The sequence below is a fragment of the Moraxella marmotae genome (assembly GCF_042219885.1).
Classification (GTDB): domain Bacteria; phylum Pseudomonadota; class Gammaproteobacteria; order Pseudomonadales; family Moraxellaceae; genus Moraxella; species Moraxella marmotae.
On sequence record NZ_JBHJHR010000002.1, the window covers coordinates 2,016,174 to 2,073,844 of the forward strand.

At 39.5% G+C, this 57,671-nt stretch carries 52 protein-coding genes (2 of these 52 cut by a window edge); 32 read left to right on the forward strand and 20 right to left on the reverse strand.

From position 1 onward, the window contains the following. Window positions 1-2,020 carry the 5' portion of a phosphoenolpyruvate synthase gene (gene ppsA, locus ACFBZI_RS09370; protein ID WP_375716344.1) on the reverse strand. The gene continues 356 nt to the left of window position 1, outside the view, so 2,020 of the gene's 2,376 nt are visible here — the first part of the coding sequence; it begins with the start codon at window positions 2,018-2,020; its stop codon lies beyond the left edge, outside the window. Window positions 2,021-2,589: 569 nt separating this feature from the next. Beyond that, window positions 2,590-17,271 carry a hypothetical protein gene (locus ACFBZI_RS09375; protein ID WP_375716065.1) on the reverse strand — a complete coding sequence of 4,894 codons (14,682 nt, stop codon included), beginning with the start codon at window positions 17,269-17,271 and terminating at the stop codon, window positions 2,590-2,592. 325 nt (window positions 17,272-17,596) lie between these two features. Between ACFBZI_RS09375 and ACFBZI_RS09380 the strand changes: the two genes are divergently transcribed. Beyond that, on the forward strand, window positions 17,597-17,908 hold the full coding sequence (locus ACFBZI_RS09380) for a hypothetical protein (protein WP_375716066.1): 312 nt from the start codon (window positions 17,597-17,599) through the stop codon (window positions 17,906-17,908). A 1-nt stretch (window position 17,909) separates the two neighbouring features. Here ACFBZI_RS09380 and ACFBZI_RS09385 read toward each other — a convergent pair whose 3' ends face one another. From ACFBZI_RS09385 to ACFBZI_RS09455, 15 genes are all read right to left on the reverse strand, one after another. Continuing rightward, window positions 17,910-19,814, reverse strand: a complete 1,905-nt coding sequence (locus ACFBZI_RS09385) for a hypothetical protein (RefSeq protein ID WP_375716067.1) — start codon at window positions 19,812-19,814, stop codon at window positions 17,910-17,912. Beyond that, entirely contained in the window at window positions 19,814-20,587 is a 774-nt protein-coding gene (locus ACFBZI_RS09390; protein WP_375716068.1) for a hypothetical protein, read from the reverse strand. Before ACFBZI_RS09390 ends, ACFBZI_RS09385 begins: the two co-directional genes overlap by 1 nt. A gap of 29 nt (window positions 20,588-20,616) precedes the next feature. Then, window positions 20,617-23,109, reverse strand: coding sequence for a hypothetical protein (locus tag ACFBZI_RS09395; RefSeq protein ID WP_375716069.1), 2,493 nt, complete (start codon window positions 23,107-23,109; stop codon window positions 20,617-20,619). 98 nt (window positions 23,110-23,207) lie between these two features. Continuing rightward, a complete protein-coding gene (locus ACFBZI_RS09400) occupies window positions 23,208-26,015 on the reverse strand; it encodes a coiled-coil domain-containing protein (protein ID WP_375716070.1) in 2,808 nt (935 codons plus the stop codon). Between the two features lie 24 nt (window positions 26,016-26,039). Continuing rightward, entirely contained in the window at window positions 26,040-26,567 is a 528-nt protein-coding gene (locus ACFBZI_RS09405) for a hypothetical protein (protein WP_375716071.1), read from the reverse strand. Window positions 26,568-26,655: 88 nt separating this feature from the next. Further along, complete coding sequence (locus ACFBZI_RS09410) at window positions 26,656-27,819, reverse strand: N4-gp56 family major capsid protein (RefSeq protein ID WP_375716072.1); 1,164 nt, start codon at window positions 27,817-27,819, stop codon at window positions 26,656-26,658. A gap of 10 nt (window positions 27,820-27,829) precedes the next feature. Beyond that, complete coding sequence (locus ACFBZI_RS09415; protein ID WP_375716073.1) at window positions 27,830-28,999, reverse strand: hypothetical protein; 1,170 nt, start codon at window positions 28,997-28,999, stop codon at window positions 27,830-27,832. Next, window positions 28,996-29,316, reverse strand: a complete 321-nt coding sequence (locus tag ACFBZI_RS09420; protein WP_375716074.1) for a hypothetical protein — start codon at window positions 29,314-29,316, stop codon at window positions 28,996-28,998. The genes ACFBZI_RS09415 and ACFBZI_RS09420 overlap by 4 nt, the downstream gene beginning before the upstream one ends. Then, the gene (locus tag ACFBZI_RS09425) at window positions 29,313-31,841 is read right to left on the reverse strand and encodes a portal protein (RefSeq protein WP_375716075.1); all 2,529 of its coding nucleotides are present in this window, start codon (window positions 31,839-31,841) and stop codon (window positions 29,313-29,315) included. The genes ACFBZI_RS09420 and ACFBZI_RS09425 overlap by 4 nt, the downstream gene beginning before the upstream one ends. Further along, window positions 31,841-32,611 carry a hypothetical protein gene (locus ACFBZI_RS09430; RefSeq protein WP_375716076.1) on the reverse strand — a complete coding sequence of 257 codons (771 nt, stop codon included), beginning with the start codon at window positions 32,609-32,611 and terminating at the stop codon, window positions 31,841-31,843. The genes ACFBZI_RS09425 and ACFBZI_RS09430 overlap by 1 nt, the downstream gene beginning before the upstream one ends. Before the next feature lie 27 nt (window positions 32,612-32,638). Next, complete coding sequence (locus tag ACFBZI_RS09435) at window positions 32,639-34,258, reverse strand: hypothetical protein (RefSeq protein WP_375716077.1); 1,620 nt, start codon at window positions 34,256-34,258, stop codon at window positions 32,639-32,641. 96 nt (window positions 34,259-34,354) lie between these two features. Further along, the gene (locus ACFBZI_RS09440) at window positions 34,355-35,092 is read right to left on the reverse strand and encodes a hypothetical protein (protein ID WP_375716078.1); all 738 of its coding nucleotides are present in this window, start codon (window positions 35,090-35,092) and stop codon (window positions 34,355-34,357) included. 104 nt (window positions 35,093-35,196) lie between these two features. Then, the gene (locus ACFBZI_RS09445; RefSeq protein WP_375716079.1) at window positions 35,197-35,838 is read right to left on the reverse strand and encodes a hypothetical protein; all 642 of its coding nucleotides are present in this window, start codon (window positions 35,836-35,838) and stop codon (window positions 35,197-35,199) included. Between the two features lie 27 nt (window positions 35,839-35,865). Beyond that, the gene (locus ACFBZI_RS09450; protein WP_375716080.1) at window positions 35,866-37,005 is read right to left on the reverse strand and encodes a putative endonuclease domain-containing protein; all 1,140 of its coding nucleotides are present in this window, start codon (window positions 37,003-37,005) and stop codon (window positions 35,866-35,868) included. A 14-nt stretch (window positions 37,006-37,019) separates the two neighbouring features. Beyond that, a complete protein-coding gene (locus ACFBZI_RS09455) occupies window positions 37,020-37,400 on the reverse strand; it encodes a hypothetical protein (protein ID WP_375716081.1) in 381 nt (126 codons plus the stop codon). A 603-nt stretch (window positions 37,401-38,003) separates the two neighbouring features. Between ACFBZI_RS09455 and ACFBZI_RS09460 the strand changes: the two genes are divergently transcribed. Further along, the gene (locus ACFBZI_RS09460) at window positions 38,004-38,357 is read left to right on the forward strand and encodes a hypothetical protein (protein WP_375716082.1); all 354 of its coding nucleotides are present in this window, start codon (window positions 38,004-38,006) and stop codon (window positions 38,355-38,357) included. Between the two features lie 45 nt (window positions 38,358-38,402). On the opposite strand, the gene ACFBZI_RS09465 is transcribed toward ACFBZI_RS09460, so the two are convergent. After that, complete coding sequence (locus ACFBZI_RS09465; RefSeq protein WP_375716083.1) at window positions 38,403-38,579, reverse strand: hypothetical protein; 177 nt, start codon at window positions 38,577-38,579, stop codon at window positions 38,403-38,405. Between the two features lie 145 nt (window positions 38,580-38,724). Here ACFBZI_RS09465 and ACFBZI_RS09470 point away from each other — a divergent pair, with 145 nt between their 5' ends. The 24 genes from ACFBZI_RS09470 (at window position 38,725) to ACFBZI_RS09585 (ending at window position 53,467) form a co-directional block, all read left to right on the forward strand. Further along, entirely contained in the window at window positions 38,725-39,009 is a 285-nt protein-coding gene (locus ACFBZI_RS09470) for a hypothetical protein (RefSeq protein ID WP_375716084.1), read from the forward strand. A gap of 67 nt (window positions 39,010-39,076) precedes the next feature. Then, window positions 39,077-39,202 (forward strand): hypothetical protein, encoded by a 126-nt coding sequence (locus tag ACFBZI_RS09475; RefSeq protein ID WP_375716085.1) that lies wholly within the window; start codon window positions 39,077-39,079, stop codon window positions 39,200-39,202. A 69-nt stretch (window positions 39,203-39,271) separates the two neighbouring features. Continuing rightward, the gene (locus ACFBZI_RS09480; protein WP_375716086.1) at window positions 39,272-40,195 is read left to right on the forward strand and encodes a hypothetical protein; all 924 of its coding nucleotides are present in this window, start codon (window positions 39,272-39,274) and stop codon (window positions 40,193-40,195) included. A 57-nt stretch (window positions 40,196-40,252) separates the two neighbouring features. Then, the gene (locus ACFBZI_RS09485; RefSeq protein ID WP_375716087.1) at window positions 40,253-40,663 is read left to right on the forward strand and encodes a hypothetical protein; all 411 of its coding nucleotides are present in this window, start codon (window positions 40,253-40,255) and stop codon (window positions 40,661-40,663) included. Window positions 40,664-40,734: 71 nt separating this feature from the next. Beyond that, a complete protein-coding gene (locus ACFBZI_RS09490) occupies window positions 40,735-40,992 on the forward strand; it encodes a hypothetical protein (RefSeq protein WP_375716088.1) in 258 nt (85 codons plus the stop codon). Window positions 40,993-41,003: 11 nt separating this feature from the next. After that, a complete protein-coding gene (locus tag ACFBZI_RS09495) occupies window positions 41,004-41,315 on the forward strand; it encodes a hypothetical protein (protein ID WP_375716089.1) in 312 nt (103 codons plus the stop codon). 8 nt (window positions 41,316-41,323) lie between these two features. Further along, window positions 41,324-41,611 carry a hypothetical protein gene (locus ACFBZI_RS09500; protein ID WP_375716090.1) on the forward strand — a complete coding sequence of 96 codons (288 nt, stop codon included), beginning with the start codon at window positions 41,324-41,326 and terminating at the stop codon, window positions 41,609-41,611. Between the two features lie 9 nt (window positions 41,612-41,620). Then, window positions 41,621-41,935 carry a hypothetical protein gene (locus ACFBZI_RS09505; RefSeq protein WP_375716091.1) on the forward strand — a complete coding sequence of 105 codons (315 nt, stop codon included), beginning with the start codon at window positions 41,621-41,623 and terminating at the stop codon, window positions 41,933-41,935. 263 nt (window positions 41,936-42,198) lie between these two features. Further along, window positions 42,199-42,504 (forward strand): hypothetical protein, encoded by a 306-nt coding sequence (locus tag ACFBZI_RS09510; protein WP_375716092.1) that lies wholly within the window; start codon window positions 42,199-42,201, stop codon window positions 42,502-42,504. Then, window positions 42,494-42,826 (forward strand): hypothetical protein, encoded by a 333-nt coding sequence (locus tag ACFBZI_RS09515; protein WP_375716093.1) that lies wholly within the window; start codon window positions 42,494-42,496, stop codon window positions 42,824-42,826. The genes ACFBZI_RS09510 and ACFBZI_RS09515 overlap by 11 nt, the downstream gene beginning before the upstream one ends. Further along, complete coding sequence (locus ACFBZI_RS09520; protein WP_375716094.1) at window positions 42,813-43,127, forward strand: hypothetical protein; 315 nt, start codon at window positions 42,813-42,815, stop codon at window positions 43,125-43,127. Before ACFBZI_RS09515 ends, ACFBZI_RS09520 begins: the two co-directional genes overlap by 14 nt. Next, window positions 43,114-44,322: a DNA-directed RNA polymerase gene (locus ACFBZI_RS09525; RefSeq protein ID WP_375716095.1), complete on the forward strand. Its 1,209-nt coding sequence runs from the start codon at window positions 43,114-43,116 to the stop codon at window positions 44,320-44,322. Before ACFBZI_RS09520 ends, ACFBZI_RS09525 begins: the two co-directional genes overlap by 14 nt. A 181-nt stretch (window positions 44,323-44,503) precedes the next feature. Beyond that, window positions 44,504-44,689, forward strand: a complete 186-nt coding sequence (locus tag ACFBZI_RS09530) for a hypothetical protein (protein WP_375716096.1) — start codon at window positions 44,504-44,506, stop codon at window positions 44,687-44,689. A 10-nt stretch (window positions 44,690-44,699) separates the two neighbouring features. After that, window positions 44,700-44,954, forward strand: a complete 255-nt coding sequence (locus tag ACFBZI_RS09535) for a hypothetical protein (RefSeq protein ID WP_375716097.1) — start codon at window positions 44,700-44,702, stop codon at window positions 44,952-44,954. Beyond that, on the forward strand, window positions 44,945-45,361 hold the full coding sequence (locus tag ACFBZI_RS09540) for a hypothetical protein (protein ID WP_375716098.1): 417 nt from the start codon (window positions 44,945-44,947) through the stop codon (window positions 45,359-45,361). The genes ACFBZI_RS09535 and ACFBZI_RS09540 overlap by 10 nt, the downstream gene beginning before the upstream one ends. 2 nt (window positions 45,362-45,363) lie before the next feature. Beyond that, window positions 45,364-46,371: an AAA family ATPase gene (locus ACFBZI_RS09545; protein ID WP_375716099.1), complete on the forward strand. Its 1,008-nt coding sequence runs from the start codon at window positions 45,364-45,366 to the stop codon at window positions 46,369-46,371. A 21-nt stretch (window positions 46,372-46,392) separates the two neighbouring features. Beyond that, window positions 46,393-47,553, forward strand: coding sequence for a vWA domain-containing protein (locus ACFBZI_RS09550; RefSeq protein WP_375716100.1), 1,161 nt, complete (start codon window positions 46,393-46,395; stop codon window positions 47,551-47,553). Beyond that, window positions 47,528-48,847: an ATP-dependent DNA helicase gene (locus ACFBZI_RS09555; protein ID WP_375716101.1), complete on the forward strand. Its 1,320-nt coding sequence runs from the start codon at window positions 47,528-47,530 to the stop codon at window positions 48,845-48,847. The genes ACFBZI_RS09550 and ACFBZI_RS09555 overlap by 26 nt, the downstream gene beginning before the upstream one ends. Next, on the forward strand, window positions 48,847-49,305 hold the full coding sequence (locus tag ACFBZI_RS09560) for a hypothetical protein (protein WP_375716102.1): 459 nt from the start codon (window positions 48,847-48,849) through the stop codon (window positions 49,303-49,305). Before ACFBZI_RS09555 ends, ACFBZI_RS09560 begins: the two co-directional genes overlap by 1 nt. Then, window positions 49,298-51,805 (forward strand): DNA polymerase, encoded by a 2,508-nt coding sequence (locus tag ACFBZI_RS09565; RefSeq protein WP_375716103.1) that lies wholly within the window; start codon window positions 49,298-49,300, stop codon window positions 51,803-51,805. Before ACFBZI_RS09560 ends, ACFBZI_RS09565 begins: the two co-directional genes overlap by 8 nt. 5 nt (window positions 51,806-51,810) lie before the next feature. Continuing rightward, entirely contained in the window at window positions 51,811-52,404 is a 594-nt protein-coding gene (locus ACFBZI_RS09570) for an NUDIX hydrolase (RefSeq protein WP_375716104.1), read from the forward strand. 57 nt (window positions 52,405-52,461) lie between these two features. Beyond that, entirely contained in the window at window positions 52,462-52,698 is a 237-nt protein-coding gene (locus tag ACFBZI_RS09575) for a hypothetical protein (protein ID WP_375716105.1), read from the forward strand. After that, the gene (locus tag ACFBZI_RS09580; protein WP_375716106.1) at window positions 52,695-53,165 is read left to right on the forward strand and encodes a hypothetical protein; all 471 of its coding nucleotides are present in this window, start codon (window positions 52,695-52,697) and stop codon (window positions 53,163-53,165) included. The genes ACFBZI_RS09575 and ACFBZI_RS09580 overlap by 4 nt, the downstream gene beginning before the upstream one ends. Further along, window positions 53,162-53,467, forward strand: coding sequence for a hypothetical protein (locus ACFBZI_RS09585; protein WP_375716107.1), 306 nt, complete (start codon window positions 53,162-53,164; stop codon window positions 53,465-53,467). Before ACFBZI_RS09580 ends, ACFBZI_RS09585 begins: the two co-directional genes overlap by 4 nt. 55 nt (window positions 53,468-53,522) lie before the next feature. Here the strand turns inward: ACFBZI_RS09585 and ACFBZI_RS09590 are convergent, their stop codons facing one another. Further along, window positions 53,523-54,107: an N-acetylmuramidase family protein gene (locus tag ACFBZI_RS09590; RefSeq protein ID WP_375716108.1), complete on the reverse strand. Its 585-nt coding sequence runs from the start codon at window positions 54,105-54,107 to the stop codon at window positions 53,523-53,525. Between the two features lie 8 nt (window positions 54,108-54,115). Next, the gene (locus ACFBZI_RS09595; protein WP_375716109.1) at window positions 54,116-54,484 is read right to left on the reverse strand and encodes a hypothetical protein; all 369 of its coding nucleotides are present in this window, start codon (window positions 54,482-54,484) and stop codon (window positions 54,116-54,118) included. Window positions 54,485-54,754: 270 nt separating this feature from the next. Between ACFBZI_RS09595 and thyX the strand changes: the two genes are divergently transcribed. The 6 genes from thyX to ACFBZI_RS09625 form a co-directional block, all read left to right on the forward strand. Continuing rightward, a complete protein-coding gene (gene thyX, locus ACFBZI_RS09600; RefSeq protein ID WP_375716110.1) occupies window positions 54,755-55,444 on the forward strand; it encodes an FAD-dependent thymidylate synthase in 690 nt (229 codons plus the stop codon). Then, window positions 55,425-55,778: a hypothetical protein gene (locus tag ACFBZI_RS09605; RefSeq protein WP_375716111.1), complete on the forward strand. Its 354-nt coding sequence runs from the start codon at window positions 55,425-55,427 to the stop codon at window positions 55,776-55,778. The genes thyX and ACFBZI_RS09605 overlap by 20 nt, the downstream gene beginning before the upstream one ends. Beyond that, window positions 55,778-56,032, forward strand: coding sequence for a hypothetical protein (locus ACFBZI_RS09610; RefSeq protein WP_375716112.1), 255 nt, complete (start codon window positions 55,778-55,780; stop codon window positions 56,030-56,032). The genes ACFBZI_RS09605 and ACFBZI_RS09610 overlap by 1 nt, the downstream gene beginning before the upstream one ends. Then, window positions 56,010-56,222: a hypothetical protein gene (locus ACFBZI_RS09615; RefSeq protein WP_375716113.1), complete on the forward strand. Its 213-nt coding sequence runs from the start codon at window positions 56,010-56,012 to the stop codon at window positions 56,220-56,222. The genes ACFBZI_RS09610 and ACFBZI_RS09615 overlap by 23 nt, the downstream gene beginning before the upstream one ends. A 27-nt stretch (window positions 56,223-56,249) precedes the next feature. Next, on the forward strand, window positions 56,250-56,558 hold the full coding sequence (locus ACFBZI_RS09620; protein ID WP_375716114.1) for a hypothetical protein: 309 nt from the start codon (window positions 56,250-56,252) through the stop codon (window positions 56,556-56,558). 62 nt (window positions 56,559-56,620) lie between these two features. Continuing rightward, window positions 56,621-57,671, forward strand: the 5' portion of a protein-coding gene (locus ACFBZI_RS09625; protein WP_375716115.1) for a hypothetical protein. Its footprint extends 92 nt past the window's final position; 1,051 of the gene's 1,143 nt are visible here — the first part of the coding sequence; it begins with the start codon at window positions 56,621-56,623; the stop codon falls past the right edge of the window.

Below are 57,671 nucleotides of genomic sequence, written 5' to 3' on the forward strand. Positions count from 1 at the left end.
TGATAATCTCTAGGCCGTTTTCGCCACGCTTTAAGCCATTTTTTTCGAGCAATTCAATCACTTGGCGAGCTTCGCCAGTGGTACGGACAAACGGAATCATAATCTTGACATTGGTCAAGCCCATATCATCACGCACATATTTTAATGCACGGCACTCAAGTTCAAAGCAATCACGGAAATTGTCCGACACATAACGGCTGGCACCACGGAAACCCAACATTGGGTTTTCTTCAGATGGCTCATACAGCTTACCACCGATTAGGTTGGCGTATTCGTTGGATTTAAAGTCGCTCATGCGGACAATGACTGGCTTATCACGGAACGCCACCGCCAAGGTTGAGATGCCTTCGATCAGCTTATTGATATAAAATTCCACTGGCGAATTGTAGCCTGCCATGCGTTCTTTGACCGCCTGCACGGTTTCTTGTGGCAAGGTGTCAATGTTTAGCAAGGCTTTTGGGTGTACGCCGATCATGCGGTTGATGATAAATTCTAAGCGTGCCAAGCCCACGCCTTGGTTTGGAATCTGGGCAAAATCAAAGGCACGATCTGGATTGCCGACATTCATCATGATCTTAAAGGCAAGCTCAGGCATGGTGCTGATGGAATTTTTTTGCACTTCATAATCCAACAAGCCTTCATAAATAAAGCCAGTATCGCCTTCGGCACACGACACGGTTACTTCTTGGCCATCGCTTAGCACTTCGGTGGCATTACCCGAGCCGACAATCGCTGGTACGCCAAGCTCACGAGCGATAATCGCCGCATGACAAGTACGGCCGCCACGGTTGGTGATAATCGCCGATGCACGCTTCATGACAGGTTCCCAATCAGGATCAGTCATATCCGACACCAGCACATCGCCGTCTTCAACCTTACTCATCTCATTTAGGCTGGTTACGATACGCACCTTACCACTACCGACACGCTGACCGATAGAGCGGCCTTCGGTGAGTACTTTTGCCCCTTTAGAATCAATCACATAGCGTTCCATGTGGTTCTTATCTTGGCGAGATTTCACGGTTTCTGGGCGTGCTTGGACAATAAAAATCTCACCGCTGTCGCCGTCTTTTGCCCATTCGATATCCATTGGGCAGCCATAATGACGCTCAATAATCATCGCCTGCTTGGCTAGGCGTGTCAGCTCATCGGTTGATAGTGCAAATTGGTTGCGATCGGCTTTATCCACATCGACAATTTTGGTGGATTTGGTGGTGCTGCCTTCATCGCCATAGACCATTTTCTTTTGTTTTGAGCCAAGATTGCGGCGGACGACTGCAGGGCGGTTTTGTTCCAATAGAGCTTTTGATAGATAAAATTCATCAGGGTTTACCGCACCTTGTACGACCATCTCGCCTAGGCCATAGCTTGCCGTGATAAACACCACTTCATCAAAGCCTGACTCAGTGTCTAGCGTAAACATCACGCCTGAAGTGCCAGTTTCTGAACGCACCATACGCTGAATGCCTGCCGACAATGCCACGCCTGCATGCTCAAAGCCCTTATGCACACGGTAGGCAATCGCACGGTCATTGTACAAAGACGCAAACACTTCTTTGATGGCAATCAGTACATTATCAATGCCACGGATATTTAAGAAAGTCTCTTGCTGACCTGCAAAAGACGCATCTGGCAAATCTTCTGCCGTGGCTGATGAACGCACCGCCACAGCGATATCTTCGCCCTTTGATAGCTCGGCAAAGGCGGCTCGGATTTCATCTTCCAAATCGGCTGGTAACGGCTGCTCGATAACCCAGTTGCGGATTTTGGCACCAGTTTGGGTCAATAGCTCAACATCATCAACATTTAAGCCCTTTAGCTCGGCGTTGATTTTGTCAAGCAAACCTGTCTCGTTCAAAAAGCGGTTAAATGCCGCTGCGGTGGTTGCAAAGCCATTGGGTACATTGACGCCCAAATTGCCCAAATGACTGATCATCTCGCCCAAAGATGCGTTTTTACCGCCGACAATTTCGACATCGTTTTTACCAAGCTGATTAAAGGCAATAACCTGTTTGCTCATCGTTACACTCCCAAATTGGTGAACAAAACCTTTGGCACGCATTAAGGTGATGTTTGTGGTGGACGCTTGTGGCGATATGAACATATCATATAAATCAATACGCCCTGCCGCCCACCGCCAACGGCTGATAATTGCATACAAATGCCAAAGTTTTCGATACATTTGTCGTGATTATAACGATAATTTGTCTAATTCTCAATAAATTTGTCTATTTATTTATAATAAAAATACACCCATAAAAATAAAAAATGATATATCTCAAATACAGCAATTGCTCTCACCAGTCAGTACAAGCATTCGCCAAGATTTACCATCATTTTTAGGGATATTTTTTGTAATAAACTAACAACTTGATTACCATAAAATCATCAAGCAAATAGCCCAAAATCACAACATTACAGCAAAAACACATCATTTTGGTGTAAAACTGGTGATGGGGAGTATTTTACTATGTTTGGGTGGGTTTTTAGTATCTATCAAATTTAATACCTATCATTTTATAGCATGATGATATTTTGTGTAGTTAGACTAATAAACCCCAGACATTGCATCTGGGGTTTATCATTTAATTATCTTAACAACTGAAACAGTGGTAGTTCACCAATACCATCAAAGATAGTCAATGCACCTTCACCCAAATGGATACCCCCAGCAAATGGACTTAAAATCCCGGGATAAGGTGTCAGCCACTCAAACAGATAATGCTGTGCCAGTGTCTGACCACCATTGAGATGCAGCTGTCTAGCCAATGCTCTTTGGAAGCGTAAACTGAACTTACTAAACATCACAAAACCAAGGTCATTCATTGTTTGTAAGGTTCTTGATGTAGGTAAGTCATAGTTAATAAATGCTTCTTGAGCAGCGATAATACCATCTTCAAATGCCCTTGCTTTGGATTTACCTTGCTTTAATGCTTTGGCTTCTATATGTTTAGCCAGTGCATATTTAGCAGCCACATCAGAAAACTGTGTTGCTTCAGCCAGTAGCTTATATGCCTTAGTATCAGGGTGAACCAAAGCAACTTTCAGTACTTTTGCAGCAGGTTCTGGAATCTTATCTTCAATATCTTCCAGTGTCTGTTCAAACTTGGACTTAAAAGTTTTAGTCTGTGTACTAGTATCCACATCTTCAGTAATGGTACTGACCAGACCAGCTTGCATATACTTGTGCATACCACTGGATTCTAGCTGATTTTCCAGTACTTTGATTTGCTGACTTAGCTTAGCAATGGTTTGTTTATCCTGTGGATTGGTAGCCAATAACTGTACTTCCAATTGGCGTTTTTGTTTATCCAGTTGCGTATAGTTACGCCCTTCTTTCCAAGCATAGAATGTATGTTTAGCCACTTGTGTGGGTGATAGTCCTTGGTTTAGTAGCATAAGCATATTGGCTAAGATATTAAAAGCCAGTACTTTAATAGAACGAATAACAATCATGTTCTTAGCAGTCTTAGCAAACCAAGTCCACACTTCATAATGAGAGCCTGCTTTGTTTCTGGCTTTATTACCGTAGATAGATTTGTACAAAATGGTCATGATGGTTTCTAAAGCATTACGCTCACCTGATGCTTTATCAAACATCTCAGCGATAGAATACGCCTTAAAGCCAAATACAGTATTAAATACATCAGAGCGGATAAGAATTGGTTTACCTACCCCAAATTGTCTTTCCATCTCTGTTCTAAATGCGTATGGTAGTAGTCTATAAATCTCTTCCATCTTAGGGTCTAGACTGTTAGGGTCTAGTACCGTATAAGCAAATGAGTTCTTTTGACTACCATCTTTGGCATCTGTTGCTAGCTGTTTAGCCAGCTCTTGCTGTAAGGCTCTAATCTCAGGACTGGCTGCTAAGTTGGCATTCATCGTGCCTAGTAGCTCATCAAATCGCATATCACGGCTAAGCAGCATATCACGAGTACTGCCAGTCATCTCATACTGATAATGGGTTAATAAACCATTAGCATCAGTTACAGCGACCAAGTTATTACCAGCTTCTGTTCTTGGGTCATAAGACTTGGCATTGATGGTATTGGCTTGTTCCCAGCGATACTGTTCCATCTGCTGTGCGACACGATTTAGCTCTGCACTGTCATTTTGATAATCATATACCACAAAACCTTTATGATGGGTATCTTTCATCTCCAATGCCCCTGTTACACGGCGTTGTGATGCGTATTCAGTATTCACCATCAGATAGCGACCATCTGTATTATCAAAGCTATCTTGACCCATAGGTATATCCATGACCAGCTCATAACCTTCTTGTAGCTTATCTGCAATCTCAGCTTGCGTTACCGAGATAACATCAGTATATGGGCTTAGGATACTAGGTACATAGCCTTTGTTATAGCTTAGAGCATTGTACTTAAACTCTTCTTTGGATTGAGCTACCATGGCTTGACTAAAGCGTAGTGTTGCTAGCAGTGCTTGGCTTTCTGTTTCTACCAGTTTTGTAACCTTTTGCATATACTTAGCATCTACATAGTTCAGTGAGTCCAGTGATACCAGCTCATCAATCACAGCCAGTAAGTCAGGATTGACATTCTCAAGTTCAGTCTTGTAACGAGTACCTGTAAAGGAAGCAATAGACGCAGAGTCTTTAACCATACCTTTGACAGTGGTTTCTGTTGCCATGTAATAACCCAGTTTTTTGATAGACACACGCAGATAATTTAGCTTCACTGGGTCTGATTCATATTGAGCCAGTTTATTGTACAAATCATCATAGCGTTTTTGACGATAATCAGCATCTGTAACCAAACGCAAAACATCTTTATCACTATGAGTATCTAACAATGCTTGAGCATCTGTCTTTAACAGCACACGAGTAATGGCAACTTTGACATCATCTGTGATGGCTTGTGGGTTCTTAAATACTTTATTTAATACTTGTATCACATCGTTCTTGATAGCCACACGGTCTTGTTGGACTTTGTTATTCAAGCGGCTGATATGCTCTACCACATGACCAATGCCATAGTTACCCCTTAGCTCATACAGTACTTGCTTGACTTCAGCAACCAATCCTTTTAGTTTGGGTGGGGCTATTAACTCTGTAAAACCAAGATAACCATCAAACAGTAAATTACTAGCATCTGAATACTCTTGAGATGCACTAAACTTACTACCATCTTTATAACGGATATTACGCCCATCAGCAAATTTATCATAGCCATCATGACCATTTTTGATTACCTTATTAACTCGCTTGTATGCCTTAAATCCTTCAGCAATCTCATGATTACCAGTCTTATCCAGACCATCAATCACTGCATCAGTAGCCACATCAGCCGTTTTATCAAAGGCTTTATTAACCAGATTCATCATCGCTCCATAGGTATTTGCCCAAGCATTATCCAGCTTATTGATATGATGCAGGCGTGATGACACATCAATCTGCACCAGCTTAGTCAGCATCTTATCCAAGCCTTCTGTGGTAGTCTGTGCATTACCCAGATATTTACTTTCTAGGATATGACTGGCTTTATACCAAGCATTCATGGCTTTATCAAACCATGAGTTATTCTCTGCTTGTTTTTTATCCAATGCTTGCTCTAGTCTTTGGCGTAGATTTTCAGAAGTTAAAGCCAGTGATACCACATGAGCAATCTGTGTATTAGCACTCACATCAGCTTTACTGCTCATTAAGGCTTTGTACTGCTTATCATAAATGGCTTGTACATCAGCACTGACTGTATGATAATCAGCAAACAAATCTTCTACTGTACTGATATTCTTAGTAATCTGACCATAGATTTTACGGATTTGGTTTACCGCTTCTGTATCAGCATGGGCATTTAATAAAGTAGATAACATATAAGATACCATCAGATGAGCATGAGCTTCTTTGGCAGATAAACCAAACAAACCATGGTCTGCTTCTTCAAACAGTTTATTTAAGTTCTTATCTACCGCTGTCTGATGCTCTGTGGCTAGAGCATCATAAAACGGTGTATAAACACTTGCCCATAGGTTATTTAACCGCTCATTATGTTGTGATGAGATGCTGTTATCTTGGATATTCTCATAGACTTGCTTGGCAGACTGATGCTCAGTTTCTTCCATCACTCGTGAAAATAACGAGAGTTGCTCTTGTACTTGGCTACGAGTATCCGTAGGTCTGTCTTGGGTCATCAAAGCATAGACCACTTGAGCAAAACCAGCATAACCTTTGTCTTCTGGTTTTAAACCAAGCATATGCAATGCACTGTTAATAAATGCCTTAAAGCGTGCTGTCAAGCCAGTGTTGTTCAGCTGTACATTCTTACCCACGCCTGCATTGATGATACGCATCACCACTGGCTCTGTCATACCATAAGCAATGAACTCACTTAACGCATAGTTTGTGCCGTTGGCTTTGTCATCTTTAGCCATAGACTGTAATAATCCCATATAAGCAGCAGCTTCAGGATAGGCTGTATCCAGTGCTTTTTGATTGGCTTTATAATAAGCCAGTACTGACCGTAACATACCTTGTAGTGTATGTATGTGCTTTTGGCTTTGTTGGGTTGGGTTTAGAATATGCTGTTCTGTCAGAGCATGGATAATCTCATGGTGCAGTACCTTTTGGTTAATCTCATCACCATGGACTTTGCTATCATGATAGATAGTAATGGTATGGTTAGTGGTATCATATCTACCACTTGCAGGGTTGCCATCATAGTCTGTCAATGGTTCATCAGTAATAATCACAGTTATATCATTCTCACCATCATCTTTACTAATAAGCTCATGCAGTAGCTCAGCCATAGCTGCATCAGGGTTATTGGTACTGTCAGATACACTTTGTAAATAGCTGGTAAGCAATTCACTGGCTGACTCATGACGCAGTTCTGATGATGTGGCTGGTGTATTTACTTTGGTAGATTCTTGTACACTATCTTTTCTAAGCCCATCTAACTTATCTTGTACCGCTTGCAGTCTTTCTTGTGTTTGTTTGGCAACTTTAGCGTGTGCATCTTTATCTGCTTGGGTTGGTGTATAAGCACCAAACTCACCTGCATATTGATGTATCTTATTGACTTTATCCAGTGTCGCTAAGTTGGTATATACCACATGAGCCACATGGTTATAAGTAGATTGTAGTGTGCTTAGCTTAGCTCCGTCAAAGGCAAGTGCCTTATCTAGCTTACCATCAGCCACTGCTTTTTGTACATTAACCAGTGCATCAACCAAAGTCTCTAAGACTTCCAGTTGCCCTTGATAATGTAGCAGTGCATGATAAGTTGCTTGGTTTTGTAGCTGCGTCATTTGGATATGATTATCTACTGCACCAATGTTCGCATCGTGGATATTGACATTGACACGCTTACCTTCACTCATGGTATATGATGAGATATAACTATCCAGACTTTGCGTCATAGACGCATTAGCACGCAGGATAAACTCCGTCAGTACTTGTCTTCTGACTGGTGATGCTGTACTTGTACCTTGCAGTTTACCCAGTTGGTTTATCATATAAAACGCATTGCTGGTTAGATTTTCACCACCATCAGCAGTATCACTGATTAAGTTTTCTTTGAAATCTGCAATCTGCAATGCACCTTGTCTTTCACCACTTTCACGGCTATACAGCGTATTGATATTAGGCTGTACCAGCTGTAACCATGGTGTAATGATATGCTCTTGGATATACGCATTAGGTAAGCCAGTATAAGCCAGTTCTTTTTCAGCCTGTGTTTTCGCATCAGCTACACTCATGCCTTGCTCTACATACTTAGCAGCTTGTTGCTCAAGGTAGTTATCTTTAGCAGTTGTCTCAAGCTCATCAAAAGTAGCATTAGCCAAGTCAAAAATATCTGTCAGCATACCCAGATTGACATCACGAGATGCGATATAGCTTTCTTCGTATTGAGTTAGCTGGGTATTTAAATACTTAGCTGCTGTTTGCTGATAGCCTTGTTGTAGCTCACCCAGTGATTTATCATCAAACCAATAATCCAACAAATCACTGATTTGTAGATTGTCATTAATCACCAAGTATCTGCGACTGTCTTTATGATGCTGATAAACCAAATCATTAGGGTGTTTATCCATCATTTGAGCATAGATGGTATGACGCTCTTTGATTTGTTGTAATAGCCCATAATAAGCGTTGTTATACTCATACTGGTTTATCTCACCATTATGTAGCTGCTGTTTTAGTTTATTTTCTTTTTTAACCATATCTTCCATAAATGAAATCTGGTCATCTAAGAACTTATCAAAAGTAGAACGAGCCGTTGCTGCCAAGCCAGCACCATAGTTAAATGGTACAAGTACAGACTTAGCCGCACTACGCTTATACAGACTGTCATGAATACTGATAACACGGTCTAATAGCTGATGCTCTGCTTGTATCCTTTTGATGACGCTAGCGACATTCCAACCTTTTTCTTTGGCTCTAGAGATGGCTTGTTGCAACTGACTTTCTTTATAAGCGGCTATCTGCTGTGCATCAACAGTACGGTCTTTAAAGCCAGTATAATAATCCCCCAGTGTACTGTCATGACGAGCTTGTTGGTAGTTTTCATATTGGCTTTGATTAAGAAATAGTCCAGTACGATTGAGTAGTGTTGCATCATAAGTACCATTCCAAAAGTGAGCCAAGAATGCACCGTTGTTCAAGCCATCAGAGCTTAAGCCCAGTGTAGTAGTTAGGCTACTGTCTTTATTTTCCAGTGCAGACTGTAGCTGACTAAACTCTACCAAAGCTCTTACTGATGAGCCTTGCATATCCATCTCATCTACCACAGCTTTGATAGCGTCCATTTGCGTATCTGTAATGCTATCACCAGCAGTTACTTGTTGCATGGCTTTGATACCAGCTTGTACATGGTCTTGACGCATATAAGCCAATAAAGCAGGAACAAACACATAAGCAGGTAGCTTATCTACCGTAAAGCCTTCTGTAAAGATGTTAGGATAATTATCCGCTACCCATCGTTTTACAAAGTCTTCTGTACCTTCAGCATTCTCACCAATGGCTTTGATAAAAAACAGCAGTGATAGCTCATCTTTGGTTAAGTGTTCAGGTTGTAGCTTTTGTTGCTGCTGAGCCAGTTTTTGTTGTAGTGATTGAATGGTAGATTGACCATCTTTATTTTGTAGCTTAATCGTTACCTTAAAGTTATCCAAGTCTGCAATCGCACGATGCAGTTTAGATGACTGAATATTAAACACATTAGAGTTTAAGTGCATACGGCTGTTACCAGCCATAAACATCTTATCCCAAAACTTGCGTTCACCATTTTCATCAGCAGTGATACCAGCGATAAAGTTTAGAGCATTTTTCCAATCACGCTGTATCCCTTCAACTTTACTATAAAAGCTATCATGTTTGGTTTTATGTAGTTTATCTACTTGCTCAGCAGTATACCCTGCTCCAATCATCAGTAGGAATTTACCTTGATGCTGCTGTGCTAATGCTGTCATTGCTTGCCATACAGTTTCATTGACCACCATGGCTTCTTGCTGTGCTTTAGCCACACGCTTGGCTTGTAGGCTGGTTACTTTAGCCACAGTACGCTTAATCTTAGTCTTAACATCATCTGCTCTAGGTGGCTTAAGTAGTGGTACTCTGGTTGCTGATGCCCCACCCATGATTTGTTTTAAGAACCCTAGCGTACCTGTTTTGGTTTGGATAATCTGATTGACACGCTGATTGGTTTGTTTACCGTTTATATTAGTAAATGAAATAAAGTGTACTGTACCATGCTCTGAGATACTGCTATTTAATCGTGCATTGTGCTTAGCTCTTTCAGCAGCGTTGGTGTTATCAGTGTTATCAGTGTTATCTTCTTTAGGGTCTAATTGCTCTTGTAGTTTTATGTGATTCTCTAGGTGTTGTTTACTAGAGATACTGTGAATATGGATTAAATCCGCTGCTTGCATGGCAGCAATTGCCCAGTTACCTAAGGCTGAATACAAGCGAGAATCCAGCTCAATAGAGCCTTGTTCTACGCTCTTAATGTTCAGTGTCTGAGCGATACGCTTACCCAGTGCATCAGCTTCTAAGGTCTGAATGCGTCCAATATAACGATAAGTTTCATAAACTTCTTGGGGTAAGCTAATACGCTTACGGTCATCAGCATCTGTGATACCCAATAATGAGAACACATCATCAAAGGTATTTTGTTGCTGTTCACCATAGCTTAGGATATAGTCATAGATAGCATAGCTGATAGCGTCTAAGGTATTGGTATCAAATGCACCTTCTTGACCCAGATAACTTGCCAGTGATTTGTATTCGTACAATTCATTGGACTTATTATGTACTTGGTTTAGATACTCACGCATTTGTCCTGCGAATAGTACAAAGTCTTCTAACTGATTAATCTGTGCTTTATCAGGTACAATATCCAATCCCAGTTTTAGGGCTGCTTTGACTGGATTTAATAGCAGTTTTTCTAAGTAGTTGGGGATACTGGATAATGGCTTATGTTTGCTTTGCTCTTGGTCAAAATGAGCCTTTAAGACATTTCTAGCACTGACCCCTTTTTCTTGGTCGTCTTTAGTAATGATGATTGGCTTAGCCAGTTCACTGGTACGCTCATCTTCTGTGGTATCTTTAAATACAGTCATCTTAGCATCTTGTGATGCTTCAAAGCTAACATTGTCATCTAGCACAGAGATGATGGTTAGCTGACCCACATTCTCAAGTAAGGATTCGTAAGCCGTTTGCTGCTTTGGATTTAAACCAAAGAACTTAGCCAAGCTATTCATCAGCTTTTTATAGGCAGTATTAAAGATACCTTTTTTAGACTTGGTACTTGGTTTGGTATCTGTATCTGTTGTCATTGGTGTTTGTTTTAAGAACGCTTTGACATCAGTATCCATCATCATAGATAGCAGTGCCGTAGGACTGGTAGATGCTTGGATTAACTTGGTTCTTAGCTCATCGCTGATATGCTCATTATCCTGTGCTTGACGGATTTTTTGACGCATGGCAAATAAGATTTGCTTAAGCTGTTCATTCAGCTCACCCAATTTAATCAAATGCTTAAAGTCATCAATACTGGTCAATTCATTTTCTTCAGTGCTATGACCGTCTTTAATGGCTTTTAGAGCGTCTTTAGCATTGGCTACATCATCAGGGTGTACCAGCTCCATCTCACTTGCTACACGCTGTATGGTGAGCTGTACGAGCTGTTTGGTAACATCTCTAATCATGTTATTACTGTGCTGACTGACATAGATGGTTTTGCTATCACGAGTCTTAGGTGCATTGTTTTTACTATATATCACCACTTTGATATTTGGGTGATGGCTTACCAATGTTTGTAGCAGTGCAAAGTTTTCTAGTACATCAGCAGATACTTTGTCTTTATTGGCTGCGATATATTCAGCCATAGTTTCTACTAGGTCTAGTACTTTGACGGCTTTATCTACCCACTGTGGTTTATAGCGTACAGGGGTATTACTTGGCTTGTCTGTATTTATACGAGCAGATAAACCAGTCAGATTGGTTTCTTTGATACGAGCGTTTCTATTACGGTTAATAGGAATGCTTGAGTTACGACTTACCTTTTGTTCAAATTGAGCGTTATTTGGTGTCTGGCTTGCTGTGCTGGTAGCAGCAGCAGATTGAGTCGTAGGTTTATCTGTTACTGGCTCTTGCTTAGCTTGTTCTTGCTTATGTACAGTATCATCAGACTTGGTTGTACTACTTGCTACACTGTCTGTTGCTTTTACTTGGTTTGTACCAGTATCTTGTTGTTTGGTTTGCTCAGTTTGTTCTGTATTAGATACTTGCTTATCTGCTTGGGATTGAGCGTGTTTCTGTGCTTGTACAGTGTCAGTGTTAGTATCAGTACTGGTACTAGTAGCTGTATCAGTTACTCCTTGCTCTTGGTTTACCACAGTATCATTAACTACATTATCTAAGCCAGTAGATTGATTAGTCTGTGCTACTGGTTTGATAGGTGCAGTGTATGGATTACCATTGATACTAAACTGTGCTTGCTGGCTACCATCAGCATTGGTAGTGATACCATCTAGTGTCAGATTAGGCTGGGTATCTGTACGGTTCAGGTATTCATCATAATCTGTACCAGCTCTTTGGGTTAGCTCATTATCTGCATCTAAGCCAAGCTCACCTACCATCTGCTCAAAGCTGTCATAGGACTTGCTTTGTGGTGGTAGTGTTGGATTATCTACTGGATTACTCTGTGTATCATTCTGTGCTGGTGTATCAGCGATGACATCACCCAAGCCAGTATCATCAATAGTATTGTCCAAGCCAGTAGATAAGGTATTTGGATTGGTATTAGCGTTAGTATTAGGATTAACCAAGTCATCAAAGACACTTAGGTCATCATCACTCCAGTGTGTATTCTCATCATCAGACCATGTTACCCCAGTAACATCATCTTGTGGGTTACTGTTACTGTTATTGTTATTACCATCACCATTATTATTGGTTTGGTTTAGTCTATCTAGGGCATAGCCAATACCAGTCTCTGTCAGTGAAGCCCCTTTATATTGTGGTGCAAATGCTTGATACTGCTCTTTACCATGTACCGTTGCTGTATAACCTTCCCCATCTAGATAGCTGGTGTAGTCTTGACCATTAGGTAGCTGTCTAGGTACAGATGGATAAAACTCACCATCATTCATCATTGTACCCATGGCTTCTAATACTTGGCTAACTGCTTGCTGTTTTTGTTTAGCAGGTAGGTTGCTATCCAGCTGTAGTTCAGCCAGTGAGTCCAGTACTTGGTTGATTACCCCAATATTTGAGTTCATATACTTTTTGGTATCAGTATAAATCTGTGTATCATTATTTGCCAGTGAAAGCAGTACATCAGCATATTCAGGATTACGAGCCACTGCCACTCTTAGCATATCCATATAACGGTTAGCAGCTTCTGTCAGTGCTGCGGTACGACCTTGTTTTGTACCATCATGCAGTACGCCATAGTTTTCTTGATTGGTAGCCAGAGCAATCTCAGTTCTACGCTTTGACGACTCATCAGTCGCAGTCGTATCCAGTGGATTAAATGGTGTGGATAGTACTCCTTCTTTAATACTACCATCGTCATTGGTGAGTTTTTCATCATCAGCCAAAGCATAACGAGACATTGAAATATGTTGGTATGAGCCATCTTCTTTCTTTTTAGCGACTCTACCCACCCAGTAGGTATTATCCAGATTCTGATTATTAACACGGCTTTGATAAGAAGTATAGTTACCTGCTACATATTGCCCCACTTGTCTGTGCTTAGTTACAGTGATGGTTTCATTACGATTACCCAAGCCTTGTACTTCTTGGGTATTGGTTGCTACTGGTGCAGTATCTACTGGTGTCGTAGGTGTATTTGTAGCGACTGATACATCATTGACCTGTTGATTGTACTTAGGTGTTTGCTGGTTTTGTACCGCCACATCAGTATCTGTATTGATGATGGGGTCAGCTGTAGGCTGTGCCTGTGGTGCTGTTTGTGTTTGTTGTACAGCTTGCTTGTGCTGGCTTTCTACATCTTTGATAGTATCTAGTATCGTGGTAGTTTCGCCTTGTACACCCAGTGATTTTAGGCTTAAGCTCTCTACGGTAGGCATATTGTTATGGTTTAGAATATCATCATAAGCCAGTTTCACATCATTGATATGACCTGCTTCTGTGATAAGCCCATTCACCAGTGCTTTAGAATATTTACCAATCTTTAATGCACCCAGCTCTACACGCTGCTCATCAGTCAGTTCACCTTTACGGTAGATGCCCCAGTCATTATTATCTTTATTACGAGCGATGATTAGCTCTTCACCTGTTTGCTGTGCCAGTTGGAATGCTCTTTGAGCTGTGATGGCTTTATTACTATGACTTTCATTCCAATTGGTTAAGAACCCATAATACCGCTGGAATGTACTGGTATCAGTAATATTAGCTTCTGAACCAATAGACTGCTGCAGATAGGTAATATAGTCTTTTAAACCAATATAAGAATCTTGAGCCTTAGCACCTTTTTTACCAATGTAGATTTCTTTTTTGACTTGTGTAGCCAGTTTAGGGTCATGGATTTTCTTAAGGTGTCTGACTGTTTCTAGCTGTTTTTCATCTAGGATTTGGTACTTTTCTAGGTCATTGATTTCATCATCAGTCAGTAGATGAGCATATCGTAGTGTCTGATGAAATGCTTGCGTACGAGCTTGTGCTACCTGCTGTGGGTCAGCTTGACTAATCGCTGTACTGATGGCATCTGCATCAGGTTCATGTACTTGATTGGCTTGTGCTTGGCTTTGTTGTAGCTGTGCTTGTAGCTCTTGTAGTTGTGCTTGCTGTTCATCTACTTGCTGTTGTAGCTTAGCTCTTTTGGCTTCATTCTCTTCTTGCTCTATTTCAGCCAGTAGTTGATTGATTTGGTTTTGGGTATTGTCTACCGCTTGGGTATCTACACTACCATTATACTGACCACTACCTTCTGTGATGGTAGTAATTTTACCTTCATCAAAAAACCCTTCTTGTGTACTGATACCTTTTGCAACTAGAGCAAGTTCAGCATCTGTCATATCCTTGAACTTTTTATTTCTAGGTAATTTAGATACATCAGTAACTGTATTGGAATATGTACCAGCACTCTCTCCGTGCTTATTTACACCAGTTTTAGTATCAGCCCCTAAGTAGCTAATAGAAAAGTCATTAATCGTTTTATTGGCAAGACCTTTTCTTAACAAATCATCTAGAGCGGCTTTCCCTGCATCTAGTGTAGGGAATACGGCTAGCTTAACGTCATTAACACCTTCTGTCCAACCAATAGCACCAAACCTTTTGGCTCTATTCCCATAAACCAATGCCCCGGGATTGTTGTTACGCCATGCAGCATTACCTTGTCTACTTTCTACACGACCATCAGCATAAGTAACTTCAATGGTCTTATTACCTTTCCAAGTAAACTGAGTAATTGCATTACTGCCATTACCAGTACCGCTTGTAGATACAGTAGTCTGTTGTCTATTGGTATTACCACTGGCTTGTTGGGTAGGTGTAGTAGTAGGTACTGTTGTAGTACCACCTTTTGTACCTGCGTACAGTTGTCTTAGGGCATTAGAGCCATCAGCGTCCATATGAGCCACACGAACTTTGACACCATCACTAAAGGTAATATCCACAAAGTTACCATAACCTTGGCGTTTACCATCTTTACCCTTAGGTGCATCAGTTACTACTTTACTAAACTCTAGATTGGTAACAGTGTATTGTGGATTAATGTACAAGCCACGAGTAGGCTGTCCAGCAAAATGACGAGAGTCAATATCAATACCCACATGACCACCATACGCTCTTTGTGCTCCAAACTTTTGTGCAGGAATCAATGGATAGGCTTTCATACTGTCTGCGATGGTTACGCCATCAGCTCTGACAAAGCGTACTGCATAGTTATTTGGATTAGCACGCTTACCATTAGCGTCCCATGCAGAGATGTCAAAGTGGTCATTACTACCAGCACCAGTTTGTTTACCTTTCTCACCACCAGCAGCATAGCTACCCATGATACCCACTTGCATACCCACTTTAGGGTTATTGGCTTTGGTTACTTGCATACTGTGGTTATAGCCACCACCAGTACTGCCTTGATTGACTGTACCAGTCCCAGTATTTGTACCTGCGACTACGGTTACTTCACTGGCTTTAGCCAGCTCTTCACGGTTCTGCTGGATTCTGCGATAGCTGGGTAAACCAACCACTTGCATAAAGTTATCCCAAGCATCGTATTTACTTTGTTGTGCTTGTTCTTCTTGGGTGATTTGCTGTTTAGCATAGTTGTCATTGAGCTTAGATACCGTTTGTTCACGATACTGTTGTAGCTCTTGCTCTAGCTTGGTTTTTTCATCACCACTGGCATTTTGGATTTGCTCCATTAGGTCAGCGACTTTTTCATTACTTTTTTGTAATGCTGTTTCTTTGGCTTGTTGTGCTGCTGCTTTTTCTTCATCAGTTTTAGCCGTAGCTTCTTTAGCACTGGCATGGGTAAATGCTGTAACAGGGTCATATTTGTCTGAGTCGGGGTTGGTTTTTTCAGTGATGATTTTTTGTGTAGCGTAGTTAATTGCACCACGACCAGCATCACCTATTAAGCCAGTGGCGTATGATGGGGCTGATAAACCAGTGTGCATTAGACCACCAGTAGCTGCACCTAAACCAGTTGCTAATGCGTTTTGGTTTACATCAAATGGTTTTCCACTGCCTTGTTGAGTAAGAAAATCATTAATACCTTCTTGTGATGCTTCTTGTAGTATTTCCTTACCTGCGTCTTTGAGTAAATCCTTAGTACGATTATTAATATTTCTAGCCACTGCTCTCACAGTAGATGGGTTAATGATATTCTCTATCTGTTTATTTACAGGAATAGCTGCTTGTAATACACCTTCAGCCAATCCACCAGCTGTTGCCCAAGCACCTTCTTTATAACCAATACTACCCTTTTCTCTATGAATATCTGCTAGGTTGGTAGCAGCAGCTGTTGTACCTGTGCCTACAGCATTCGCTACACCAGCTGATAAGCCAGTTGCAGCAGTCAAACCCTTACCAATATAGCCGCCTACCAGCATACTAGGTACGGATTGTATAACTTCCCCAGTTGCATAAATAGGGTTTTTGGCAGCGGTATATAATGCAGCAGCTACTTTACCTAGATAAGTTTCTTGACCAGCAACAGCATCTACGACTTCTTGGTCAGACTGCTTCTGATAATCTGAATAATCCCCAAAAGTATCTTTTTTAAATGTATCAATATCTTGACGATTTATACCTGTAACGGCTGATAGTGCTTGGTGAGTTTGTCCTGAATATAATGGATTATCTGTCCATACTTTAGCCGCATTTTTATAATCACCATGGGTAAGATAAGCAGTAGAAATAAATTGTTTTTGTGCAGTATCTAATGCAATACCACCTACTGTTACCGCACTATCTATCAAACTGTCTGTACCATCTACCAATTTTCTACCCCAATCTCCCCAGACATCATTATCAACATGGGGAGTTAGGTGTTTAATTTGATTGACTGGTACAGGTGCATCACTAGATGCACGGTTCATGACACTGTATAAACCTGCTGCAGCTCTAGCAGCTTCTTTGTCAAGATAATCTTGTTTTTGTTGTTGCCTTATTTGCTGCTCTTCTTGATAACTTGGTAATCCATAAGTAGCACGAAACTTATTTGCCGCTGCATACACCGTAGCCGCAGGGTTGCTGGTTTGGTTTTGTTCTCGTGCTTTTTCTACATGATTATGTTGTCTAAGAATGCGTAAAGCGATGCTATCAAAATCAGTCATAACAGTTCCTTAAGTGAATAAATTCAGACAAATTTTAGTTTAACTGTTATGATTATCAGATAGGTAATTTATAAGTAACCGCCGCTGGCGGTGTTGTGAGTGGGTTTATAGAGTTATGTTCAGTTACAAAAAATTTTTTGAATAATATAAATCACTTAGTTAATTTTTAAATTTAAGGGTCTTGACAAGATTTATCAAAAACCAGTACTCTATTATTATACTACTTAAGTTATTTTATTTTATTTAATTTTTAAGCCAAACCCACCAAACCGCAGAATGCGGTTATTTCTTTTTATTTACTATTAGTTTAATTATAATCCGTAGAATGCAGAAACTATATAAAGTACTAATTACCATAGCTATTATGCTTACTGTGTATTTCTTATCTTTTGCAATAGGACCTTTACCTGCAGTATTGATTGTGGGTGCATCAGTCTGGCTTTACGAAAAACTATCGCCAGCAAATGATAAAAATACTGACTCACCTAAGCAAGTCAGTAAGTATGTAATGGTTCATACAGTTGATAATAAATCAGATACTTACACTTTACGCTGGTGGTTAGATACTGCGTTACCTTTAGCTATTCTAATAGGATTATGTATATTAAATTGCTTAGCAGTAATCTTTAAATCTTAACCTACTTAAAAAGTTTTTGAATCCAGCTTAGTGGTTCAGTAGCTACTGCTACTGCAGTACCTACTGCTCTATTCATCAGACTATTAGGTTGTGAGTTTTTTGTAGGGTTATTTCCTTTTTCTGTAGCCAAAGCCTTTGCCATATCTTGTGTTGGTGGTGCTTTGCCTGCATAATTAGGTAAATTAACCGCAGTATTAACAACAGGCGTAGACGCATTGATAGCGTCCCTATAATCTTTAGGTAGTAGGTCTATCAGTACTTCCCCATTCTTTTGTTTTGTTGTAAATAGCTTTTTATTATTGATGACATACTGGGTAGGGGTAACACCCAGTACTTCAGAAACCATGTTAATATGATTTACCAAATTATCTGATGCTGTTCTACGCATCAGATTTTTAAAGTCTTTACGACCTTCTGTGATGGTTTTTTGGATTTTTGCGTCCAAGTCCTTAACTTCAGTCGCTTTACTACTAAGCCACCCTTTTTCATACGGGATTAGTTCACCATTAGCAATGGCAGTAAGCAGGATAATTTTATCACTCTCAGGCAATTTACTAACCTGTTGTTGCCATTTTTCTGCTGCCCCTTCAGGCATACTCTTTAAAGCACTAATACCTTTTTGTCCAGTAGATGTTGCTTTAAAATCGGTATAACTCATAGGCTTATTATTATAGCCACGATTACCAAAATCCACCAAAGTATTAACGACAGCAATACCACGAGTTATCGCTTTGTCTGGGTTTATTTTACCATTAGTCATATAAGCAGCTTGGTATGCCTCACCAATATTATAAGTATTTAGGACACTCTTTGCATCTGCTCTGGACTCTTTTTGTTCAGGAGTTTCATGACCACCTCCACCATTACCTGATGGATTAGTAGCTTTATAAGCTTCAATAGCAACTTTATCTTGGGCTACTATTCCCTGTATTTTTAGAGCTTCAATTCTGGCTTTATCAAGTGCTAATCTTGACTCAAACTCTTGATTGCTTTGTGCATACTTTTCAAGACCTTGCAGTACACGGCTGTTAATATTATTATCACCTAAAATTTTGATAAGACTACTATGACTCTGGTTTAAAGCCAGTTTGTCTTTTTCAAATTTTTCACCCAATTCTTTTTGTTTATCTTTATTACCATCAGCTTTTGCATAGTTTGTTTTAAATTCACTTTCTAGTGCGTCCAGCTTTTTGGTATAAACCAAAAATTCAGGTAAGGCGTTACTAGCAGCAATATCATAAAAACCACCCTGAGCTTTATAAAAATCAGTTTGATTGGTTAAGTGATTTGTTTGACTGTTTAGTATCCCTTCTGTAACTCTATTTCGTAGGTTAGTAGGGATACTGGCATCAAAATCAGTGTATAGTTTTAAAGCATCTTCATAGGCTTGTTTTTCTTTATCAGTCGCTTTTTCGTAATCTACTGGGGTCAATTGCCCAACCAAATTAGAAAGATAGATTGATGTCTGTACCGCAGTATTAACATCGTCCGTTTCTTTCTTCTGATTATAATCAATCTTATTACTATTCAAGCGTAACTCATTTATGCCCCTATCCAACAAAGTATCTCTACGCTTATCACCATAGCCTAGGATACCTGCTGTTGTCTTAGCACTAGCACCACCAATGTCCTTAAACGCATCAGTAGTCAGTGTATTAATCACATCAGTGGATAGTGGACTATTTAACACTTCCGCAGGCATCGCATCTATCACCTTTTGTACTTCATTGGCTTTGTGTGCCTGTGCTGTGTCAAATACTCCTTGGACTTCTTTATTCAGATTGTCCCAGACCTTTTGTTGGTTTTCTGCATACTTAAATGCCGCATCAATGGCATGACTGGCATCTATGTCTTTGACTTGTTCCCATCTAGGGTAATTGGTAAAAATATTTTCAGTACTCATCATTATGCTCCGTATTTATTCAGATATTCACCCACAGTCAATGGACGAGTTTGTGTACCATTATTATTGGCATTGTAGTAAGCCAGTTTATAGCGTTGTCTGTCTTCTAGTTGAGCATTATAATTACGCCGCATGGCTTCCCAGTTACGGTTATTGTTCATGATATTATGGTTTAGCTCTTGTTTTGCCATCTTCATGGCTTTACGGTTATTTAAGGCTGTCATGATATTACTGATGGTATTACCAATCATACTAATCTTTTCAGCAGCACTCAGAGCCTTGACATTGTTACTACCAGTTTCAGTAGCATTAAATACACTATTACCAATTGCACTACCCCACGCTGTTTGACCAAATCGTGTGCCATTATATTTATCACGCAAAAGCTGACCTATTGTTTGTCTGCTATTGTTACCGTTATTAATACCATTATTAGATACCTGTACCACATTAGCAGGACTGGTAGTAGCTAAGGTAGGTGTATTAGATACGGTTACTGTGGGTGTATCCAGTGCCAGTACATTAGATGTTGGTGAATAGGCAAAGGGTTTTAATGTACCAGCCAGCTTAGTATTTGCTGTTGTTGTTGGGAAGTTTGACCAGTCTGCCCAGTTATCATTAGTATCTAAAAGTTTTAGACTACCATCAGCCATGGTAAATCTAGGTGCATTCTGTCCATACAGTGCCTTTAGTCTATCCCCCACTGTGGGTGTTGTTACTGCTACTGTGGTTTCTGATGGGTCTACATAAAATGGATTATCTACGATTTCTGCCATGGGTTATCTCCTTAGGCTGGTTTGAGTGGTTAGGTGATTAATAAGACATCTTCTACTTCTTGAGTAATGTCCCTAACTTCCTGTATAGGCTGTCGTTTGGTATATAAGCCATCAGACAGATGACTGATTAAGCCATGTGAGATACCTATCACATTGAAGTTATTGTGTCTAGCATACATCATTTCAGGGGTTTCAAATAAGTTTATCTGTGGCTTATAGCTTGGCATATTCAGATACAGATGAGCATCTTTAGCCACACCAGTTTCTAGCAGAGCTTGTTTGTCTTTTAGATATTTTACTTTGCTGTCATAGTCTGCTTGGTTTTCTTGTAGCTGCTTATGTAGCTGTTGTACTTCATGGGCTTGTTTTTTGCTATAATAATCAAATGCCCCATTGACCACTTTCATGATATTAGGTGCTGTCAGGATTTTACTAAAGTCCCAGCCAGCTCCTTTACTGGCAGTTACCAGTGAGATAACTATCTTGACAATGGTTGCCAGCCTAGGTGAGATAATCCCCACCTTAACAGCAATATCCACCAGCTTATCTACCGCCAAACCAATCAGTAATGCCTTACCAGCAGAGATAAATGCAGCAGACAGACTACCCCCATCTTGACCCCAAGTAATCAAAGCAGAGATTGCCGCACCTACGATAGCTGACACTTGGATAGATTTTTTATACCATTTTCTAGGGACTTTAGCCCATGCTTCAGTGTACCAGTGCAGTCGCATTGAGCGTCTGATTAAATCATCACGCTCTGCTGGTGTTAGGTAGTTTAATAGTGGACGAATGACAGGTAGCCAAGCATTTTCTATCCCTTGAGCATCATAACCACTTTTATTACCGTTATATTCATAAAAAGCCATAAAACCACTTGGCATCTTTTTAGGTATGGTTACAGATGGCATCTTAAGTAAATCATAATGATACATACCCCCATACCAAGGTATATTCTCTGGTGCACCCACCAGCCAGTAATTACTATTGTTGAATGTATATCCAGAATTAAATGAACTCACAGGTATATCAAATACATCATTAGTATCTGTACTAAGCGAACCGCCAGTACCATGATGCCAGCCACCTATACCTTCTTTACGGCTGTGCATCTCAGGTAGCCAGATACTAAAGCGATTAGATTGCAGGGTATTAGGTACAGTCAAAGAATAATCTTCATACATATGACTGGGCTGATAACCATTACTGCGTTTCATTGGCTTAAAGTAATTAGCTGCAGCGTGCTTAATCACCAAGTAATGATACAGATGCCAGTACTTACGGATAACAGGTACATCATCATCACCATCTGGTGTGGGTACTCCCAGTACAATGGCTAAGTTATCTATCTCACCCCAATCATTACCAATATCAGCTCTTAGATTGGTTAAGAACTCGCCTGCATTCCAGCCCATTATCTTGAGTGCTTCTTTGGCATAGATACGGTCTTTGACACTCATATCACGAGCTTCTTTGAGTGCTTGTAGTCGTTTGGCAGGATTAATAAAACTCCCTGTTGTAGGGGTAGATAGGTTACTTGTACTGTCCATATCCATATTAGAGATGCGTAAGGGAATGGGTGGATACAGCTCTAGTGGTACACGCTGTATGGTTTGTCTAGCCAGTTGCCCTATCTGATGATTGCGTAAGTCTGTGATACGCTCTTGATAGTAGCGTACTGCACCTTGTGGGTTTATGTATTTAACTTGCAGTGCATTAGGATTATAGTTAGCAGGTGAATCATATGAATAAGGTCTTGTATATAACTGATGATTACTAAACTCAGTAATAGGGATTAAAAAGTACTGGGTAGCAACATCAAGTGTTATAGGTGTTCCTAATATTTCTACAGTCTTTGGTATTTTATTTCCTACCAGAAATACCAAGCAAGTTACTTTATCCTTTGTTGCAGTGTGTCTTTTATAGTTACTTAGACTGGGGATAATACTGGTATCATGGTAATAGGTAGCATTATCTGTTACCCCATCTATAGGAACACCACCATTAGACGGCGTAACTATTTCATAGATGCCCTGAAAATATACTGGTATTTGATTTTTGGTATTTAGTACTTTTCCACCTATCGTGTAGTCAAAAGCTAAGCTCTTATAAAATTCCCATGATGGGTTATAGATATTATGCTCTATACTATAAATAGATGCCACTTGATTACCCAGCTTTTGCTTAATGTATTGCTCTGCTGGTTTGACAAAGTTAAGGGTATTGATATGCGTAGGTGCATTATCACTACCATCTTGTATCCATACCATATCAGGATAGGCTTTTTCTACCTGTACCAGATGATACAGTTTCTCCCAGCGTTTATAGACATTATCTTGACGATTGCCCAGCAGATAATCATGCAACTTAATATCATGGGTAAATGGTAATAAACCAGATGTATCCCATATCCATTGTCTTAGACCTTCTTTCGCTAGGTCTTTGTTACTGCTACTGTCTAGCAGCTGTACTGTACCACCACCATAAAAGGCTTTCCATTTTTTACGACTTGCCCAGCCCATATCTCACCTTTAAACCAGTAAATAAAATAAATAAAAATAAGCCAAAGTAATGATACTTTAGCTTATTTACAGATTGACTAGGTAATGTACAGTACTGATTAAGCCACTGATGCCCCTACCCCTTGCATGGCTGCTTGGATAGCATTACCAATGTTCTGAGCTCCCAGACGGTTAGAGCCAGCACCTACGGCAGGTACAGCTTGTTCTTGAGCATTGGTATGATGGACTTTCCAGACATCACTCATCATAGATGCCAGCTTAAGTTTACTGTCATTATCATAGCTCTTGGCTTGAGCTTGCAGCACTTGATTGTTACGGTCTAGTACTGAGCCTGACTTGATAGGACTACCGTCTACTTGAGCTCGCTCTGTAATGACTTTTTGAGCATACAGGTCTTTTTGTGCTTGGATTTGTGCAATCTCAGCAGGAATGCGTTTTAGCTCTTCTGCTTTGACTTTCACTTCTTCTTGTGCGACTTTGACTCGTTGTTCAGCCAGTTTTAGCTCTTGTGGTTTGATGTGTTGTAGCTCATAGCGTGTCAGTTCTGCTTGAGCATTTTGTAGAGCGACTTGTGCTTTACTTAGCCCTACTTGCTCTGTTACCACTGCTGCTTGCTGTGCGGTATGCAGAGCCTTGACGGTTTCATGGTCTGCTTGGTTTAGTAGCAGTGTAGTCTGTGCATCTTTCATCAGTAGGTCTTTGACCAGACTGTCATTGATGGTCTTGGTTTGAGCAGCGGTATTGGCAGCTTGTGCTGTTACCAGTTTATTTTGCTCCAGTTGTCCTGTACGCTGGGTATCTACCATCAGTTTTTGAGCATCTAGCATTGCTACTTCTTTAGGTGTCTTGGTATTGATGGCAGATGTCTGTGCTTGGGTATTTGCCACTTGAGCTGTGATAAGTTTGGTTTGTTCAGCTTGTGTGGTACGCTGTGTATCTACCATGCTCTTATTACTTTCTACCAGTGATTTTTGCGTACTAATCAGCTTGGTTTGCTCAGTCTCTGTATTTGCCTGTTGAGCTGTTAATAGTGCTTTTACTGTCTCATGGTCAGATTGATTGAGCAGTAGCGTGGTTTGAGCATCTTTCATTAACAAATCTTTAGGCAGACTGTCATTGACTGTTTTGGTTTGTGCTTGTACTTGAGCATTTTGACTGTCTAGTAGTAACGCTTCTTTTGGTGTCTTAGTCGTTACCGCCGTGCGTTGAGCATCTACCATCAGCTTATTGGCATCTACCAGCAGTGCTTGTTTACCTTCAGTGGTTACTTGAGCAGTTACCAGCTTAGTCTGTTCTTTGACTTGTGCTGTCTGTGCTTCCATGACCAGTACTTCTTTAGGCAGCTTGGTAGTAATGCTGGTTGTTTGAGCTGTTACCAGTTTGGTTTGCTGCGTTTCTGTATTGGCTTGCTGTGCTGTGAGTAATGCACGCATATTCTCTGACTCTGATTGAGCCAGTAGCATGGTTGTTTGTGCATCTTTATATAGCAGGTCTTTAGGTAATGACTGCGTAATCGCTTGTGTCTGTGCTTCAGTATGAGCAATTTGTTTAGTGATGACTTTGGTTTGCTCATTGGTTTGAGCCACTTGAGCCTGTGTTAGCGGTAGTTGAGCCTGTTTGATTTTTACTTCTTCTTTAGCGATGATAAGCTGCTCTTTTTTGATATTCAGCTCTTCTGTCATTAATGGAATTTGTGTGCGTTTTAAATCCACTTCAGCAGCTTTCAAATCCAACTCTTTAACCATAATAGGCAGTTGTGCTTTTTTGATTTCAGTTTCCGCAGTCATGTTTTTGATTTGCTCTGCTTTTAGCTCAATCTCTTTGGCTACCATAGGCAGCTGTGCTTGTTTTAATTTGACATCTTCTTTTTTGATAAGCACTTCTTCAGCCATCAATGGTAGCTGTGCTTTTTTAATATCTGTCTCTGCTTTAGATTGTTTAATCTGCTCGTCTTTGAGTAGTAGCTCTTTATTGACGATAGGCAGCTGTGCTTGTTTGAGCTTAATCTCTTCAGCAGATAAGCCAATCTGTTTTTCTTTTAATTCCACATCTTTTTGGATTAATGGAATTTGAGCTTGTTTAATTTTCAGCTCTTCTTTGGATAGATTAATCTGCTCACGCTTAACCAGAATATCTTCCGCCATATTAGCGATTTGTTTATCTTTTAATTCTAGGTCTTTGGTGATGAGTGGCAGTTGAGCTTTTTTAATCTTCACTTCTTCTTTGGCAATCAAAGTCTGTTCTTTTTTCATTGCCAGCTCTTCTGTCATCAGTGGGATTTGAGCTCGTTTAAGTTTAATCTCTTCCCCTGATAGTTCAATCTGCTTGTCTTTTAAAGCCAAGTCTTTTTCAATCAACGGCAGCTGTGCTTGCTTGATTTTTAACTCTTCTTTAGCGATACCCAGATGCTCACGCTTGATAGCCATCTCTTCACGCATGATAGGGATTTGTTCACGCTTAATCTCTAATTCAGCTTTAGATAGCTCTACTTGAGCTCCTTTTAGCTCCAGTTCTTTTTCCATGATAGGTAGCTGTTTTTCTTTGAGCTTAAGTTCAGCATGACCCAGAGCGATTTCATTGTCTTTGACTTCCAGTTCTTTGGCAGTCAGCTTAATATCCGCATCTACTTTATCCGCTTGCTTTTGTAATAAGGTAATCTCAGCACCCAGTTTGGCTTTAGACAGTGCATATTCAGCACTGGTTTGTAGAGCCACTTCCATGCTTCTGATATAAGCATTGGCATAGTCTGTGCCACGAATACGCTGTGATTCATACTCACGGTTTAGATGGGCTTGTACAGCGTCCATAAGGACATCAAAGACTCCTGCACCGTCTAATGTCCCATAGGTTAGTTCTTGGATATTAAAGCCAGCAGTTACCTGACTGTTAGGGATTTCTACATTCATCTTGATGTCCTATGTACTTGGTTATTATTCAATCATTTCACGAGCTTCTTGGCGTTTAGCCATTTCAGCGATTTCTTCAGGGGTAGGTAGTGGCAACTCTTGTACGGCATAAGCAGGTACTAGACGAGTTTCTACCAGCTTTTGACCACGCTGCTGTGGATTGTCTTTTTCTGTAAACAGTTGAAATTGCTTAGCTTTGATTTCTTTTAGGATAATATTTTCTACAAGCCATGGTTTACCCAGTGGAATGACACGCTTGATTGTACCCAGTACTGAGTTACCTACTTGGATAGTGATATAGCCCACACTGGCTTGTTGGTTATTCATCGCAGTTACGATGATATTAACCAGCTTTAGGTTTTCATCTTCTACACTTTGAATCTCTTCAGAGATGTCTTCATCACTGGCTTTATACAGCTCATCAGCGATAAGTTTTTTTAGTGCTTTGGTTGTTACCTTAGCAGGATAAACCAAACCAAGATTATCAGCTTGTTCTTTTAGTGCTTGTAGTTCTGTTTTGGTTTGAGTAGTTTGAACAGTTTCAGTAGTCATGTTTAGTCCTTAGACATTAGATAGTTGATACAGTTAAATAGTTAAAACCCCCATCAGACTTGATGGGAGCTTTATAAGGATTTACCAATTACATCTTAGCAGTTACTTTTAGTAGTGCCAGACGCTCAATGTATTGTGGCATAAAGCCATACCACCACTTTTTAGATGCAAAGCCAGTTTCACCATATGGGTCAGCACTGTTAGCCGTTGCTTCCCCGGGCTTTTTATGAATGGTTTGGAATTTACCCATACCACCACTTGACTGAAAACCAATGGTAGTAAATGACTCATCACCCACCACTAGGAATGGGAACACATCGTATTTACCGTTGGTTTTATAATAAGCATTATTGGTAGCACTTGCACCAGCACCAGCCCATTTCATCATGCGTGGAACTACCACGATACGGAAACCAGCCACACGACCTACTTCACCTTTTAGCAAGGTAGTACCAGCAGCATATTGATGAGCAGGGATAAACGCAGGATTATCATGATAATCTTTCATGGCTTCTAAGGTAGGGATAAGCTCAGAGCCTACATAAGCCACACGACAATCAGGGATTGTACGAGTATCTGTCAGCTGAGTGCCTGTGATGATTTTGGTTTGTTTAGGGCAATGGTTCTTATCTAGGTCAATACCCAGCTTGACTAGGTCAGCATAAGTCAGCTCCATATCATGAGCCAGCTCAGTGTTTTGGGTAGCTGTACCAGCATATTTTACCAAGCCAGCATTGGTTAATAGGTCTAGCTGCAGTTTGTCTTCATATACCGTCATACAAGCGTGCATGGTTTCACGCTCTAGGTGTTCTAGTAGCTTGGCATCAGAATCAAAGTTCATCAAGTCATTAGAGTATTCATAGAACACACCAAACTTTTGCAAGTTAGATTGTAGCTCTTGACGAGTCATGCTGATACGGTTTACACGACCACCCAGCTCACCGAGTACAGGGAACTTATCCGTGATTAAACCAGCATCACGAGATGAGCCATACAAGTTACCATGAGCGTATTTAGCACCTTTGGCATCTAGACCCATTTCATTTGAGTTACGGTCATCAATGATAGGGACATAGCGATACTGCTTAATCGCAGTACCAGAGTTTTTAGGCATGGTGCGAGAGTCAGCCAACTGACCAAAATAAGACTCTTCTAGAGCATCTAGCAGAGCTTTGCGTTCAAATACATGGGGATTAAGTTGTGTTGCACCCACGCTGGTAGGATTTTGTCCGTTGTTATATACGATAGTCATAGGTTATCTCCTAATGAAATTTTTGTTGATTATAGAATTTTAAAAACTCTTCATCAGACAGTTTTAATGGGTCAAACTCATTATTGGCTTTGCTATTACCTGACTTAGGTACAGCAGCCTTTTGTTTTTGAGTTTGGTTATTCACTTGGTTTTGGGTGTTTTGTGGTCTAGGTGCAGTGAATGCTTGCTGCTGTGGTTGCTGATTATCTACCCCAGTATTGGCGGATTGATTGGCTTGTAGTAGTTTGGCTTCAATCGCTTCATACGCTGCTAGAAATGGTACGCCTTGCATACGCCCTAGCATTCGTTCATATTCCATTGCTTGAGTGATTTGTTGATACAGTCCACTTTGTGCTTGTTCTGCCATGACTCGTAGGATTTCAGGGTGGTCTGACACCATTGCCTTAGATTGTTCGTCCCACACAGTCGTAATATCACTGACCACATCTTTAAATTTATCGTGTGAACCGTACAAGTCCACCATCGTTTCTTCCAGCAGACTTGGCTCATTGACCTGTGTTTGTGGTGTGTAGTTGTCTGCTTGTTCAGTATCAAAGCTGTATAAATCAATATCAGCTTCTTTAATCAGTTTGGCAATGGCTTCTGGATTTTTATTATACAAATCCACCATATAAGCCACAGATTGAGCATCATTCAAACCATGCTGCTCTAAGGTTTTTAGTACCGCTAAGTTAGGTTTTAGCTGTGCCATTTTCTTAGAGTAGTTTGCTCCTTGTTGCATCAGAGCAATCATATCTTCAGCACTTTTAACTTGGATTTCACGACCATTGGCTTTAAACGGCTTAGTCAGTGTTTCATAAAATGCTTGATAATCTACCTGCTGTGTCTGGTCATCATCAGTGGTTTGTTCACCATTATCAGTATCATCTACGGCAGTTTGTGATACTTGGGTATCTGTATCTGTATCTGCATTGATACTGTCTTGGTTTTGCTCTTGCTCTGACACCTGCTCTACTGGTTCATCAGCAGACTGCTTGGATACTGTGTTTTGTGTATCAGTTGTTGATGTATTCATCGCATCATCAGTCTGTTGATTTTCTTCAGTAGCGACAGGTTCACTGGTTTGGTTGGCTTGATTGCCCCAGTTTACTTCAGCATTACTCAAATCCAGTTTTGATAACTCTTCATCAGACAGTTGGTTATAATCAATTTCACTCATGTTGTGTACTCATCTAACGGGATAGCATTGAGTTCTTGTAGTTGCTCTTTTGCCATTGCCCCTTGGGTTAGTAAATTATCCAGTTCAGCTTGTAGCTGACTGACCATTACCAGTCTTTGATGTAGTATTTGACTATCAGGGGTGTTTACTACCCCTGACAGTTGATTGACCATATCTAGGACATAATTCTTAAAATAATACATTTTAAATACAACAACAAAATCTGGATTGACCATCAGCCGTTCTAACGCTTCAGATAGCTGTATTTTGCGATATACGGCATTCTTTTCTTGCTCTAGTACTTGTGTATCAATCATAGGGTTAATCCTTGTTGTGGGGCTTGTGGTGAGCTTGTAGCAGGGCTTGGATTAGGGATAGCACTAGGGATATTAGCCGCTTGGTCATAAGCCATCTGTTGATTAGCCAGTTGTCCTAGCAGGTTTAAATCATGTTGTTGGTTTTGTTGTTCCATTGCCCCTTGTTGTTTGATTAGCTCACGCTCATTATTACCTTGGTTAATCATCGCTTGCTTATCCAGCTCATGAGCTTGTCTTGAGCCAGTATCACGCTCTACAAAGTCTAAGGCTTTATTATCAGCGTCCCCTTGTAGTGATTCAGCACGAGCTTGCTCTACACCCACTTTGGCAGATTGTACTTGTGCTTTGGCGGCAGCTTCTTGGGCTTCAGCTTTGAGTAGCTCTACTTCTGCTTGTAGTTTCTCCACTTGTAGCTGCTGCATTTGTTGCTCCATCTCATTAGGCTCTTCTTGATAGCTTTCAATGGTATGGGCTAAGTCAGGCATCTTACGCAGATGGGCAATCTCAGCTAGGATAGTTTGGGTTAATCCCATGCCCATAGAGTTACCAATGGTTTGTAATAAGAAAGCCAATTGTTGTGCTTTATTCTCATCACCTTCAGCTGTTGAGATGGTCAGTGTTAGGTCATACTCCCCTGCTAGGTCATCTCGTCTGATGGTTACAAACTCTTTATTGGTGATGCGTACCACTTCTTTTTCAGATAAGAACTCACTGTTCATACCCATGATAAATCTACCCATCTGGATAAAACCATCACAGATACGCCGTAGAATACTCATCTCACGCTTAGATACCGCATCTAGTACCCCACGAGCAGCAGTCGCACTATCACCCAAGTGTGATGCGTTGATACCCCCACTGGCAAAGGCTTTAATCCCAGATAAGCTCTCAGCTTCGTTATTCATCATCTGCACCATTGCCATGGCAGATTGTGGTATCTCTGGGTATTTGTGGGTATGGATATGTACTCTAGGGTCAAAGCCTTGGTTATATTCATAATCTTGACCTGTGGCAAATTTCACTTTATTAGCAGAGTCTAATAGATTCTTAGCATAACCTGTCTGTGAATTGGCAGATTTACCCAGTAGGTCAATCATACCTCGTGTTACTGCACCTAGGATTTCTTGGTTATCTCCCAATAGCTCTGCATTAGGAATACCCCAGACACTGTCTTCTTCAGGCAGATAATTAAAAATCACAAAAGGCAGCTTACCATTAGGAAATGGATTGTCTTCCATACGAATCATGGTATCACCCACCCATGTAGCGACAATGGGTTTGGTCTCCCCTGTACCGTCAGTATCCCAGTAGCCCCAGTATTCATAGACGGTCAGTTTGCGTCTGGCATTATCCTGAAAACGAAAGACATCATCAGATGGTTTATCCACTGTCCCATCAGTACTGGATTGTTGTTCCATCAGATAGCCAAGGTTATGATAAATCCCTTGTTTTTTTAGCTCTGATAACGATGACTCATAAGCATGAACCACAAACTGAGCATTCTCAAATACCCCCTTACAAGTAGGGTCTACAAAGATATTTTTGATATTACAGATTTCTACCGTTGGTTTATTGACCAGTACACGCTTGGCAGTCTTTTGGGTAAAGCCAGCAGGTTCAGCCACATAAGGCATACCTTTTTCTACACTCATCTCATAGCCAGCTTTGACTTCATCAGGCAGTGCTTCGTAGCTATCAGGTTCACTTTGCATCAGCTGCTCTAGTTCAGCCAGTTGTTGTGCTACTTGCTCTTGCTGCTCTACTGGTACAGGGATATAGTTAAATAGCGGTACTTGTTCTTGTACTTGCTTTTCTTGGTATTCCCAGCCCATACGCAGAACACAGCTACCATTTTTAACCAGTTGTCTGATGACCCCATCTACCAGTTTGACTTTATTAAGTTGGGTGTTAAATTGTCTGTTTAGTATCAAGGCATTTTGTCTGGCTCTATCCACATCTTCAAAGGTCAATGGCTTAACATCAAACAGATTATTAGTAGATAAAAATGGTTCAGACAGTGCAGGTGAAGTCCATTCAGCTTGCTTACGGATTAGTCTTGGATTGATACGACTACCCTTATGGTTTTTACCCCCAAACTTAGGGGCATCATACAGATTTTGCCACTTTTGTAATTCATTGATAAAGCGTGATTGTGCTGTTTGAGCATGGTTATAATCATGCTTTAAATCTTGGATACTGGGTTCTTGCTTCCAGTTGGTCAGCTTGGTTTTCTTTTGATTGGACTGGCTTTGTTTGACCAACTTACTGTACCCATATTCCTTAAAGTCATCATCAGGCATACTGTATGCTTGTTTAAACTGGCGAGCTTTTTTCTCTTGCAGTACTTGTTCAGGTGATGGCTGTTGTGTAGGCAGTTGCTCTTGCCCTTGTAGCTGTGCTAACAGTTCAGGGGGAATGTCTTGCCCCTGTACATCAGCTTGAGCCAAGTTGGGTGCTAAACCAGCATCAGGGGGTAGTTGTCCCCCTGTCAGTTGAGCCAGTAGTTGTTGTTCTTGTGGTGTCATCAGATAAATCCTCTTTGGTGAAACTGTTGATACAAATAATCTTGTGGTTGGGTGTCTAGCTCAATGCCTTGCTGCTCTAGCATCATCAGCTCTTGTTGATAGGCTTGATAGTAGCGTGTGGATTCATTTAAGTCCCCATCTAGCTGGTTATCCATAGAGCGTAGTACTCGTGATGCGATAAATAAACCCAGTGCATTATGATAAGCCACAGGTAGTGGTAATTCATCGCCCAGCTCTACGGTATCTAGTGAGTAAGGTATCACTCGTACAGTGATAACTAAGTCAGCTGGCTTGTGCGGATTGTATAACATCACCTTAGTGGGTGAAGCCAAATGATAAAATCCCCTAGGATTAAGTACAGGCATACGGTTATTATCATTGAGCGTTGCTTGTAGGTATCTATCATCATATTCAGCTTTGGTGTGTCTAGGTACAAAATAAGCCTGTACATCTTTTTCATCATCACTGGCTTGATACACTAACTGCATATGGTTTACCGCCAGTATCTGTGTATCTTTGGTTTGTTTTTTAACTTCTTTGTCATTAGATAAATCAATCACATACGACCGTGCATTGTACAGTGGGTAATCCAATTCCAATGTACATAAATCAAAGCGTGTGTACAGCTCTCTTAGACCCATCAGCACATAATGAGCCAGTCTGTCAGCGTATTTATCATTCAGCTTTTCATGTTCTTTGTCCCAAAAGAACATATTATGCAGCTCTGTTTGAGCCAAATGATTCATAAAATCTTGGATAGTTATGGACATAATCACCCCTTATTATTTATCTCGTTATCAGACGATATAACTGGCTAGACCATTCACCGTATCAATAGGCTGATAGTCTTCCCAGATACCGTCTTGGTTTTGTTTATAGGTACTCTCACTAGACGGTGTCCATATCGTCATCATACCCAGTTGGCTGATGGTATCTATGGCATCATCATGTTTACTTCTAAAGCCACCCACAGACGCTTGCGATAGCTCCAGTAGCATCTCTTTGAGTGCAGGCGTGTGCTTTTGGTCAATAGGAAAATAAAAGCGTTTGAGCTTAAAATCAGGCACAATGATATTAAACCGCTCCAGCTTTGAGTTATTGGGTTTTAATCCCAGTTGCCCATCACTTCTGTTAGAAGCCAAGCTAAAAAAGATATTACGGCTAAACATCTCTCGTTGAATCCAAGGAATAAAACCAGCCTGTTGTCCTGATACTTCCACGCCCACGGTTTGCGGATTGTATTTATTAACCAGTCTGAATAAGTCATCTAGGTTCTTATCCATGGTTTGTCTGGCACAGATACCATCTACCCAAAAATAATAACCCTTATGGTTTACCGCCCATACAGAGATGAACGAATAATCCGCTGATTGCTTTTCACTGGTAGCAAAGTCTGTGGTGATATAAAAATTAAAGTTATCTTTTTTATCCAGCAGATGCGATGAGTTATACCATTGTAAATCTGTATCTAAGATGAGCTTGTCATCATCACTCATGATTTGTAGCATCAGCTCTTGATAAAAGCTATCCACTTTACCCAAAGCCAAAGCCGTATCATATTTTTCTTTGATATAGTCATAAGTAAAGCGGTCTTCCCATGCCCCACGAAACTCATCACGACTGCAAGGAAACTTCTCACACACAGGATAGACATTGACACACCATGCACCAGACTCTACCACTTCATACAGTGGGTCATTGGCGTTAAATGGTGTACCTAGCCATATCTTTTTATAGCGTGTTGGGTGTAGGGCATATTCAATGGCTTTATGTACGGTATCTTTAATGGCAGCCAGTACCGTAGGACTTCTGGCATCATCATCACTGACTAAGTCATCTAGTACCGCTATCTGTGGACGCTTACCTTTTTCTTTGACACCACGAATACCTGATTTACCACCATAGGCTTTGACTACCAAAGTCTTACCGTTGATATTGGTAAACTCCCATCTAATGTCTGTAAACTTGATACTGGGAATATACTTCTTAAGAAATTCACTATTCTCCCAACGGTACTCCAAGTTCTTACGCATACTCTTAACACCGTTATCAATGCTGTCTGTTACATAGATAGCCAAATCCACAGAGCCAAAGTTAGGTAACTCACCAAACACCGCTAGGTATAAGAAAAAGTATTCACCCAAAAAAGTAGACTTAGCAGCACCACGAAAAATCATATTGGCAATCTGCTTTTCACCAGACACTAGGCTATCAGCCATCTTATAATGAATAACTGGGGTTTTGTTCTCTTCACCTTCAGCACCATTAACCAGCTTAATAAAGTTCACATAAGCAATGGCAAACTCACTGGGGATATAGTTCTCAAGCTCACTATAATCCACATCTTTAAGCCAGTCATTCACCGTCTTAGGTTGTTTTATCTGATTAGTATCACTCATTGTCATGGTTTCACTCATAAACTAAGCACCCTAAGGATAATCAAACTACACACCACAATGGTAAAGTACAACGCAATGGCAAATACCACATTCTTAACGATACTAGGGTCATGATTAGGCTTCTTCATAGTCTGTAATCTCCGTGATAAGTTTGGTTTCAGCAGTATCACGAGCAGTAATTACCCCAGCTTGGATAAGTCGTCTTTGCTGTGCTGCCAGCTCTACGGTGATATTTCTTAGCTGTTCAATATCATCATTTTTCTTGATGCCTACATCTAGCTCTACCTTTTTGACTTCAGGTGGTTTTAGATGCACCAGTAAGCTATTCGCCGCATCACTACGCACCTTTTCACTCATGGCATTGAGCATTAGGTCTGCTTGTACATTGATGGCTTTTTGGTATAGGTCTTGATTGATAATCCAGCTAGGGATAGCAGATTGCTCCATGATGGCATTGACCAGTTTGGTCTTGTTATACATTGCCACATGAGCAGAGATTTCTTTGGCGGTATGACCTTTGACCATCATGGCTTGATAACGGTCTGGGAAGGTCTTAATAAAGCTATCAATATTACTGTTACCCATCAGTTTATGGGTACAGTATTTGACAGCATTGAGATAATCGTCCAGTTTATATTTACCGTCATTTAATACGGTCATATAACTGACAAAGTTATTGCGGTAGGCTTCATGCAAATCAGGGTCTGATAACAGCTGATTGATACGCGATACCATTTCATCTGTTACCCCCCTTCTGTATTTATCAGGTAAGGTCTTTTTAAGTAGCTCAATATCCAGTGCAGTATCATCTACACTGGTTTGGGTAGTGATGGGTAGTGTCTGTACTGTCATATTTTTTATCCAAACCAAGATAAAAAGTAATGTAGCACAGCACTATTTACGATAAATAATCTGCGTGTTCCACGCTGTTGTGAGTGGTTTACTTGTAGTTATTATTATGATTTATCATACATTTGGATTAATTGCCTGATAGCACGATTTTCATCATCAATGTGCTTTATGCGTATATCTGTTTTTTGGCAGACATAGACATACAGTCTTTGAATCCTATCAAAGCACCAGCCATGTATGGTGTAGACTTTACCATAGTACTCACATTCTATACAGATAACACTGGGGTCTATGGTAGGTTTAAATTTGACATAAAACTCATATATCCCAGTCATCAATTGACGACTACAATTAAACTGTAATTCATGAAATAACTGACTGTTATGATTGCATACCAGTAAACCAATAACTACTGTCCCTGTCAGTATCTCCCTTAGGGTATCTGCCTTGATATGGTAGCTGGGGTTATCCAGCGATTGTTGATAGTACTCACGGTGTTGTGGTTTGGTATGGTAGATTTCAGCTTCCTTTGCCATGCGTGCCAGTAGTAGGTCTGATTGCTTGTCCAGTTCGCTAACTGTATTAGCAATCCCATCACCCACGATGCGTAAGCCATCATGAATATCATCTACACTTTGGCGTAAGGTCAGTTTATCATCACCCCTATCATCAGCACGACTTAGTAGATATAGTAGAATAACCAGTACAATCCAAAGCCAATGAAAGACAAAACCAGCAAAGAACAATACCACTATCAGTATTTTTAGCATTACTTACTCTCTATCCACTCGTTCAGTAGGTATCTCTGGTCTGTTGTTATTACCATCTCTGTCTTGACGAGTATGACTATATTCTTGTTGTACTTGGGTTTGCTTTACAGGCTCATATCTGGGTTCTGGTTTAGGCTCTGGCTTAGGTTTATATTCTACCCTAGTCTCTACACTAGGCTCATCACTTGGTTTATATACAGGTCTAGGCTCTGATTTGATGATAGGCTCATCATCTACTGGCTTAGGCTCACTGTATCGTACAGGTGCTTGTACTGTTTGTTGTATGGGCTGTTGTACTGGTTGTGGTACAGGTACTGGCTCTATACTGGGGCTAGGCTCTTCATACACAGGTGCAGGGACAGTGATTAGCTCATTGGTATTAACCACTTCAGGTAGGGTTTCTTGTGTATCTGTAATAGGCTCTACTGGCTTATTATTGCTCATCGTACTTAAGCCAATCACACCCAATAATACCATTGCCAGTACAGCACCTATCATCAGCTTATCCCATGCGATAGACGGTTTGTTTACTTGTATTGGCTGTACAGGTTGTACTGGTACTTGCTGTTGATATTGCTGGCTTGCCAGATGATTTTCTAGCTGTGCCATACGCCTAGCGATTTGGTCAAGATGACTATTGGTTTGCTCTTGTTCTAGACCACGCTGTTTGTATTGCTCTAATTGATATTCCAGTTCTTCACGCTGCTGTTTTTCATAGTACTGACTGGCTTTATTCATTGCCTGTCTGACCAGCTCATCGTGTATCTCTTGAATGACTTGCTTACTGTTATGCAGCATATCTTTGTTGGTGTATCTGAATAATACCCCTATCTTACGCATCAGCTCATTTTGTCTGTACCATAAGTCTTGATAGCTGTCATAGTTTAGCTGTTTATTGGCATCTTGTAGTTTGGTTAAGCCATCTAATTCAATAGCCAACAGATAACCCTTGGTAGGATTAATCACCATAAAATCCACATATCTGTTCTTACCACGACTATCTACAAAATGATACTGCGGTATCACATCATCAGCATTGATAATCGCTATCTTGCTTAATACCTTATCCACAAACATTCTTTCAAAGTCTGCAGGGTGATTAAGTTGCCTATGATAATGCTGTTTCCATTCAAACCAGTTCATCACACACCCATGGTTTAACGGCAGATTTCATTATACAGTGCAGCACCCCAGCTGTTAGGGAATATGTCATATTCTTTTAGATGCTTGACCTTTTCACCTTCTATCAGCTTATGGTTTTTAGTGTAGTTATGCCAGCTAATCGTAGCTACCTTTTTATATGCACAGTCAATATAGCGTCTGTACACCGTATAGCTACCTTGACCCAAGCCATCTTTTTTAATGTCTTTAGCCACATAGCGTTCCATCTCTACTTCATACTTACTCGTACCTGTAACGGCTTTGGTTTTACTGGCTATCAGATAATATTCATACCCTTGATAAGAACCCAAGTACACATCAGCACAAGCCAATACAGGTAAACACAGACCCATTGCCAGTAGAGATTTTTTCAACATAGACTATCCTAATACAATTACAGTTACAGGTATCAGATGGTTTTTATTATAATTTAATTTAATCATTTCACCAATCAAATTATTAAATACCTTATATACAAATATCTTTATAACCTATACACACATTGACAAGTCCTAAGCCATCAGTTATAGTACCACGCATTATAGATACCTTTTCATTAATCCTAGCTCGTGCAGCATGAGTATTTTTCCTGTTATTAACTGGGTATCTATAATCCACCCCATACTTGTTATGGGGTTATTTATTATATATTTCCCACATCTTTTCAAACCAAGTGATGAATATCACCTATCCCCCCTACCCTTATTGACCGTATAAATTAATTTACCAACGACTTTTACCCAGTTAATAAAAATTGGTTTGTTGTTTGGATTCTTAATAAAACAGTCGTAGTTTTCTATAAATTAATAAAAATTAGTTCTAAGGTAGTGTCCTGACAACAAAACGAAAAAATCAAAACTACCCACCCCCAGTGCTGACAACAAAAAGGATTCTTATTGTTTAGTGGTTTAAGGCTACGCCTTAGCATGGTGAATAATACTGTTCACTGTAATTGACATCATTTTAACAGGAGAAATCTTATGTCAAACCGTCCAACAAAACAAGGTGCAATCTCAGCTCTTTGGGGTGCTATGGGTACAACCTTTAACGCTGGTGCTAAAGCCATTGAAAGTTCTGCTGAGATTGTAGCAACCACTGCAGACTTAGCTGTTAATACCGTAAAAGGTATCGCTAAGAATGGTGATTACATTGGCAGAGCTACTGAGTCTTTTGCTCAAGAAGCTATGAGTCAGGCAATGGCTTGGCAAGCTCGCAATGACCTTGCCAGATATGAAGAGTTTGGTGTAGCACCTGATGAGTTCGTAAGTGGTGGTATCCAGCGTATGAAAACCATACGAGAAATCGTCCGTGCAGCCAACCGTGATGATGAATAACCATCAGCCGCACTAACCAACATCAAGCACCCTAGGGCATATGCCTTAGGGTGTTTTATTTTTTAGCACCTGTCTATGGACACAAAACACAAAACACAAGCCAGACAGTACAGGTGCGTTATAGCGTCTGAAAACTTCTAGCCATCTGTCTCGTCTTGGTTTTCTGGTCTCGTTTGCCTGTCTGTTGTTACACACGGTACTGTCTGGCGGTAACTTCCCCATATTTTTATGGTGATTTGCTGTGTCTATCTTCTATGGTTTGGTTTAATGGTTTAAGGCTGTGCCTTATGATGGTGAGTATTAAATACAGTTAAATATACTCACCACAGTACTGACATTAACCATCATTTACATTAAGGAGTTCATCATGACATCAACAGTACTTACCAAACGCCCAGCAACCAGCTCATACAACAACGGTAACGATGAGCGTGAAAAAGCCAAGTTCTATTTGAATATCTATTTCAAACGCAAGCAAATTGGCTACATTGTAATGGATAGCCACCCACAGCTTGTTGAGAAATTGCAAGCTCACGATGAAGTTGCAACTCGTCTAATCCAAATGTGTACAGCTTCCTTCCGAGAAGTTGGTGAAGACACTCGTTGGTCTGACCTTTCAGAATTAGACATTGAAATTAACGAAGTTGCCTAATAAATAACCCTAAACATACCCTAATCCTTAGTGATTGGGGTATTTTAATTAGCATTAAGGAAATATCATGAAACAGTTTATCGTATTTGTTAGTATGGGTTTTGCCATTACCGTTCATGCTGAATCACGCATTGATGCCTGTGAGCAGGTTCATGCTGCTGGTTATTATGTTACTTCTGTTCACCCTGCATAATTATAGACCTGTTGGATTATCCAGCAGGTTCTTTTAATTTAAATTAATAGACAGTCTATGAGAAATACCATGAACCATACCCTATTACAACAAAGCATTGAACGGCAAATGCACCCTACGCATATCCGTCATGATATACAACAAAGTATCCAATCATCATTCCAAGATGAGCTACAACAAGCCATTACCCTTATCCATACCTACATTGAAAAACAAGAATGGGAATCTAAGATGCTACGCAAACAGCATCTATTAACCATTGAATTAGACAGTCTGGTTTGTGATATATTAACCACCATCACACTACATACTCAGAACAGACTGCCTTATGTCAATGTTGCTGGTATGATACCCATCAAGGGTATGTCTGCTTTAGATGCAATTAAGACAGTCTGTGAACTCATTGCTGTCTTATTACCACTGGGTATGTATAACATCACTTCCTTTAAAACCACACGCTATATAGAATCACTTATCCAATTACCTGACAGTCTATTAGACAGAATCAAACTGTCCTGTTATCTACCACCTATGATTACCACACCTAAGCCAGTGAATAATAACTACACCAGTGGTTATCTAACCTTAGATGATAATGTTATCCTAGGTAGTAAACATAACAAGCACAGTGAACCCTTAGCATTGGATATTATCAATAAACAAAACCAAAATACTTATGAACTAGACAGTTATATTGTTCAACAATTTGATAAACAATGGCATCGTACCGAGTTAAATCTAGATGAAATGAGCTTATTAAATGATGATGAACAACTGCAATATTTATCTGATAAAACCACTTGGGAGAAATACCAAGAGCAGTTTGAAGTGTTAAAACAACACCTAGCAGATAAGAGCTTTCACTTTCTACATAAGTATGATAAGCGTGGTAGGTTATACAGCCAAGGTTATCACTTCAATCCTATGGGTAGTAGCTTTGAAAAAGCGTGTATTAATTTTAAACATAAACAACTGGTTACAGGTGAATTGTAATTAACCACTTATCTATAAAATCCTAGATAATACAGTAAACCCTAACTGGAGATAACTATGTCAAATACCGTCATTGGGAGTCATACACCCAACTATCTAACCCAAGAATACAATGTACGAACTGCAGTTAATACAATGAATACACTGCTTAGAAAGCATCTGCTAAAGCTCATCGCTGCAGCACCTACGCATGAATCAATCCCCAATGTCATCAAACATATGGGACAGTTTATCGTTGTAGAGCGTAAAACCAGTACCAACACCAATACCAATCCCACACCATATGTAGCTTATACTTGTGCTAGTGGTATTTGGTACTTTGATGCCAATACCTTCTACAATAAGCGTGCAGAGTGGCAAAAGCTATTAAATGATGCCTATGCTGCAGCAACCATTAATACCACCAAACCCTTTTACTTACTTAAAGCCAAGCTAGATGCTGAAAAGTACACTACCGTACCAGTTTAAGTAAACTATCCACCTAAGCCAGTCATAGTACTGGCTTTTTTAGTCTTTATCAGACAGTTAAGGAACAACCCATGCTAACATCATCTACCAAATATCTCACCATACCCTACAAATGGTTACGCAATGCGGATATGCCAACATGGCTACATCAAGAATTAATCAACGCAGGAAAAAGAGATTTCTTCACTTATGACATCAGTACAGATACCTTCTATTCATCATTTGATGTCCATGATAATTATGAAGAAGTACACCTATGCCGTCTTCCAAATGAATTTGTAGGATTGGTTTTAGATTATAAATCTGGATTTGTACTTAATGCTGAATAATAGGAGATACCATGTACCCTGACCTACCTATGTATATTTCTATCCCATTTAAATGGCTTAAAGACGCACAACTACCTGCATTTATCGCAGATGTCTATGAGCGTAACAAAACTTCAATCACCAAATTAAGTAATGGTGATAAAGAACAGAACTGTTACTGGCTTAGTTATAACACTACGACAGATATAATGGCTTGTTATCCAGACATATGTGCAAACTATGTCAATGACCATCTGTGCAGTAGTCCAGATGAATTTGTAGAAAAAGTCTTAATGTGCAAAACCAATAGACTATTAAACATAAACCAAACTGATACGAAATAGGAATTACTATGCTACCTAAGAAAACTGAATATATCTCTATCCCTTTTGACTGGTTAGAAGGTGAGAGTTTACCTGAGCATATCCATAGCATTTATGAAGATGAATATATGGAGCATGAATATGAAGATGATTTTGATGTGGGTTGGTTTACTTATTACATTATGACAGGCAACTTATGTTACACCAGTGCTATCACCAGTAATTACCATATTGAACATTTATGTAATACCCCAGATGAGTTTGTACAGTTAGTCAATTACTATGAAACCCAAAAACTACTGGGTATCAAGCACTAGGAAACCATCATGATTACAGATAAACCAGATGCTGTATTTATCAATGTCCCTTATGTATGGGTTACAAAATACCTGCATAACCACCGCCACATCATAGACTACACAATGTCAGACTTTAAAAGAGATTTAAAGTATTATCGTATAGTCCATAAACGAGACCCATTTCTACTGCAATATGACATTACTCAAGATACTTATCACATTTCAGATTTGTTACTTGACGATTCCACAGAATATATCTGTAACAGTATCCAAGAGTTTATTGAAGTGGTTGGTGAAATCAAAACCAAGAAATTATTAGGAATTAATCAAGATGAATACTAAATCACAAATCCTTTACTATGCAGTCCCTTTAGACAAAGTAGAAGCGTATCTCAAAGAGCATGGATACTTGTTCAAAATAACAATGGACGAGGTAATAGAAGACACTAGGGCTTATCTACACGCCTATGATGCTGACGCTTCGTATCTACTCTTTAATAAGTATTGTCAGTTCTTTACCTTAACCCATGAATTACAAAGCTCCGTTACCCATGTATGCGATACCGTCCATAGTTTTAAGAAACTTATAGTATTAGGATATAACGATGAATAAACCTGAAGCATTGTGTATTAATATCCCTGTCTCATGGGTACAAGATTACTTTAGAAATAACATGATATTGGGTAATATTACCAGAGACCAATTCTACGATATGCTAGTACGATACCGTGATAAGTATGACAAAACACCCTTTGTGTTGTTTTACAATATAAAGAGAGATGATTATGCAGTAGCTTGTACTCTTTATCCAGAATCTCGTGAATATCTATGTAATAGCATTACTGAATTTGCTGAACTTGTTCGTGAATTTAAGATGCGTACATTATTAGGAATTGTCAATGAACAGTAAACAAGGCTTTATTTATATCACCATACCTTATAGCTGGGTAGTAAACCATATCAAGCTACAAGGTACTTTACCTGAATTGTCTAATGCTGATTTGAATTACTTAGTTACTGACTACCAAGCAAGTTATGCAGATGAACCTGAGTTTAGTACAGATGAACCAGTATTCTTTACTTATGTTATTTCACAGGACAATTACTGGGTAGGTGATGTCGCTGGAGAAGAACCACAAGAATACCTTTGTAATTCTGTTGCTGAATTTATTGAAATGGTATCACAAGCCAAAACAAACCGCTTATTAGGAATCAACCATGAAACAACTTGAATCATACAAAGAGTATATCAGCATACCTTTAACAGCTGAAGTAAAGCACGCAATTGATACGGGTAAAATCAATAACATCTCTACCAAAGAGTTATCAAGAAAGATTGCCCAGTATCAAGCAATTATGGACGCGTATCCATCATACTTATCTTATAACAGTGTAGATGATACTTTGATAGTAACAAGTATTGTCCTTAACAAGGAATATGAACAGTTATGTAATGATATAGATACATTCAATGAACTTATTCACTTACATAAACTATACCGTCTAATTGGAGTAACCCATGAAAAAGTTTAATCCCATGCAATACCTAGCCATTGATATTGCCAATCATTATGGCTTAGATAAACTCAATTACGAAGAGCGTATCCAATGGGTAAAGACCCATCTAGATGAGCTAGAGCAACATACAGACACTGCTGATGAGCCACTATTATATGCCAAAGCAGTCCATGCGATGCGTGAAAGCCAAGCTGGTAAACCAGTAGGTCATGCAGTGGCTTTTGATAGTGTATGTTCAGGTTTACAGCTGATGAGTGTACTAACTAACTGTGTAGATGGTATGCGTTTAACTGGTTTAATAGACCCAGATAATCGTGCTGATGCTTATACAGCCATTACTAAAGCCATGAATGAACGCATTCAAGCCAAAGGTGAAACACAGCTGGTAATTGACCGTAAACAAGCCAAAAAGTGCGTAATGACAGCACTATACGGCAGTAAAGCAACCCCTAAGAAAATCTTGGGTGATGAGCTATATCCGCTGTTTATCCAAACCATGTTTGATGAAGCCAACGGTGCAATGAACTTACTGGATTGGTCATTAAACAGCTGGCAACAGCTAGATATTCAAAGCTGGATTATGCCTGATAACCATACCGTGTATTTACCTACTGAAATTAAATCAGAATACCGTGTGAATATTGATGAGATTAACTACAATCCACAAATTATCATGACTGAAGTTCAAGCAATCCCTGATGGTATCAGTAACTGTGCCAATCTGGTACATTCTGTTGATGCTTTGGTATTACGAGAACTGGTGCGTAGATGTAACTACAACAAAGGTCAATTAAAGCACTATCTGCACTTACATCACTCCACGCCTGCAAGTAGTGAGATTGATGATAGTCTATGGGTAAATCAACGCTATTTAGCATCTAAATTCGCTTCTATGGCTTGTCTGAATGCGATTGACCATACCAATATCCACTTGGTAAATAACGAGCTTAGAAACGCTCTAGCGAGCATCTGTGAGCAGGTACTAACCAATCCATCGTTTGAGATTATCACTATCCATGATTCCTTTGCTTGCCACCCTGTGAATATGAACACACTACGCCAGCATTATAATGAAATCTTGGTACAAATGTATGAATCTGATTTGTTAGTAGACCTACTTAGTCAGATATACCATAAACCCATTACTTTATCGCTGGGAGATAAAATCCATGCAGAACTTATCCGTCATTCTAATTATGGAATTTGCTAATTCTGCGATAAGCCGCCGCTGGCGGTGTTGTGGGTTTTTATCTTAAAGCCCATTTCCTTAATGTTTGATGATGCCCTAAGACAGCGAAAGTTGTCTTAGGGTATTTTTTGTTTACCTAAATGCTAATTGTCTGATTTTAGACATTTTTTACTATATATTCCCTAAAGCATAAGGACTTGATATGAACATTATCCAAATGCTCAATAGCCTACCTAATACAGGTGAAATTCACATATTTCCTGTTACCCAAAACTCATCTGATTATCTTTGTGAATACAAAGACAGTTCACTGATTTTGACCTATTACTATGATTGTACGGTCAATGATTGGTCATTTTTAAGTGCTTTTGATTTATCTAACTTATAGGAATATCGCTATGAAACTTAACCCACAAGAGATTGCTTGGATTGCCAGTGAATATCAAGCTGGACGCACACTACAAGAGATTGCCATTGATACTGGTATGTCTTGTCAAAATGTCAAACGAGCTTTGGCTGAAGCTGGTTTACTTAACCTATCATGGTATAAAACCAAAGAAGAACAGTTAATGCTTGAATACCTAACCCAACTGGGCATTACTGGTAAAGATGATTTGACTTCAATGCTTAATAAAGGATTGTTATGGGGCTAGATACTTATTTATATGGCATACCTGATGATGTGGATTTAGATGAGTTTGCTCATGCTACCACAACACCACCCAATACCATTGAGCTGTATTGGCGTAAATGGTATTACTTGTTTGACTGGCTTAGTCATAACACTGCTGATGCTGATATTTACTATCCACATATCAAAGATGGTGAACAAGAGCATTATGATTATGACTTAAACTGTGCTTATATCGCAGTAACTCTAGATGACCTAGAGATATTGCTAGAGCAAACCAAAGAACTTGCCACAAATCAGCTATTGGGTGTCAGTGATACTACAGAATATGGAACCAGTGCTTCTGATGATATATCAGACATTGAAACCATCATCAAAACCATCAAAGACAATCCCAATCATACTTTTTATTTTTACAATTGGTACTAATTATGAATATCACACTAAAACAAGCTCAATCACTACTACCGCATTTACTTAATAACCAAATCGTACCTTTTTTGCATTCATCACCAGCATTGGGTAAATCCAGTCTAGCCAAGCAATTAGCCCATAAAGCTGGCTTAAAGGTAATTGATTTACGCTTAACAGAGCTAGACAGTTCTGATTTGAATGGCTTACCATATTTTGCTGATAATAAAGCCAAGTATCTACCTTTTGATACTTTCCCTATCACAGATACACCCATTCCTGATGGCTTTAATGGTTGGTTATTGCTGCTAGATGAGCTAAATTCAGCCTTACCCAGTGTCCAAGCGGCAGCTTACAAACTAATCCTAGACCGTCAGGTAGGACAGTATCAGCTACATGATAAAGCCTATATTATCGCTTGTGGTAATAAAGATACAGACAATGCCATTACTTATCCAATGTCATCAGCCTTAGTATCACGCTTTGCTCATTTTTATATTGAGCCAGACACTAAAGAATGGACTGAATGGGCATTAGATAATGGCATTGATATTCGTATCATCTCATTTCTTGGTTTTAGACCATCACACCTATATAAGTTCAATCCAGACAGCACAGAGCCATACGCATCACCACGCACATGGCAGATGCTATCAAAAGTGCTGTCTGAACTCCCTACCCTAAACCAAGAGCATCTACCGCTATTGGCTTCATTGTTAGGTGATGGTGTGGCTAATGAGTTTATGCAGTATCTAAGACTTGCTGATAAAGTCCCTAGCTTAGATAAAATCCTAGCCAATCCAGATACTCACCCAGTACCTGATGAGATTGGCTTACAGTGGGCAACGGTATCTATGCTAACTAGTAATATCACAGATGCTAACTTTACTAAGCTAGAGATTTATCTGCGTAGATTTAGTATGGAGATGCAAGTTGTTGCCCTACGCTATATTGTCAAACAAAACCCACAATTAACCACCAAAGCTAGCGATTGGATTAAAGCATTCAGCGTTGAGCTATTTGGTTAATTAATAACTATGGAGATACTGATGGCAGATTTAACCAGTTTAAATAAACAGCTTTCTCGTGCCAAGATTACACTATTAAATAAGCCATCAGCCGTATTTTTGGCTTATGCAATCTTACAAGTGCCGTGTAGCTTTTCAGACAATGTGCCTACTGCAGCAACTGATGGGCTTAAGATTTTAATTAATCCTGAGTTCTTTGGTAGTTTATCACTAGAGCAGCAGCAGTTCTTACTGGCTCATGAAGTGATGCACATTATCCTAAGCCATATGACACGCTTAGGCAATCGTGATAAGCATAAATTTAATATTGCAGCGGATTATGTGATTAATACCAATTTGGTAGAGCAAGGCTTTGAGATGATTGCTGGTGGTATGTATGATGAAAAATACATCAACTGGTCAGCAGAACAAGTCTATGATGACCTACCAGATGATGACAGTTCCAGTAAATCCAATAGCAATAATCACGGTCAAACCACTGATGGTATTGGCAATCAAGACATCATCTATTCAGATGACAAAGAGATTGAAACCATCAGACAACAAACCACGCAGATAGCCGTACAAGCTGCTATACAAGCGTCTATGCAACACGCCAGTAGTAGTATACCAGACAGTGTCCAAAGGCTCTTAGAAGAGCTTACAGCACCAAAGGTAAACTGGCGTACAGTACTGCGTAAGTATTTCTTTGAGATGGCTAAAGCAGATTATTCATGGCAAAGACCTAATCGCAGATTACTAACTCACGGTATCTATCTACCAGCTCTACAAGGCACACAGTTATCAAAGATTAGCTTTGCCATTGATACATCAGGCTCAGTCAGTAGCAGTCAGTTTAATGAGTTTATCAGTGAAGTGGTAGCAGTATTTAAACTACTAAAACCACAACAGTTAGATATTATTCAGTTTGATGATTCGCTACAAGACCATCGTACGGTTAAGTCCCTACAAGGATTTACCACCCTACCCTTTAAAGGTTGTGGCGGTACTTGTCCAGAAGTGGCTTTAGATGCCTTTATCAAAACCAACTCAAAAGCACTGTTTGTATTAACAGATGGTTGTTTTAATATTGATAATCTACCCAAGCCAAAACAACCAGTCATTTGGGTTATCTTTGATAATCCTTGTTTTATTGCCCCATTTGGGAGTGTTATTCATGTCAAATCTACAACTCACCCATGACCAGCAACAAGCCAAAGATGGTATTTTACAGTTAATAACCAATCCATTACCTGACAATCCCATTGACAGGATTATTGTGGTACAAGGCTATGCTGGTACTGGTAAATCCACCCTACTCACTCAAGTACTGCTGGATTATTATAAGCTAGTGAGTACTTATGATTTATTGGGTGCTAATTATGAGCCAGTACAAATCACGGTATCCGCCATGACCCATAAAGCCACAGAAGTACTAAGAACACTGCTTAAATCTACTGGCTTACATCATCGTGTACCTATCTGCACCACGCATAAAGCCATAGGTGCAGCACCTAAGAGCAGCAAAGCAGGTAGCACAAATTATCACTATTATGATGGTTTAATCACCACTACCCACCCACATTTGGTAGTGATTGATGAATGCTCATATATGGACAGTGTGCTATTAGAGCGTCTGATGACCCTTGTCTATCAGTATCCTATCTGTGTACTGTTTATGGGTGATGAGCATCAGCTACCACCTGTTAATGAAAATACTTGTCCTGTCTTTACTGCTGGCTTTAAGACTTACCATCTTAATGAAGTGGTTAGACAAAAAGATGCCAAGCATTTAGATAACTGTACTACGCTACTTAGACAATCTGTCGCTGATAATCTACTAAAACCCATTACCCCAGATGATGTACAAGTCATTCATCTGGATAAAAACCAATGGGATAAACAGATTATCAAAAGCATCAATGCTGGGATAGACACTAAGGTATTACACTACACCAATCACCAAGTCCATAGAGCCAATAACAAAATTCATAATAAAGTTACTGGCTCTGCTGATTTTAAAGCAGGTGATTTGGTTTGTGTGAATGGTAATTATGACCTTTATGACAGTTACTATAAAGTCAATTATGCCCAAAAAGACAGAGTAATGCTGGTTACTTATGCCCAAAAATTAGAGCTAACTTCTGGTAATACAACCATACCTGTTTATCAGTTACATATCTCAAGTATCACTGATACTTTTCGTGATGTGGTTACAGTACTGGTTAATCCAAAAGATAAAGAGCATTTAACTCATAAGAACTTACCATTCTATGGTAAAGATACCCAAGGTAATTCTATAACCTTTATGGATATACGCCATATGTATGCCTGTACTGTACATAAAAGCCAAGGCAGTACTTTTGATGAAGTATTTATCAATATCAATGACTTTAGAAATGTGTATAAGACCAATTTAGCACTGACACTAAGACTGCTTTATGTGGCTTTTTCTCGTGCTAAGCATCGTGTCTATCTGACTGGAGATTTATCCTAATGGTTTATAACATATTAAACAGTAATAAGTTTTTACAGGTTAATGCCATTGTACGGCATATCCTAACCCCTTATGATACGCAAATGCAGGAGCTAAAGACACAGCTACTTAATCAGCATTTTGAGCTAACTCATGCTCATGGAGCTTTGTATAAAGGTGATTTGATTCACCCAGACAGAGCTTGGACAACACTTAAGCCATTACCAGCATCACTAGCACCACTGGCAGATGCGTATTTGGCTTGTGTGTCAGAGTATGAAACAGCTTATAAGAAACTCACTGCTTATCTTAATAAGATGATGAGAGCTGATGGCACTAAGCATCTACTGTTTTGGCTTCCCAAACAAACAGCAGTATCATATAACCCTGATTATCGTGGTGGAACTACAGGGAGTATTCCTGATGAGATTACCACCATCTTAGCCCAAGCCCAGTTATTACGGAGTTTATATGCGTAGTTGTGATTATTCAGACAATCCCATTGTCGCTATTTTAATTAAGGACAGTTATTACGATACAGTCAAGTTAGAGCAGTATTATGTGGATTATCTGGCTCATCACAATATCACTGATGTGATGGCTTGTGAGCTTAGTTATCCTAGCACAGGTAAACTGTCCGTTACTGCTGCTCGTAAGCAAATCCTAAAGCTACTACCAGCCTTTAGCCATCATGGTATCCAGTATCTGTATGTTGCAGATGCTACTTACTTTAAAGCATTGACTGGTTTAAGCCAAGCAGACAGACACATTGGTTATGTATTACCATGTAAGCTAAAAGGCTTTGAGCATATCCAAATTGTCTTTGGCATTAACTACGGTCAATTGCTGTATAACCCCACTTCAGCCACTAAGCTGGATTTTTCATTACAGACTTTGGTGAATCATATCCAAGGTAATTATCAGCCTTTAGGGGATATTATCCATAAAGCCAGTTATCCATCTACTGATGATGAGATAGATGATGCACTGGCTTATTTGCATAATTATCCCACTTTGGCTTGTGATATTGAAACCACTGGTTTAGAGCTAGGTAGTCAGTTATACAGCATTGCTTTTGCTTATAATCAGCATGAAGGCGTAGCATTTAAAGTAACAGATAACCAAAGACTTAAGCGGTTTTTTGAGTCTTATAAAGGTACGCTGATTTTCCATAACGCAACTTTTGATATTAAGCATATCATCTATAACTGCTTTATGAGCCATGCTCGTGATTTTCGTGGTTTATTACATGGTTTGCATACAATGTGTAGCCGTGTAGAAGACACCATGATTATCGCTTACTTAGCTACCAATAACACCCAAGGTAATACACTTGGATTAAAAGAGCTATCCCAACCATTTACAGGCAACTATGCCATTGATGTCAAAGATGTCCTAGCTCACCCTTTGGCTACGGTGCTTGAGTATAACTTAAAAGATACCCTAGCGACTTATTGGGTCTATACCCAGTATAAGCCAAAGATGCTTAAGGACAATCAAGAATCCATCTATCAAGCCATCATGCTACCGTCTATTAAGACCATCGTGCAGATTGAGCTACATGGTATGCCTATGAATATGGATAAAGTGGTACAAGCCAAAGCACAGCTACTATCCCAAAGCCAAGCAGCACTACAAAGTATCTATGATAACCGTCATATCAAGGCAGTTACTCATATGCTACAAAAGCGTGAGCTTGAGCGGATTAATAAGAACCTTAAGACCAAACAACATACTATGGATAAAGTCAAAGACTATCTGTTTAAACCAAACAGTACAGCTCATTTGTCTTATCTGTTATATGATTATCTTAAGATGCCTATCTTGGATTACACACCCAATAAACAGCCTGCTGTAGGTGGTAAGACACTAGAAAAGCTCATTAACCATACTGATGAGCCTGATACTGTGGCTTTATTAACCGCATTGGTAGAATATGCCAAAGCCCAAAAGATACTGTCCACATTTATCCCAGCCTTTGAAAAAGCACAGCCAAAAGATAACTGGCATTATCTACATGGTAACTTTAACTTAGGTGGTACGCTGTCTAACAGGCTAAGCAGCAGTAACCCTAATCTACAAAACCTACCCAGTGGTTCTACCTTTGGTAAACTGGTCAAACAGTGCTTTCAAGCACCAGATGACTGGTTATTTGTAGGTGCTGATTTTGCCAGTCTAGAAGACCGTATCAATGCCCTACTAACCAAAGACAGTAATAAGCTCAAAGTTTATACAGACGGTTATGATGGTCATTGTTTGCGTGCTTATGCCTATTGGGGTGATAAGATGCCAGATATTGACCCAAATAGCATTGAGAGTATCAATTCCATCAAATCCAAATATCCCAAGTACCGTCAGATGAGTAAAGCTCCAACCTTTGCCTTAACTTATCAGGGTACACACCATACGCTTATGAAAAACTGTGGTTTTGCAGAAGATGAAGCCAAGCAGATTGAAGCCAACTATCATCAGTTATATGCTCAATCAGGTAACTGGATTGCTGATAAACTGGCTTTATGTGCATCTCAAGGCTATATTGATGTCGCTTTTGGTTTACGCATCAGAACACCCATCATGGCTAAGACAGTGTTAGATACCACCAAGACCCCTTATCAGGCTCAAGCAGAAGCTCGTAGCGTGGGTAATGCCATCAGTGGACAATCTTATTGTCAATTGACTAACCGTGCGGTAAATGAGTTTATGCAGCGTGTATGGGCATCTGATTATCGTTATGACATTATGCCAGTGTGCCTAATCCATGATGCCATCTATTTGATGATTAAAAATGATGTAGAAATTGTCAAATGGGTCAATGATAACCTGATTGACTGTATGCAGTGGCAAGATTTACCAGAGATTGCCCATGATACTGTCAAACTGGGTGCAGAACTGGGTATCTTTTATCCAGATTGGAGTCATGAGATTACCTTGGCTAATGGAATTGATACCACTCAAATTATCCAAACCACACAGGAATAATGCCTATGAATATCGCCAGTCCAGTACTATGTACTACCAAAGACACCCTTACCAAAGCCAATATCCCAACAACAGGTAAGCACCTTATCCCTGTATCGCTAGATACGCTTAAGTCCTTTCCCATGCACTTTATTGCCAAAGCCGTACTAGACAGTGATGTGATGATTGGACAGAACTATCCACAGATTACCCCATATGTCTGTATCACAAAACTAAACCAAGTACTGTCATACACCAAACCCCAAACCAATCAGTTATCTGTTGGTTTTGGTTCAGTGATTCATTATGAACACCAACAAGACAGCTTGCCCAATACCGTACTACATACCATTGTACAGGATTTACAGCATAAGCTGGGTATAAGTATTGATGAGCCATTAGAATTTACCCCTACGGTCATGTTGATTGTAGATAATGATAATGACGATGGTAAAACCCATCTGGGTTTATTATTCTGCTTTGAATCAGATACTCAATCATTTAACACAGATGACAGTATTGTTAATCCCAAATGGCAATATATAAAACGCCTAACCAATAAAAAAGATGACTATCAACCATGGTCTCAATTAGTCATTGATTTTCTGGTTAGTATGTAGAATATATACCATATATAGTATAAAATATGCTTTATTTTTACTTTATATGGTATTTCTATGTATCACCGTAAGCCAGAGAAATATAAAGAATACGAAGGTATGGATAACGCTGTGGTAGGTAAAGGCGAATTAATCCGTGTCGTTACCCCCACAGGTGTTGCTTATCGTACCCCATGTAATCAATTGATTTATGACAGACAAGAAGCATTAGAATATGCTGCTGTTTTGGATAAGATTATCCGTCATAATGAAAAAATATTTACCCAAAAGAAACTCAAAGGAAAACCCTTATGAACCAACCTAATGACCCTATCCGTGCTATTATTCACTGGTTTGAGTTAGCCAAACCCAATCCAACCATCAAAAATATCTTTACCCAATTGGGCTGTCATTTTGAAGAAATCTCAGAAATGGTACAAGCCTTTGATTCAGATGCTGGTGAGTTGCACCAAATCCTAACAGAAGTTGCTGATGAGCTAAAGACCGTTGATGTCGTGGCTCACAGTGATAGAGTCAATGAACAGCTTAGTAAAATAGATAGAGTAGAGATGTTAGATGCTCTATGCGACCAAGTGGTTACAGCCATTGGTACAGGCTATGACATGGGCTTTGATATGTATGGTGCGATTAATGAAGTGATTCGCTCTAACTATTCTAAGTTTGAAAATGGTCAGCCTATCTTTGATACCAATGGTAAAATCCAAAAAGGTAAAGATTACAGCAAACCTGATTTAACCCCTTTTGTGGGTGATGTAAAATGAGTGGTACAAAACAACGCTTACTGGGCAAATTAGCCATTAAGCATTTAGCCCTAGATACAGGATTTAAACTCAAAGAGCAACCAAACGGTGATATGGATTTAAATCCTTATGTATATGACTTTGCTGATGAGTTGATATTGACTACTATCAGCTCTATTGAGCGTCTATTAAAAGATAGACAGCGTGAGCTAGCCAGTACTGGTGTAGGTAGAAAGACTGAATTGGTTTTAGATGTTTACTCTGAAGGTATTGAAGATGCCATTAACACCATTAAATTGATAGGTCAGGTAAACAATCAATAAACTTACTAAACCAAGTAATAAATAACCCCTAGACTATCTAGGGGTTATTTTTATATCATTTAAACTGCTGATAGGCTTGTGCCAGTTTGATATGGTAGTTATTTTTTCTATAACCGCTACCATTATAACCTTTGGCAAACTTAGCCCAGTCATGTGCTTGTAATGCACCAATCAAGCCATTGGCTTTGATAAAGCGTAGCATAGCATCAATCTGACTGGCTTCATCTTTATACATAGCATTAACAAATGCTTGGATACTTTCATAACCCAGTGTTTTCCAGTGAAAACCCATCACTTGACCTAAGCCCCAGCTACAAGACTCTAGTGCAGTTTGTCTGTCATAGTTTGTGGCTTGGTTTAATCTACCATGTTGTGATGAACTCAAACCATACTTATGTGTACCCCAGCGTGGATAGCATAATTGTGGTTTTTCACGCATCATCTTTTCACGCACACTGATTAAACCTTTTTTGGTTAATAATCTGTGCATGATGTGCGGCTCATATAGGATTTTTGGTAAACCATTTAAAAATCCTTGCCCAGCAGCTTCTACTTGAATCACTGCTTTTAGTGCAGCATATTCAATTCTATAAGATAAAGCCAGCTGCTTAATCTGCTCATTTGTAATTGTCTTTGACATACTACCCCTTATTTAAATATTGCTGTAAAGGCTTGTTTGACTTCACTGATAATCTCAGACAAGTCTTTATCTGTTGTGGATAATCTGATGGCTTGATAAACCACACCCACAATCATCATTCCAAAGACAGAACACAGCATCATAATAAAACCATGCGATACATGGCTTAGTTGTGTCCAGTTTTGAAACTCAATGAGCCAACCACCAGCCAAGAAACCAAAAGTTGCACTGAATGCAAACTTAATCACCACATTTAAATTTAGGTGCAATCTACCTTCTTTATCAATATCACCAGATAAAGTCAAAGCAAAGATAGCACCAATAATCACCGCAAACACCTTTAAAATCAAAGGCAAATCAGTCAATGTATTTGGCATAGTTAATCCCCTTTGATACACAAAACCAGATTAGTTTACTTGGTTTTTATATCAGATAAATAATTGGTTATTACGCCGCTGGCGTGGTTTGTGGTTTGTTTTATAAGGAATTTGTGAAACCGTTATGAAACCATTGTTGATTGGCTTTAGCCTAATTATTCTTATTGGCTTAGTTATTGTTATGCTAGGTTTACTACGCTATATCTTCATCGCCTTTATAGTAATTTATTTATTATATTGGCTTTTTCGTTTGTTTTTTAAGGAATCATCATGAACCTATCCACCGCCAAAGTCATTGCTCGTACAGTGCCTACTCAAAACATCAGTGCTACTGATGCCAATGAGTTCATTGCTTATGTTGCTCGTGTATCTAATCCATCTAATCAGTCTAATACGCAAACCAGTAACAGATTGATTAATTATCTACTCAAGCATAAGCACTTTAGTCCATTTGAACATTATTATCTTACATTGGAGATTGAGACACCAAAAGATATAGCCATTCAGTTATTGCGTCATCGCTCGCTAACTTTTCAGGAATTTTCTGGCAGATACCAAGACATCAATGAGCTAGATAATCCATTCATCATTCGTGATACACGCTTGCAGGATAAAACCAACAGACAAAACAGTCTGCCTAATGATGATGAAAATCTAGAGCTATCATGGCAAATTGCCCAGCAAGAAGTCATCGCTACTGCTCGTGATGCTTATAACAAAGCACTAGAGCAAGGCATTGCCAAAGAGATTGCTCGTAGTGTATTACCCATTGGCTTAGTCAAATCACGCTTGTATGTTACAGGTAATATCCGTTCATTTATCCACTATCTACAAGTACGATTAGACCCTACCACCCAAAAAGAGCATAGACAGCTGGCTTGTGCTATCTATGATGCCCTATTGCCTTATTTTGATTTAAACCAGATTAAGGAATTGGCAGATGTCAAAGAAAAAGCCTAAAGCCAGAAATAAACCCATGCGAACTAAGACCTTTAAGGGCTATCTAAAAATCCCAGTAGATACAGATTGTACTTTCCAAGAGCTAGCCAAGCGTTGTACTTGGTCTGGTGATTGGCTGTATCGTAGAGATGAGATTTTAAATCCTAAAGCATATCGCACTTGGTATATTAATCTGTATCTGTATAACATATTGGGTGAATTTAGCTTGGTTTCTTATAAGACCGCTAAAGTCAATAAATATGACTTTGATACCGTCATTGACCATGCTTTACATGAAGCCAGTCAATATCCTATGCTAGATTATTCCAAATCTTATATGACAGTGAGTTGCTAATGAATTTATATAAAATCAAACCCGTTGAGTGGCATGATGAATATGCCAATGGTATTCGCTTTAATTACTCATACAGACCTGAGCATAGCAAATACCGTCTAACCATCAGCCCTAGACCCCATGAAGCCAGTAGAAATACTTTACTGGATTTTGATACGGTAGATGAGCTTAAGCAGTTTGTAGATGCTCATAATGAGCAGACAGCTCATGTATTTTTGGAGCTTGTTCATCATGAATCCACTCACCCAGCTTAAGCAGATGTTTGAGCAGGATACTAAGGGCTATATCTATATGCGTCAATTAGAGCAAGTTAGCCGCTCAAAGATGCTCATTCGTGATATAGCTCGCCAATATGGTTATTACCCTGTCTATGCCAGACGGGGTCATATCCCATTGGCTTATCAGCATCATACATTGCCCAATGACCATTTAACCCCACAGTAATTAACTAACCAACCACTAAGGATATTTATGATTGAATCCACACTCACAGAACGACAACACACCCACGGTGATTATGTACTAACCAGTGCCTTAAGCCAATCACTAAAAGATGTGGCATTTAGCCTACCCAGAACACAGCCACTAGAGCCATACCAAAAAGAAGCCATTGAGATGATACTGCATAAGATTGCTCGTATTATCAATGGTGATAGCTATTTTATTGACTCATGGCGTGATATTGCAGGCTATGCCCATTTAACCATTGATTTGATAAATAAATCCCCCAAAGCTCTAGATACTGTTCAGCAGTACTTTAAACCAATCAATGATGAGTAAAATTATGCACTTGGTTTAAAACTCAACTATGATGGAACTTCCTAACCATAAGGAGTTCCATCATGATTTATGTTTCTGATAAATATCTATTACGCAGCTTTCAGACTGCGATTATTACGCTGTTATTCCCCACCACACAGCTAACCAACTTAGGTGAATCCCAAGCCATCTTAGAGCAATCTGATGATGGTGTAAACTGGAAACCACTAGCCAGTATTAGTCCTAAGGATACCACCAATATCACCATTAACAGCCATTATATCCGTCTTAATTCTGATACGATGGTTTATGCCTACAATGAAGGCATTGGTATTACCCCACAACCTAAGCCAAAAGCTAATGATAGTGGTGATGGTACTGCTAATGTAGATTTGTCTGCTTATTACACCAAATCAGAAGTAGATGCTCAGCTACTGGCAATGGTAGAGCAGTTAGTCAATGGTGCTGATAAAGACTCTGATAGCTTTAAGGAATTGGCGGATAAGATTGTAGAATTAGACACCCAAACTTATGAAACCATTAACCAAGTCAGTCAGACAATTCAATCAGTACAAACCCAATTAGATACTCAAAAAGATGATAATTACTATCTGAAAAATAGAGCAATCGTTTATAAAACTGATAATATCCCTAAATATCATCACCTAGAACAATCCAACGAAATGCTTAAGATAGCCACATATAATGACCGTAATAGTAAGTACGATAATGCTTGGTTGGTTCTGCCTAAATACTACCTTGTAGAAGACAAGTTGGGTGCAGATACTCAATTCTACTATTTTCAGTATGGGACTGAATGGCGAGTTCCTAATGCAATCATTCCTGATAGCCCTAGCGGTCAGGCATTGGTTTTTTACTTTGATGATTGGATTATCAATAAGTTTAAAAAAGAATACCGTTCAGATACTGTCATCGCCACACAAGTAGAAATTGAGACTGGTTCAGGTAAACAGCTCACTGCAATGTACGGTAAAGACGCTAAGACAGGTGTATATAAAAAATTAAATACCACTTTTGAGGATAATGTAACTAGACTTGAGAATATCAATATTGATGAGTTACAAGATTGTATTATCTACGGTTTATCTATAAACAATCTATACAATGGTACTG

Excerpts from the sequence above, each read along its gene's own strand:
- ACFBZI_RS09375 (WP_375716065.1), bottom strand. The coding sequence starts at position 17,271 with ATGACTGATTTTGATAGCATCGCTTTACGCATTCTTAGACAACATAAT.
- ACFBZI_RS09380 (WP_375716066.1), top strand. The coding sequence starts at position 17,597 with ATGCAGAAACTATATAAAGTACTAATTACCATAGCTATTATGCTTACT.
- ACFBZI_RS09385 (WP_375716067.1), bottom strand. The coding sequence starts at position 19,814 with ATGATGAGTACTGAAAATATTTTTACCAATTACCCTAGATGGGAACAA.
- ACFBZI_RS09390 (WP_375716068.1), bottom strand. The coding sequence starts at position 20,587 with ATGGCAGAAATCGTAGATAATCCATTTTATGTAGACCCATCAGAAACC.
- ACFBZI_RS09395 (WP_375716069.1), bottom strand. The coding sequence starts at position 23,109 with ATGGGCTGGGCAAGTCGTAAAAAATGGAAAGCCTTTTATGGTGGTGGT.
- ACFBZI_RS09400 (WP_375716070.1), bottom strand. The coding sequence starts at position 26,015 with ATGAATGTAGAAATCCCTAACAGTCAGGTAACTGCTGGCTTTAATATC.
- ACFBZI_RS09405 (WP_375716071.1), bottom strand. The coding sequence starts at position 26,567 with ATGACTACTGAAACTGTTCAAACTACTCAAACCAAAACAGAACTACAA.
- ACFBZI_RS09410 (WP_375716072.1), bottom strand. The coding sequence starts at position 27,819 with ATGACTATCGTATATAACAACGGACAAAATCCTACCAGCGTGGGTGCA.
- ACFBZI_RS09415 (WP_375716073.1), bottom strand. The coding sequence starts at position 28,999 with ATGAGTGAAATTGATTATAACCAACTGTCTGATGAAGAGTTATCAAAA.
- ACFBZI_RS09420 (WP_375716074.1), bottom strand. The coding sequence starts at position 29,316 with ATGATTGATACACAAGTACTAGAGCAAGAAAAGAATGCCGTATATCGC.
- ACFBZI_RS09425 (WP_375716075.1), bottom strand. The coding sequence starts at position 31,841 with ATGACACCACAAGAACAACAACTACTGGCTCAACTGACAGGGGGACAA.
- ACFBZI_RS09430 (WP_375716076.1), bottom strand. The coding sequence starts at position 32,611 with ATGTCCATAACTATCCAAGATTTTATGAATCATTTGGCTCAAACAGAG.
- ACFBZI_RS09435 (WP_375716077.1), bottom strand. The coding sequence starts at position 34,258 with ATGAGTGAAACCATGACAATGAGTGATACTAATCAGATAAAACAACCT.
- ACFBZI_RS09440 (WP_375716078.1), bottom strand. The coding sequence starts at position 35,092 with ATGACAGTACAGACACTACCCATCACTACCCAAACCAGTGTAGATGAT.
- ACFBZI_RS09450 (WP_375716080.1), bottom strand. The coding sequence starts at position 37,005 with ATGAACTGGTTTGAATGGAAACAGCATTATCATAGGCAACTTAATCAC.
- ACFBZI_RS09455 (WP_375716081.1), bottom strand. The coding sequence starts at position 37,400 with ATGTTGAAAAAATCTCTACTGGCAATGGGTCTGTGTTTACCTGTATTG.
- ACFBZI_RS09460 (WP_375716082.1), top strand. The coding sequence starts at position 38,004 with ATGTCAAACCGTCCAACAAAACAAGGTGCAATCTCAGCTCTTTGGGGT.
- ACFBZI_RS09465 (WP_375716083.1), bottom strand. The coding sequence starts at position 38,579 with ATGGGGAAGTTACCGCCAGACAGTACCGTGTGTAACAACAGACAGGCA.
- ACFBZI_RS09470 (WP_375716084.1), top strand. The coding sequence starts at position 38,725 with ATGACATCAACAGTACTTACCAAACGCCCAGCAACCAGCTCATACAAC.
- ACFBZI_RS09475 (WP_375716085.1), top strand. The coding sequence starts at position 39,077 with ATGAAACAGTTTATCGTATTTGTTAGTATGGGTTTTGCCATTACCGTT.
- ACFBZI_RS09480 (WP_375716086.1), top strand. The coding sequence starts at position 39,272 with ATGAACCATACCCTATTACAACAAAGCATTGAACGGCAAATGCACCCT.
- ACFBZI_RS09485 (WP_375716087.1), top strand. The coding sequence starts at position 40,253 with ATGTCAAATACCGTCATTGGGAGTCATACACCCAACTATCTAACCCAA.
- ACFBZI_RS09490 (WP_375716088.1), top strand. The coding sequence starts at position 40,735 with ATGCTAACATCATCTACCAAATATCTCACCATACCCTACAAATGGTTA.
- ACFBZI_RS09495 (WP_375716089.1), top strand. The coding sequence starts at position 41,004 with ATGTACCCTGACCTACCTATGTATATTTCTATCCCATTTAAATGGCTT.
- ACFBZI_RS09500 (WP_375716090.1), top strand. The coding sequence starts at position 41,324 with ATGCTACCTAAGAAAACTGAATATATCTCTATCCCTTTTGACTGGTTA.
- ACFBZI_RS09505 (WP_375716091.1), top strand. The coding sequence starts at position 41,621 with ATGATTACAGATAAACCAGATGCTGTATTTATCAATGTCCCTTATGTA.
- ACFBZI_RS09510 (WP_375716092.1), top strand. The coding sequence starts at position 42,199 with ATGAATAAACCTGAAGCATTGTGTATTAATATCCCTGTCTCATGGGTA.
- ACFBZI_RS09515 (WP_375716093.1), top strand. The coding sequence starts at position 42,494 with ATGAACAGTAAACAAGGCTTTATTTATATCACCATACCTTATAGCTGG.
- ACFBZI_RS09520 (WP_375716094.1), top strand. The coding sequence starts at position 42,813 with ATGAAACAACTTGAATCATACAAAGAGTATATCAGCATACCTTTAACA.
- ACFBZI_RS09525 (WP_375716095.1), top strand. The coding sequence starts at position 43,114 with ATGAAAAAGTTTAATCCCATGCAATACCTAGCCATTGATATTGCCAAT.
- ACFBZI_RS09530 (WP_375716096.1), top strand. The coding sequence starts at position 44,504 with ATGAACATTATCCAAATGCTCAATAGCCTACCTAATACAGGTGAAATT.
- ACFBZI_RS09535 (WP_375716097.1), top strand. The coding sequence starts at position 44,700 with ATGAAACTTAACCCACAAGAGATTGCTTGGATTGCCAGTGAATATCAA.
- ACFBZI_RS09540 (WP_375716098.1), top strand. The coding sequence starts at position 44,945 with ATGGGGCTAGATACTTATTTATATGGCATACCTGATGATGTGGATTTA.
- ACFBZI_RS09545 (WP_375716099.1), top strand. The coding sequence starts at position 45,364 with ATGAATATCACACTAAAACAAGCTCAATCACTACTACCGCATTTACTT.
- ACFBZI_RS09550 (WP_375716100.1), top strand. The coding sequence starts at position 46,393 with ATGGCAGATTTAACCAGTTTAAATAAACAGCTTTCTCGTGCCAAGATT.
- ACFBZI_RS09555 (WP_375716101.1), top strand. The coding sequence starts at position 47,528 with ATGTCAAATCTACAACTCACCCATGACCAGCAACAAGCCAAAGATGGT.
- ACFBZI_RS09560 (WP_375716102.1), top strand. The coding sequence starts at position 48,847 with ATGGTTTATAACATATTAAACAGTAATAAGTTTTTACAGGTTAATGCC.
- ACFBZI_RS09565 (WP_375716103.1), top strand. The coding sequence starts at position 49,298 with ATGCGTAGTTGTGATTATTCAGACAATCCCATTGTCGCTATTTTAATT.
- ACFBZI_RS09570 (WP_375716104.1), top strand. The coding sequence starts at position 51,811 with ATGAATATCGCCAGTCCAGTACTATGTACTACCAAAGACACCCTTACC.
- ACFBZI_RS09575 (WP_375716105.1), top strand. The coding sequence starts at position 52,462 with ATGTATCACCGTAAGCCAGAGAAATATAAAGAATACGAAGGTATGGAT.
- ACFBZI_RS09580 (WP_375716106.1), top strand. The coding sequence starts at position 52,695 with ATGAACCAACCTAATGACCCTATCCGTGCTATTATTCACTGGTTTGAG.
- ACFBZI_RS09585 (WP_375716107.1), top strand. The coding sequence starts at position 53,162 with ATGAGTGGTACAAAACAACGCTTACTGGGCAAATTAGCCATTAAGCAT.
- ACFBZI_RS09590 (WP_375716108.1), bottom strand. The coding sequence starts at position 54,107 with ATGTCAAAGACAATTACAAATGAGCAGATTAAGCAGCTGGCTTTATCT.
- ACFBZI_RS09595 (WP_375716109.1), bottom strand. The coding sequence starts at position 54,484 with ATGCCAAATACATTGACTGATTTGCCTTTGATTTTAAAGGTGTTTGCG.
- thyX (WP_375716110.1), top strand. The coding sequence starts at position 54,755 with ATGAACCTATCCACCGCCAAAGTCATTGCTCGTACAGTGCCTACTCAA.
- ACFBZI_RS09605 (WP_375716111.1), top strand. The coding sequence starts at position 55,425 with ATGTCAAAGAAAAAGCCTAAAGCCAGAAATAAACCCATGCGAACTAAG.
- ACFBZI_RS09610 (WP_375716112.1), top strand. The coding sequence starts at position 55,778 with ATGAATTTATATAAAATCAAACCCGTTGAGTGGCATGATGAATATGCC.
- ACFBZI_RS09615 (WP_375716113.1), top strand. The coding sequence starts at position 56,010 with ATGAATCCACTCACCCAGCTTAAGCAGATGTTTGAGCAGGATACTAAG.
- ACFBZI_RS09620 (WP_375716114.1), top strand. The coding sequence starts at position 56,250 with ATGATTGAATCCACACTCACAGAACGACAACACACCCACGGTGATTAT.